At 31.8% G+C, this 54,835-nt stretch carries 86 protein-coding genes and 1 pseudogene (1 of these 87 only partly in view); 1 reads left to right on the top strand and 86 read right to left on the bottom strand.

Annotated elements, in window-relative coordinates; genetic code table 11:
- The 11 genes from fni to prsW all read right to left on the bottom strand — a co-directional run.
- Positions 1-303, bottom strand: the 5' end (the start) of a protein-coding gene (fni, locus tag KDN24_RS15010; RefSeq protein ID WP_409973469.1) for a type 2 isopentenyl-diphosphate Delta-isomerase. The gene continues 756 nt to the left of window position 1, outside the view; only the first 303 of its 1,059 coding nucleotides appear in the window; the start codon lies at positions 301-303; the stop codon falls past the left edge of the window.
- A gap of 12 nt (positions 304-315) precedes the next feature.
- Positions 316-1,455, bottom strand: coding sequence for a 30S ribosomal protein S1 (rpsA, locus tag KDN24_RS15015; RefSeq protein ID WP_409973468.1), 1,140 nt, complete (start codon positions 1,453-1,455; stop codon positions 316-318).
- A gap of 143 nt (positions 1,456-1,598) precedes the next feature.
- On the bottom strand, positions 1,599-2,180 hold the full coding sequence (locus KDN24_RS15020) for a lysophospholipid acyltransferase family protein (RefSeq protein WP_409973467.1): 582 nt from the start codon (positions 2,178-2,180) through the stop codon (positions 1,599-1,601).
- Positions 2,181-2,182: 2 nt separating this feature from the next.
- Positions 2,183-2,857, bottom strand: a complete 675-nt coding sequence (cmk, locus tag KDN24_RS15025; protein WP_409973466.1) for a (d)CMP kinase — start codon at positions 2,855-2,857, stop codon at positions 2,183-2,185.
- A 190-nt stretch (positions 2,858-3,047) separates the two neighbouring features.
- Positions 3,048-4,310, bottom strand: a complete 1,263-nt coding sequence (gene ltrA / locus KDN24_RS15030) for a group II intron reverse transcriptase/maturase (protein WP_491348489.1) — start codon at positions 4,308-4,310, stop codon at positions 3,048-3,050.
- Positions 4,252-4,506, bottom strand: a complete 255-nt coding sequence (locus tag KDN24_RS15035; protein WP_409970504.1) for a hypothetical protein — start codon at positions 4,504-4,506, stop codon at positions 4,252-4,254. Before KDN24_RS15035 ends, ltrA begins: the two co-directional genes overlap by 59 nt.
- Positions 4,507-4,890: 384 nt before the next feature.
- Positions 4,891-5,070 carry a YpfB family protein gene (locus tag KDN24_RS15040; protein WP_409971849.1) on the bottom strand — a complete coding sequence of 60 codons (180 nt, stop codon included), beginning with the start codon at positions 5,068-5,070 and terminating at the stop codon, positions 4,891-4,893.
- Positions 5,071-5,146: 76 nt separating this feature from the next.
- Positions 5,147-5,806 carry a flagellar brake protein gene (locus tag KDN24_RS15045; protein WP_409971848.1) on the bottom strand — a complete coding sequence of 220 codons (660 nt, stop codon included), beginning with the start codon at positions 5,804-5,806 and terminating at the stop codon, positions 5,147-5,149.
- 136 nt (positions 5,807-5,942) lie between these two features.
- On the bottom strand, positions 5,943-7,289 hold the full coding sequence (gene ypeB, locus KDN24_RS15050; protein WP_409971847.1) for a germination protein YpeB: 1,347 nt from the start codon (positions 7,287-7,289) through the stop codon (positions 5,943-5,945).
- A gap of 14 nt (positions 7,290-7,303) precedes the next feature.
- The gene (gene sleB, locus KDN24_RS15055; RefSeq protein WP_409971846.1) at positions 7,304-8,140 is read right to left on the bottom strand and encodes a spore cortex-lytic enzyme; all 837 of its coding nucleotides are present in this window, start codon (positions 8,138-8,140) and stop codon (positions 7,304-7,306) included.
- A gap of 130 nt (positions 8,141-8,270) precedes the next feature.
- The gene (prsW, locus tag KDN24_RS15060) at positions 8,271-8,942 is read right to left on the bottom strand and encodes a glutamic-type intramembrane protease PrsW (RefSeq protein ID WP_409971845.1); all 672 of its coding nucleotides are present in this window, start codon (positions 8,940-8,942) and stop codon (positions 8,271-8,273) included.
- Positions 8,943-9,198: 256 nt separating this feature from the next.
- Between prsW and KDN24_RS15065 the strand changes: the two are divergent.
- A pseudogene (locus tag KDN24_RS15065) lies at positions 9,199-9,696 on the top strand (asparaginase); the annotation flags it as partial.
- Positions 9,697-9,793: 97 nt separating this feature from the next.
- On the opposite strand, the gene KDN24_RS15070 reads toward KDN24_RS15065, so the two are convergent.
- The 75 genes from KDN24_RS15070 to KDN24_RS15440 form a co-directional block, all read right to left on the bottom strand.
- Positions 9,794-11,302 (bottom strand): recombinase family protein, encoded by a 1,509-nt coding sequence (locus KDN24_RS15070; protein WP_409971844.1) that lies wholly within the window; start codon positions 11,300-11,302, stop codon positions 9,794-9,796.
- Positions 11,303-11,307: 5 nt separating this feature from the next.
- Positions 11,308-11,736: a hypothetical protein gene (locus KDN24_RS15075; protein ID WP_409971843.1), complete on the bottom strand. Its 429-nt coding sequence runs from the start codon at positions 11,734-11,736 to the stop codon at positions 11,308-11,310.
- Positions 11,737-11,995: 259 nt separating this feature from the next.
- Positions 11,996-12,538, bottom strand: coding sequence for a Holliday junction resolvase RecU (locus KDN24_RS15080; RefSeq protein ID WP_491348064.1), 543 nt, complete (start codon positions 12,536-12,538; stop codon positions 11,996-11,998).
- Positions 12,539-12,717: 179 nt separating this feature from the next.
- Entirely contained in the window at positions 12,718-12,921 is a 204-nt protein-coding gene (locus KDN24_RS15085) for a hypothetical protein (protein ID WP_409971841.1), read from the bottom strand.
- Between the two features lie 2 nt (positions 12,922-12,923).
- Positions 12,924-13,070, bottom strand: a complete 147-nt coding sequence (locus tag KDN24_RS15090) for a hypothetical protein (RefSeq protein WP_409971840.1) — start codon at positions 13,068-13,070, stop codon at positions 12,924-12,926.
- A 107-nt stretch (positions 13,071-13,177) separates the two neighbouring features.
- A complete protein-coding gene (locus KDN24_RS15095) occupies positions 13,178-13,552 on the bottom strand; it encodes a hypothetical protein (protein ID WP_409971839.1) in 375 nt (124 codons plus the stop codon).
- 121 nt (positions 13,553-13,673) lie between these two features.
- On the bottom strand, positions 13,674-14,513 hold the full coding sequence (thyA, locus tag KDN24_RS15100; protein WP_409971838.1) for a thymidylate synthase: 840 nt from the start codon (positions 14,511-14,513) through the stop codon (positions 13,674-13,676).
- A gap of 101 nt (positions 14,514-14,614) precedes the next feature.
- Positions 14,615-15,385 carry a pyrophosphohydrolase domain-containing protein gene (locus tag KDN24_RS15105; protein WP_409971837.1) on the bottom strand — a complete coding sequence of 257 codons (771 nt, stop codon included), beginning with the start codon at positions 15,383-15,385 and terminating at the stop codon, positions 14,615-14,617.
- A gap of 60 nt (positions 15,386-15,445) precedes the next feature.
- Positions 15,446-15,691 (bottom strand): thioredoxin family protein, encoded by a 246-nt coding sequence (locus KDN24_RS15110; RefSeq protein WP_409971836.1) that lies wholly within the window; start codon positions 15,689-15,691, stop codon positions 15,446-15,448.
- The gene (locus KDN24_RS15115) at positions 15,692-16,108 is read right to left on the bottom strand and encodes a flavodoxin family protein (protein WP_409971835.1); all 417 of its coding nucleotides are present in this window, start codon (positions 16,106-16,108) and stop codon (positions 15,692-15,694) included. It lies immediately after the preceding gene.
- Complete coding sequence (locus KDN24_RS15120; protein ID WP_409971834.1) at positions 16,098-17,183, bottom strand: ribonucleotide-diphosphate reductase subunit beta; 1,086 nt, start codon at positions 17,181-17,183, stop codon at positions 16,098-16,100. The genes KDN24_RS15115 and KDN24_RS15120 overlap by 11 nt, the downstream gene beginning before the upstream one ends.
- Positions 17,184-17,250: 67 nt before the next feature.
- A complete protein-coding gene (locus KDN24_RS15125; protein WP_409971833.1) occupies positions 17,251-19,578 on the bottom strand; it encodes a ribonucleoside-diphosphate reductase subunit alpha in 2,328 nt (775 codons plus the stop codon).
- 39 nt (positions 19,579-19,617) lie between these two features.
- Positions 19,618-19,938, bottom strand: a complete 321-nt coding sequence (locus tag KDN24_RS15130) for a hypothetical protein (RefSeq protein WP_409971832.1) — start codon at positions 19,936-19,938, stop codon at positions 19,618-19,620.
- Positions 19,939-19,956: 18 nt separating this feature from the next.
- Complete coding sequence (locus KDN24_RS15135) at positions 19,957-20,193, bottom strand: hypothetical protein (protein ID WP_409971831.1); 237 nt, start codon at positions 20,191-20,193, stop codon at positions 19,957-19,959.
- 100 nt (positions 20,194-20,293) lie between these two features.
- A complete protein-coding gene (locus KDN24_RS15140) occupies positions 20,294-20,506 on the bottom strand; it encodes a hypothetical protein (RefSeq protein ID WP_409971830.1) in 213 nt (70 codons plus the stop codon).
- Between the two features lie 192 nt (positions 20,507-20,698).
- Entirely contained in the window at positions 20,699-20,890 is a 192-nt protein-coding gene (locus tag KDN24_RS15145; protein WP_409971829.1) for a hypothetical protein, read from the bottom strand.
- A gap of 248 nt (positions 20,891-21,138) precedes the next feature.
- Positions 21,139-21,990, bottom strand: a complete 852-nt coding sequence (locus tag KDN24_RS15150) for a DNA adenine methylase (protein WP_409971828.1) — start codon at positions 21,988-21,990, stop codon at positions 21,139-21,141.
- Between the two features lie 45 nt (positions 21,991-22,035).
- Complete coding sequence (locus KDN24_RS15155; RefSeq protein WP_409971827.1) at positions 22,036-22,998, bottom strand: DNA cytosine methyltransferase; 963 nt, start codon at positions 22,996-22,998, stop codon at positions 22,036-22,038.
- A gap of 53 nt (positions 22,999-23,051) precedes the next feature.
- Positions 23,052-23,258, bottom strand: coding sequence for a hypothetical protein (locus KDN24_RS15160; protein ID WP_409971826.1), 207 nt, complete (start codon positions 23,256-23,258; stop codon positions 23,052-23,054).
- Positions 23,259-23,293: 35 nt separating this feature from the next.
- Complete coding sequence (locus KDN24_RS15165; protein WP_409971825.1) at positions 23,294-23,479, bottom strand: hypothetical protein; 186 nt, start codon at positions 23,477-23,479, stop codon at positions 23,294-23,296.
- Between the two features lie 108 nt (positions 23,480-23,587).
- Positions 23,588-23,716, bottom strand: coding sequence for a hypothetical protein (locus KDN24_RS15170; RefSeq protein WP_409971824.1), 129 nt, complete (start codon positions 23,714-23,716; stop codon positions 23,588-23,590).
- Positions 23,713-23,994: a hypothetical protein gene (locus KDN24_RS15175; RefSeq protein ID WP_409971823.1), complete on the bottom strand. Its 282-nt coding sequence runs from the start codon at positions 23,992-23,994 to the stop codon at positions 23,713-23,715. The genes KDN24_RS15170 and KDN24_RS15175 overlap by 4 nt, the downstream gene beginning before the upstream one ends.
- A 30-nt stretch (positions 23,995-24,024) precedes the next feature.
- The gene (locus KDN24_RS15180; RefSeq protein ID WP_409971822.1) at positions 24,025-24,294 is read right to left on the bottom strand and encodes a hypothetical protein; all 270 of its coding nucleotides are present in this window, start codon (positions 24,292-24,294) and stop codon (positions 24,025-24,027) included.
- Positions 24,295-24,331: 37 nt separating this feature from the next.
- Entirely contained in the window at positions 24,332-24,499 is a 168-nt protein-coding gene (locus KDN24_RS15185; protein WP_409971821.1) for a hypothetical protein, read from the bottom strand.
- Between the two features lie 33 nt (positions 24,500-24,532).
- Complete coding sequence (locus KDN24_RS15190) at positions 24,533-24,712, bottom strand: hypothetical protein (RefSeq protein ID WP_409971820.1); 180 nt, start codon at positions 24,710-24,712, stop codon at positions 24,533-24,535.
- 16 nt (positions 24,713-24,728) lie between these two features.
- Entirely contained in the window at positions 24,729-24,971 is a 243-nt protein-coding gene (locus KDN24_RS15195; RefSeq protein WP_409971819.1) for a hypothetical protein, read from the bottom strand.
- 57 nt (positions 24,972-25,028) lie between these two features.
- Positions 25,029-25,754 (bottom strand): metallophosphoesterase family protein, encoded by a 726-nt coding sequence (locus KDN24_RS15200; RefSeq protein WP_409971818.1) that lies wholly within the window; start codon positions 25,752-25,754, stop codon positions 25,029-25,031.
- Positions 25,755-25,780: 26 nt separating this feature from the next.
- A complete protein-coding gene (locus KDN24_RS15205) occupies positions 25,781-26,299 on the bottom strand; it encodes a hypothetical protein (protein WP_409971817.1) in 519 nt (172 codons plus the stop codon).
- A gap of 57 nt (positions 26,300-26,356) precedes the next feature.
- Entirely contained in the window at positions 26,357-26,731 is a 375-nt protein-coding gene (locus KDN24_RS15210; protein WP_409971816.1) for a hypothetical protein, read from the bottom strand.
- Entirely contained in the window at positions 26,728-27,042 is a 315-nt protein-coding gene (locus KDN24_RS15215) for a hypothetical protein (protein WP_409971815.1), read from the bottom strand. The genes KDN24_RS15210 and KDN24_RS15215 overlap by 4 nt, the downstream gene beginning before the upstream one ends.
- A 103-nt stretch (positions 27,043-27,145) precedes the next feature.
- Complete coding sequence (locus KDN24_RS15220) at positions 27,146-27,649, bottom strand: hypothetical protein (protein ID WP_409971814.1); 504 nt, start codon at positions 27,647-27,649, stop codon at positions 27,146-27,148.
- 122 nt (positions 27,650-27,771) lie between these two features.
- Complete coding sequence (locus KDN24_RS15225; protein WP_409971813.1) at positions 27,772-28,137, bottom strand: hypothetical protein; 366 nt, start codon at positions 28,135-28,137, stop codon at positions 27,772-27,774.
- A gap of 35 nt (positions 28,138-28,172) precedes the next feature.
- Positions 28,173-28,475 carry a hypothetical protein gene (locus KDN24_RS15230; RefSeq protein WP_409971812.1) on the bottom strand — a complete coding sequence of 101 codons (303 nt, stop codon included), beginning with the start codon at positions 28,473-28,475 and terminating at the stop codon, positions 28,173-28,175.
- A 46-nt stretch (positions 28,476-28,521) separates the two neighbouring features.
- On the bottom strand, positions 28,522-28,890 hold the full coding sequence (locus KDN24_RS15235) for a hypothetical protein (protein ID WP_409971811.1): 369 nt from the start codon (positions 28,888-28,890) through the stop codon (positions 28,522-28,524).
- Positions 28,891-28,928: 38 nt separating this feature from the next.
- Positions 28,929-29,429 (bottom strand): hypothetical protein, encoded by a 501-nt coding sequence (locus KDN24_RS15240; RefSeq protein WP_409971810.1) that lies wholly within the window; start codon positions 29,427-29,429, stop codon positions 28,929-28,931.
- Positions 29,423-29,791 carry a hypothetical protein gene (locus tag KDN24_RS15245; protein ID WP_409971809.1) on the bottom strand — a complete coding sequence of 123 codons (369 nt, stop codon included), beginning with the start codon at positions 29,789-29,791 and terminating at the stop codon, positions 29,423-29,425. The genes KDN24_RS15240 and KDN24_RS15245 overlap by 7 nt, the downstream gene beginning before the upstream one ends.
- A gap of 4 nt (positions 29,792-29,795) precedes the next feature.
- On the bottom strand, positions 29,796-30,152 hold the full coding sequence (locus KDN24_RS15250; protein WP_409971808.1) for a 3D domain-containing protein: 357 nt from the start codon (positions 30,150-30,152) through the stop codon (positions 29,796-29,798).
- 4 nt (positions 30,153-30,156) lie between these two features.
- Entirely contained in the window at positions 30,157-30,459 is a 303-nt protein-coding gene (locus KDN24_RS15255) for a hypothetical protein (protein ID WP_409971807.1), read from the bottom strand.
- A gap of 130 nt (positions 30,460-30,589) precedes the next feature.
- Positions 30,590-34,525 (bottom strand): PHP domain-containing protein, encoded by a 3,936-nt coding sequence (locus KDN24_RS15260; RefSeq protein WP_409971806.1) that lies wholly within the window; start codon positions 34,523-34,525, stop codon positions 30,590-30,592.
- A 55-nt stretch (positions 34,526-34,580) separates the two neighbouring features.
- Positions 34,581-36,287 (bottom strand): DHH family phosphoesterase, encoded by a 1,707-nt coding sequence (locus KDN24_RS15265; protein ID WP_491348065.1) that lies wholly within the window; start codon positions 36,285-36,287, stop codon positions 34,581-34,583.
- Positions 36,284-37,408 (bottom strand): hypothetical protein, encoded by a 1,125-nt coding sequence (locus tag KDN24_RS15270; protein WP_491348066.1) that lies wholly within the window; start codon positions 37,406-37,408, stop codon positions 36,284-36,286. Before KDN24_RS15270 ends, KDN24_RS15265 begins: the two co-directional genes overlap by 4 nt.
- Positions 37,409-37,422: 14 nt before the next feature.
- Positions 37,423-38,979, bottom strand: a complete 1,557-nt coding sequence (locus tag KDN24_RS15275) for a DnaB-like helicase C-terminal domain-containing protein (RefSeq protein WP_409971803.1) — start codon at positions 38,977-38,979, stop codon at positions 37,423-37,425.
- Between the two features lie 21 nt (positions 38,980-39,000).
- Positions 39,001-39,471: a YorH family phage-derived protein gene (locus KDN24_RS15280; protein WP_409971802.1), complete on the bottom strand. Its 471-nt coding sequence runs from the start codon at positions 39,469-39,471 to the stop codon at positions 39,001-39,003.
- 60 nt (positions 39,472-39,531) lie between these two features.
- Positions 39,532-40,512, bottom strand: coding sequence for an ATP-binding protein (locus KDN24_RS15285; protein ID WP_409971801.1), 981 nt, complete (start codon positions 40,510-40,512; stop codon positions 39,532-39,534).
- 97 nt (positions 40,513-40,609) lie between these two features.
- Positions 40,610-41,536 carry a YorF family protein gene (locus KDN24_RS15290; RefSeq protein WP_409971800.1) on the bottom strand — a complete coding sequence of 309 codons (927 nt, stop codon included), beginning with the start codon at positions 41,534-41,536 and terminating at the stop codon, positions 40,610-40,612.
- 105 nt (positions 41,537-41,641) lie between these two features.
- A complete protein-coding gene (locus KDN24_RS15295) occupies positions 41,642-41,977 on the bottom strand; it encodes a YorE family phage-derived protein (RefSeq protein WP_409971799.1) in 336 nt (111 codons plus the stop codon).
- 70 nt (positions 41,978-42,047) lie between these two features.
- Positions 42,048-42,341, bottom strand: coding sequence for a DNA ligase LigA-related protein (locus tag KDN24_RS15300; protein WP_409971798.1), 294 nt, complete (start codon positions 42,339-42,341; stop codon positions 42,048-42,050).
- Positions 42,341-42,520 carry a hypothetical protein gene (locus KDN24_RS15305; protein ID WP_409971797.1) on the bottom strand — a complete coding sequence of 60 codons (180 nt, stop codon included), beginning with the start codon at positions 42,518-42,520 and terminating at the stop codon, positions 42,341-42,343. Before KDN24_RS15305 ends, KDN24_RS15300 begins: the two co-directional genes overlap by 1 nt.
- Positions 42,521-42,865: 345 nt before the next feature.
- Positions 42,866-43,054, bottom strand: a complete 189-nt coding sequence (locus KDN24_RS15310; protein WP_409971796.1) for a hypothetical protein — start codon at positions 43,052-43,054, stop codon at positions 42,866-42,868.
- Positions 43,054-43,290: a hypothetical protein gene (locus KDN24_RS15315; protein WP_409971795.1), complete on the bottom strand. Its 237-nt coding sequence runs from the start codon at positions 43,288-43,290 to the stop codon at positions 43,054-43,056. The genes KDN24_RS15310 and KDN24_RS15315 overlap by 1 nt, the downstream gene beginning before the upstream one ends.
- A 42-nt stretch (positions 43,291-43,332) precedes the next feature.
- Complete coding sequence (locus KDN24_RS15320; RefSeq protein ID WP_409971794.1) at positions 43,333-43,695, bottom strand: hypothetical protein; 363 nt, start codon at positions 43,693-43,695, stop codon at positions 43,333-43,335.
- Between the two features lie 37 nt (positions 43,696-43,732).
- A complete protein-coding gene (locus KDN24_RS15325) occupies positions 43,733-43,963 on the bottom strand; it encodes a hypothetical protein (RefSeq protein WP_409971793.1) in 231 nt (76 codons plus the stop codon).
- A 35-nt stretch (positions 43,964-43,998) separates the two neighbouring features.
- Positions 43,999-44,205, bottom strand: a complete 207-nt coding sequence (locus KDN24_RS15330; protein ID WP_409971792.1) for a hypothetical protein — start codon at positions 44,203-44,205, stop codon at positions 43,999-44,001.
- A complete protein-coding gene (locus tag KDN24_RS15335; RefSeq protein ID WP_409971791.1) occupies positions 44,205-44,495 on the bottom strand; it encodes a hypothetical protein in 291 nt (96 codons plus the stop codon). The genes KDN24_RS15330 and KDN24_RS15335 overlap by 1 nt, the downstream gene beginning before the upstream one ends.
- Before the next feature lie 67 nt (positions 44,496-44,562).
- The gene (locus tag KDN24_RS15340) at positions 44,563-44,856 is read right to left on the bottom strand and encodes a YosH family protein (protein WP_409971790.1); all 294 of its coding nucleotides are present in this window, start codon (positions 44,854-44,856) and stop codon (positions 44,563-44,565) included.
- Positions 44,857-45,076: 220 nt separating this feature from the next.
- The gene (locus tag KDN24_RS15345; protein WP_409971789.1) at positions 45,077-46,795 is read right to left on the bottom strand and encodes a hydrogenase maturation protein; all 1,719 of its coding nucleotides are present in this window, start codon (positions 46,793-46,795) and stop codon (positions 45,077-45,079) included.
- Between the two features lie 443 nt (positions 46,796-47,238).
- The gene (locus KDN24_RS15350; RefSeq protein WP_409971788.1) at positions 47,239-47,661 is read right to left on the bottom strand and encodes a hypothetical protein; all 423 of its coding nucleotides are present in this window, start codon (positions 47,659-47,661) and stop codon (positions 47,239-47,241) included.
- A 36-nt stretch (positions 47,662-47,697) separates the two neighbouring features.
- Positions 47,698-48,150, bottom strand: a complete 453-nt coding sequence (locus tag KDN24_RS15355) for a hypothetical protein (RefSeq protein WP_409971787.1) — start codon at positions 48,148-48,150, stop codon at positions 47,698-47,700.
- A gap of 68 nt (positions 48,151-48,218) precedes the next feature.
- Positions 48,219-48,377, bottom strand: coding sequence for a hypothetical protein (locus KDN24_RS15360; protein ID WP_409971786.1), 159 nt, complete (start codon positions 48,375-48,377; stop codon positions 48,219-48,221).
- Positions 48,378-48,444: 67 nt separating this feature from the next.
- Positions 48,445-48,831 (bottom strand): hypothetical protein, encoded by a 387-nt coding sequence (locus KDN24_RS15365; protein ID WP_409971785.1) that lies wholly within the window; start codon positions 48,829-48,831, stop codon positions 48,445-48,447.
- Positions 48,832-48,876: 45 nt separating this feature from the next.
- On the bottom strand, positions 48,877-49,131 hold the full coding sequence (locus KDN24_RS15370; protein WP_409971784.1) for a hypothetical protein: 255 nt from the start codon (positions 49,129-49,131) through the stop codon (positions 48,877-48,879).
- Positions 49,132-49,202: 71 nt separating this feature from the next.
- Positions 49,203-49,445, bottom strand: a complete 243-nt coding sequence (locus tag KDN24_RS15375) for a hypothetical protein (RefSeq protein WP_409971783.1) — start codon at positions 49,443-49,445, stop codon at positions 49,203-49,205.
- Between the two features lie 46 nt (positions 49,446-49,491).
- The gene (locus tag KDN24_RS15380) at positions 49,492-49,752 is read right to left on the bottom strand and encodes a hypothetical protein (RefSeq protein WP_409971782.1); all 261 of its coding nucleotides are present in this window, start codon (positions 49,750-49,752) and stop codon (positions 49,492-49,494) included.
- A gap of 11 nt (positions 49,753-49,763) precedes the next feature.
- Positions 49,764-50,471, bottom strand: a complete 708-nt coding sequence (locus KDN24_RS15385) for a hypothetical protein (protein ID WP_409971781.1) — start codon at positions 50,469-50,471, stop codon at positions 49,764-49,766.
- Positions 50,472-50,532: 61 nt separating this feature from the next.
- Positions 50,533-50,826: a hypothetical protein gene (locus tag KDN24_RS15390; RefSeq protein WP_409971780.1), complete on the bottom strand. Its 294-nt coding sequence runs from the start codon at positions 50,824-50,826 to the stop codon at positions 50,533-50,535.
- A 68-nt stretch (positions 50,827-50,894) separates the two neighbouring features.
- The gene (locus KDN24_RS15395; protein ID WP_409971779.1) at positions 50,895-51,068 is read right to left on the bottom strand and encodes a hypothetical protein; all 174 of its coding nucleotides are present in this window, start codon (positions 51,066-51,068) and stop codon (positions 50,895-50,897) included.
- A 28-nt stretch (positions 51,069-51,096) separates the two neighbouring features.
- Positions 51,097-51,240: a hypothetical protein gene (locus KDN24_RS15400; protein WP_409971778.1), complete on the bottom strand. Its 144-nt coding sequence runs from the start codon at positions 51,238-51,240 to the stop codon at positions 51,097-51,099.
- A gap of 44 nt (positions 51,241-51,284) precedes the next feature.
- Positions 51,285-51,485 (bottom strand): hypothetical protein, encoded by a 201-nt coding sequence (locus KDN24_RS15405; RefSeq protein ID WP_409971777.1) that lies wholly within the window; start codon positions 51,483-51,485, stop codon positions 51,285-51,287.
- Entirely contained in the window at positions 51,473-51,604 is a 132-nt protein-coding gene (locus KDN24_RS15410) for a hypothetical protein (protein WP_409971776.1), read from the bottom strand. Before KDN24_RS15410 ends, KDN24_RS15405 begins: the two co-directional genes overlap by 13 nt.
- 34 nt (positions 51,605-51,638) lie before the next feature.
- Positions 51,639-51,770, bottom strand: a complete 132-nt coding sequence (locus tag KDN24_RS15415; protein WP_409971775.1) for a hypothetical protein — start codon at positions 51,768-51,770, stop codon at positions 51,639-51,641.
- A 65-nt stretch (positions 51,771-51,835) separates the two neighbouring features.
- Complete coding sequence (locus KDN24_RS15420) at positions 51,836-52,135, bottom strand: hypothetical protein (protein ID WP_409971774.1); 300 nt, start codon at positions 52,133-52,135, stop codon at positions 51,836-51,838.
- A 53-nt stretch (positions 52,136-52,188) separates the two neighbouring features.
- Positions 52,189-52,575 (bottom strand): hypothetical protein, encoded by a 387-nt coding sequence (locus KDN24_RS15425; protein WP_409971773.1) that lies wholly within the window; start codon positions 52,573-52,575, stop codon positions 52,189-52,191.
- A 38-nt stretch (positions 52,576-52,613) separates the two neighbouring features.
- Complete coding sequence (locus tag KDN24_RS15430) at positions 52,614-53,231, bottom strand: hypothetical protein (protein ID WP_491348067.1); 618 nt, start codon at positions 53,229-53,231, stop codon at positions 52,614-52,616.
- Between the two features lie 66 nt (positions 53,232-53,297).
- The gene (locus KDN24_RS15435) at positions 53,298-54,551 is read right to left on the bottom strand and encodes a Gabija anti-defense Gad2 family protein (protein WP_409971771.1); all 1,254 of its coding nucleotides are present in this window, start codon (positions 54,549-54,551) and stop codon (positions 53,298-53,300) included.
- A gap of 52 nt (positions 54,552-54,603) precedes the next feature.
- Positions 54,604-54,801: a hypothetical protein gene (locus KDN24_RS15440; RefSeq protein ID WP_409971770.1), complete on the bottom strand. Its 198-nt coding sequence runs from the start codon at positions 54,799-54,801 to the stop codon at positions 54,604-54,606.
- Positions 54,802-54,835 lie beyond the last annotated feature (34 nt).

A 54,835-nucleotide genomic window follows, 5' to 3' on the forward strand; every position in this document is an offset into this window, starting at 1 on the left:
AGGATCTTTAAGTGCTGACATTTGTGACCCTAAAGAAATGGCTAATCCTGTTTCTTTCGCAGCAATGGCAAGATTTTCGTTAACTTGTAAAGTTCTCTCTCCTCCGCCACCAGTCATGGCATTGATAAAAAAGGGCGAGCTTAAGTAAAGTTCGCCAATTTTTGTGCTTATATTTGCCTCGTCCAATGCTGAATTAGGCAAGCTTTGGTGTATAAAGGCTATATCATCAAAGCCTGCTTGCCTTCCTTGCCCAGTTGAAAGAGCTAACTGTATATGATCCCATTTTCGTTTTGATCTTGACAAATTTAATCACCATTAATTTTTCAAATTCTTTAATTTATCACCGATCATTTCGCCAAGTTGGAATCCTTTAGATTCTTCCGGAAGCTCGTAATCAGTAATATATTCAGGTTCTCTTTCTTGAAGTTCTTTTATGCTTAATGATAAACGTTGTTCTTGCTCATTGACTTCAAGCACTTTCACGTTGACTGTTTGCCCTTCTTTTAATACTTCATGTGGAGTACCAATATGTTTATGAGCAATTTGTGAAATATGAACGAGTCCTTCAACACCTGGGAATAATTCTACGAATGCTCCATAAGATACAAGCCTTCTTACGACCCCTTCAAGAACACTGCCCTTCGGAGCCTTCTCAGCAATATCTGCCCACGGTCCAGGAAGTGTTTCTTTTATGGATAGTGAAACCCTTTCGTTATTACGGTCTACACTTAAAACTTTTACTTGAACCTTTTGACCTTCCTCAACGACATCAGATGGCTTTTCAACATGATCATATGAAAGCTGTGAAATATGAACGAGTCCGTCGATACCACCAATATCTACAAACGCTCCAAAATCAGTAATTCTTTGTACTGTTCCCTCTAACACTTGACCAGACTGTAGAGAATCAATAACTTGGTTCTTTTTCAGCTTATTTTCTTCTTCAACAACCGCTCTATGTGAAAGAATTAGTCGATTTTTTTCCTTCTCAAGTTCAACGATTTTGAATGTCATCATTTTCCCTTTATAATCTGTAAAATCTTCAACAAAGAATGTCTCGACCAATGAAGCTGGCACAAATCCACGTACACCTAGATCAACAACTAGTCCACCCTTTACTACATCCTTTACTTCCGCTTCAAATGTTTCACCTGATTGAAATTGCTTCTCAAGGGTTTCCCATGAATTCTCGGCATCTACTTTACGCTTAGAAAGAATTAGAGCTTCTTCTTCTACCTTAAGCACTTCAAGTACAAGCTCATCACCTTCAGAAACGACGTCACTAGCTTTTTCAACATGTAAACTAGATAATTCACTAATAGGAATAATCCCATCTAGCTTGCTATCACGAATATCGATAATAACTTGCTTTTCTTCAACCTTAGTAACTTGGCCTGTAACTTTATCGCCAATTTCAAAATTCTTTACTTCTACTTGGTTCATTTCTTCTGACATATGTATTCCTCCTTATCGAAATGCGGAAGTTTCCTTTCGAACAATTTTCCAATTGCTCCTACGATTTCGCCGTAGCTTTAATTTTAAAATATTTCCTTTTTATTAACTTCTTATAAACGACTTCTTTTGTCAAGCAAGAAGGTTTAGCGATTATTATTAATCAGTTTACGAATTTCATCCATAATTAATTCAGTCATTTCATCTGCAGAAATTTTTCTTTCACGAAACTCCTTAATATTTATTGGTTTTCCATAGACTACTTTTAATCGTTTAAATGCCTTATATGGACCAATAATGGCACAGGGCACAACTTGTGCGTCTGTTCGAAGTGCGAAAAACCCGGCACCAGCTAGCCCTTTGCCTAATTCCCCAGATTTATTTCTAGTCCCCTCTGGAAAAAGACCTAATACTTTACCTTCCTTTAAAATACCTAATCCTTTTCGCAATGCTTCTCGATCACTCATACCTCTTTTTACAGGAAAAGCATTTAAATGGCTTACTACTTTCCCTAAAAGAGGAACGTTAAATAATTCTGCCTTTGCCATGAAATGAACAGGTCTGGGAGCATTTATTCCAACAACTGGCGGGTCCAATACATTAATATGATTTGAGCATAGAAGGACACCCCCATCTTTCGGAAAATGCTCTCTTCCAATTACTTCAAACCGATATAATGGCTTCAATACTCCATATACTACCGATTTTGCAAAAGAATAAAACGTCAAATTCATCCGATCCTTTCATTAGCAAGCAACATAATTTTTTCAACTACTTGATTGATCGACAAGGAAGTCGTGTCAATTTCGATTGCATCTTTCGCTTTCTTCAAAGGAGCAACTTCACGCTCAGAATCAAGCTTGTCACGCGTTGAAATCTCTTCCTTTAATCTTTCTAAGTCAGACGGGAAGCCTTTGCGAATGTTCTCGGTATGTCTGCGAATGGCCCTCTCGTCCACTGATGCAAGTAGAAAAATCTTCACTTCCGCAAAGGGTAGGACATGTGTGCCAATATCTCTACCATCCATCACCACCCCGCCATTTTCGGCGAAGCTTTGCTGCCTTCTGACCATCTCTTCTCTGATTAACTTATGCTTTGCAACAATTGAAACTGAATTCGTTACTTCTGACGTTCTTATTTCATCCGTAACATTTTTCCCATCTAAGTAAATTAGCTGACTATTATTCCTTGAAAGCAACTCTATCGTAGTAACTTGTAAAATTCCAAGTAGCTTATTCTCATCTTCTAAGCTTATTTGTTCTTGAAGTGCCTTATACGTTAAGGCTCTGTACATAGCACCTGTATCTATGTATATATAGTTTAATTGCTCTGCCACGATTTTTGCGACCGTGCTTTTCCCAGCAGCAGCTGGACCATCAATTGCGATTGAAATCTGATTCTTCATATTTCCTCCTAAATTCAAGGATAAACCATTATCTCCGATGAACTACCATCTTCTCTATTTTATCATATAAAAGCGAAATCACCTTAAATAAATTCTTATATTATCTTTTTGAATAAATCGAGTAGGAGGGGGTGATTAACCCCCGACCTCTCACACCACCGTACGTACGGTTCCGTATACGGCGGTTCAATTAAGATGAGTAACGCAAAGATTCGTAACGAACTTGCAGACTTCTTAACCCTTGCTTTTCCCAGTAGGAAATGCCGAGGGTTCTGTGTAATATGGGGCTATTTGAAATTCGCCAGTAGCCTTTTCGACTGTTTCCCCACTCATATGCTTTTCCATAAGGAATGTTAAAGCGAGCGAGATTTCTGACTCTTGTTCGAGGGTTCTTCCAATTCTTCCAAAGGCACATTCGCAATCTTCTTTTAATCCAGCTGTCTAAAGATTTAAATATTGTTGGTGTCTCTGCGAGCGCGAAGTAACCACACCAACCAGTTAGATATTGATTTAGTTTTTCAATGCGATATTCCATTGGAAATGGCATCTTTCTTGAGGTAATTTCTCGTATTTTCTTCTTCATTCGGTGTAGGCTTGTTTTCGCAATACGAACCTTCGGTTCTTTATGGTAGGTAAAACTAAACCCTAAGAACTTCCGATTCCACGGTCGGTCTACTGCTGACTTTTGTTCATTTACTTTAAGTCGTAGTTTTCCTTCAATAAATCGCTGTACACTTGCCATCGTACGTTCGCCTGCACGTTTACTTTTCACGTAAATATTACAGTCATCTGCGTACCGAACGAATTTATGACCTCGTCTCTCTAATTCTTTATCGAGCTCATCTAACACGATGTTTGAAAGTAACGGGCTGAGTGGACCACCTTGTGGTGTTCCTTCTTCTGTACTTGAAATCACTCCATTTATCATGACACCGGCTTGGAGATATTTTCGGATGAGTTTGAGTAATGGCTTATCTTGAATTCTTTTCGCTAATGTACTCATTAAGCGGTCATGATTGACTTTGTCAAAGAACTTTTCTAAGTCCATATCGACAACCCATCGATATCCTTCTTTCAAATAACCTTTCGCTTTTCGGACAGCGTCATGGGCACTCCGATTTGGTCGAAATCCATAGCTATTATCCGAAAATATTGGATCATATTCCTCTGATAATATCTGCGATATAGCTTGTTGAATCAAACGGTCTGTCACGGTGGGGATACCTAGTAAACGCACACCGCCGTCTGGTTTCGGGATTTCGACACGACGCACCGGTTGCGGTTCATAGGTTCCCGCTAGAATCTGCGATTTAATGGATTCCCAATTTTCGAGGATGTGCTCTCGTAAGGATTTTACGGGCATCATGTCTACTCCATGGCTTCCTTTATTCGCCTCAACTCGCTTGAGTGCTTGTATCATATTCAGTCGTGCTAAAATTTGATTCAATTTCACCATTTCGTTCCTTTCCGTGAATAACTTGTCTTCTTATAACCGCCTGAACTACACCCTCCATGAAGCACCTCATGGGATTCACCACTACCTTCATCATGTGAGGTTTCTCTGTTTTCTGTGTTCCATCATCCAGAACGGCATGCCAAGGGCTATTCTCTCTTAATTGTTCAGTCCTTCCAAATGGTTCTAGACCCATTTGTACTATGACCTCTGCTGACTTCTGATGATTCAGCTACTTGTCGCCAAGTAGGTTATGAAGGGTACTTCATGTTCTCATCAGACCTCCCCAGGTAAGAGTGCAATCTTTCCCTCCACCTATCTGCTTCATTTACTCTGTATCACCTTCGACAGAAAGGACTTTGTTTTGTTTCGCAAACTCGTCCAATGATACCTAGCCTCATATGAAGTTCGTGTTCCTCAGACCGGAGGTTTGCCGCCCGCTTCCTTCAGATTCTGCGTCACCACAGACACCCTTGCGTTAAGCTACTGCTACTTCTGCCTTCACAGTTCGGGACTTTCACCCTATAGATTGCACCCATGCTGGGCGCACGAAAAAAAAAGCAGGTATTTACCTGCTTTCTCATTGTCCCTTAAACGTTTCGAGCAATTGAGTGAAATTATCCTTTGTCACACCCTCATATTGACTTAGCTCTTTTAATTCAGGAAGCGCATTTAATTTATGGAAAAAAATTTGTGCAAACATTAAAAATATAAATTGAATTATCACGATTTTTATCAAAATTCTTTCTATCGATTTCATCTATAACCGCCCCAATACATCGTTCATTCTTATTATGGGAGATTATCAAAAAATTTATGCTTCTTACTGTTAGATTTTATACTTCCAATCCTTTTTTCTTCAATGCAAGCTGTCTATCAAAACAAAAGCGAAGTAATAGCTGTCTCTCAATTGCGGAAATGTCAATAAATTGAACTGAAATAATTGAATGAGAATCATTAAAATCTATAACTCGAACAACTTTACTCTTTAGTTTTACATAATGAATTTCTCCATTTTGCATTGGTAATGCAAACCAATTATGAATAATCATATTTTGTTTAACTTTTGTATGTTTTTTACTAATAATTGCGGCTCCGCCTGCACTAATATCTTCTGTAATCGTAACAAAGGGCTGAAATTCAAAATTATTCGGGTGAACAGCCGTATCAACTGATGTTTCCACTCGGACAAACTGTCGACGCTGAATCTTTATTAAATGTTCGTTTCCTGGATAAGAGAGAACGATCATCGGAATATTCGTCTTAACTCTTTTTAAAACTTCACATTCAAAAAGATAAACAGACCCGTCTATGGAGATAAAAGTTGTTTTTAATTGGGTCCCTTCCATTAGAAACACCGTTCTGTTCGTTTCCATATTTATTGGATAATCAATATATAACTTATCCCCTACTTTTTCTACAAGCTTGCATTTATATTTTTCAATCTTGTCTGAATATTTAGGTTCCAAAATAAGTACATCACCAATATTTATCATAAGGATCACTCTTTCTAGTTTTAAAAAAAGGAGAAACTTGTCATTTAATTATGACATGACTAGAAAGATTTGTACATAAGAAAAGCGAATGATGTAGACATTGCTAGCTTAATCCTGCACTTTTTAAAAACCAAGATTAGATCGTCTCTTCAAATATTGGCTCTGCATTTTGCAGCTTTTCAACCTTCTCCTCATGACCATCTTTCGCATTAATAAAAATACGATACGTATCATTTCCCAAGACCCCTAAAAATTCGTAACAAAGAACTTCTTCGTTTAGATCATTATTAATAATGGCTAAACCATCCTCCATAATCTTTAATTGTGGATTTAATTTTGTTCGCGCATCTTCTAGAGAAATGGCAGGACTTGGTATATTTCGCTTATGATTTGCGCGTAAATAATCCCCAGCTGAAAAACCGATCATATTTCCATTATCTAAAGCAATTTTTATTTTTACCGAATCAGAATATAATCGAACATTTGATTGTGTTGCTACAAAAGTAAACAAGCCAATATGGTCATATTGAGCACTTTCGAATAGTTCAAGATCCGTAAATCCATTATCTTTAAGAAAACGACTTGCCTTTTCACTAGCTTCATTCAAACTAATGTTTTGCTTTTTTACATCTCTTGATAGAATATACCAAATCGGGTAGCCACCCTTTTTCAAAATATCCATGCTTGCTTCTTGCCTTGTTTTATTATCTTGCAGGGAAACACTATAAAATGCATAATCAGAGCCTTTTCCGTTTTCAGTTACATGTACCTTTGCATTCTTAAAAGGAGTGTATTTTTTTGCTTCAGCTACTGCTTCGTTAGCTGTAATGTCTTTTCCATTTATATGTGTAAAATCTTTATTCTTTTTCTCGAGACTTAAAAATGTTGGTCCTAAGTCTGTTTCACCATAACCCTCTATCGTTTTTTCAACCGTTTTAAATCCGTCGATAATTGTATTGTCTGTTGCCTGTTTTCCTGAAGCTAACGCCATTTCAACATCCATCCAACGAAGATTATTTTTTAGGACTAAATGCTGTACTTTTCGCAATTCATTCTGAATATCAGCTGATTGAGAGTATAGCTTTTTTAATGACGTATATTCCTTATTTGACAACGGCTCCTTGTCTAAATCTCTCACTGCTGTCCGATAACTGAAATCACCGATATTTGCTAAAAATTCTTCTGTTTTATTGAACGGGAGAAGTGTTAACGGGAGTTGTCCCACACTATTATGGGCCTCAGAGGTTAATCTCCATACTTCCGTTAAAGCTGGTGACAATGATTTCCGAGAATTCATCGCTAAAGTTGTTCCGATTTTGTCATGCAATAAATCAACTTTATAAGTCAAAGTATGAAAGGCGCGTTGATAATTATTTTCTGCATTAATTAAGATAGCATTTTTCTCACGATGCTCTTGGTAGCCCCAAAAAGCTGTTCCCGCGACACCTAATGATAGCACTGCAATTAATAACACCCTAAGCAATTTCCTTCACCTCTTTATTTACAAAATATATGTTTTCCAATTTGCTTAATTTGAGGTCTCGACCAAATCCAAGCACTTGTAGCAGTGTCTGGATTAAAATAATAGAGGGCATGCCCTGTCGGATCCCATCCATTAATCGCATCCAAAACCGCTTTTTTAGCATTTTCATTTGGTGTAAGCCATATTTGTCCATCTGCAACAGCTGTAAAAGCGCCTGGCTCAAAAATCACTCCGGATACAGTATTTGGAAAGGTTGCACTATTAACTCGATTTAAAATAACAGCTGCCACAGCTACTTGACCAATATAAGGCTCTCCTCTAGATTCCCCATACACAGCATTTGCCATTAGCTGAATATCATTTTGGGAAAAACCATTAGGAATATTTGCTGCAGTCGGTTTCTTTTGTGCAGCACCTTGGTTGGCAGGTGCCTTTTTAGTTGTTGTTCCAGTTGCATTTTGTTTATTTAAATCAACTCCACCATAATAAGTGAACTTCTTTCCACTATTTATCTGCTTCTTTACATACGCCTCATCATATTTCGAGGCTTTTACTAATTTTGCTTTTGTAGTTGCACCTGCCAATCCATCAATATCGAGGCCAAATTCATATTGGAAGTTTCTTAGCGCCCAGTATGTCCCCCAACCAAATACACCGTCAATCTTCCCATTATAAAAGCCTAAGTATTGGAGCCGAGATTGCAATTCGATAACATCATCCCCTACAGCACCTTTCTGGATAATTTGATTTGAAAATGCACTAGCACTCTCCTCATTTCCACTCATTGGAGTAAGGAATAGACAGAATAAAACACTTAGAAAGACTTTTAGAAATAAAAGGCGTGTTTTCATTGATTGTAACCCCCACAGTAATTCTTTTTAACATTAACTCTATATTTTGTATTAGAAGGTTTTTTATACAAAAACAAAGAAAAATATCATGACAAAATCAAAAAACTCTTCATTTTTCATGAAGAGTTTTTTAGAAATTCAATTGATTTTCATAATGTTTTTCGCTCATTGCCCTTGCCATTTTAACTTTCCTTAAACCGAGCCACCAAAGAAATATCATAAATGGAAGCATAATAAATAACCAATTTTCCTGTGTAATTAAAATATAATCATATATGCCATGAAGAATGAAAGGCAAAAATAACGAAATAATAATCCATTTCGTCTTAGAGGTTGCTGTGAATTTACCTTTTCCGATATAATAACCCATGATAACACCAAATAAGGCATGACTGGAAACAGGCAGCAATGCTCGTCCAAGTGCAAATTCAAGTCCATTTGAAACAAGGTAAAAAATATTTTCTAATGTAGCGAAGCCAAGTGAAACTGAAGCACCATAAACAATCCCGTCATATGGCTCATCGAAATCAGCATGTTGATAAACCACATAGAAAAGAATAAACCATTTAAAAAATTCTTCCAGTAAACTCGAAGAAAAAAAGGCATTTACAAAGCTTGCCTGGAAAATATCCTCTGTTTTAAGAACATATTGAATAAACATGATTGGGAAAACGAGCAACGCCCCAAACAAGAAAGTTTTAAAAACTGTAAAAATAGGCTCTGAGTCATATTGATCTCTTAAATAAAAATAGCTTAATAATGCTAATCCAGGGGCAATACCCGCAGTTAATATTCCAAGCATGTGCTGCCCTCATTTCATACTCTTTTCTTAATCGTAACATGTTATGAAAAGAAAGAAAACTAGAAGCTTAAGTTTTACTTTATTTAGATGAAGACTCCCATTTAAGAGCTACTGTTAACAATATATTTCCAGTTAAATGATAAATGTCTACTAAATTCATTTAAGCCATACCTTTTATTAGCATTTTTAATAAAAATAATGAAAGAAACGAGATTTAATTTCGCAGACGAGAAATTGATAAACTTTGGGGGTATACATGTTGAAAAAGAAAAATGTTCTAGTCATTCATACAGGTGGAACGATTTCAATGAGTGAAGACAGTTCAACAGGAGCTGTAAGCCCGACTGAACACAATCCGTTAATAGAAAAAACAACTGAATTAAGTTCAATGGCTAATATTATCGTTGAGGAGCCCTTTCACCTCCCTTCACCACATATTACACCAGTCGAAATGTACAAATTGAAGGAATTAATCGAGACATATAAAACAGAAAACGTATCGGGTGTTGTGATCACACATGGGACAGACACATTAGAAGAAACAGCTTATTTTCTGGATTTAACACTCAAAAGTCAGGTGCCAATCGTCGTAACTGGTGCCATGCGTTCTAGCAATGAAATTGGTGCAGATGGACTATATAATTTAATCTCTGCTATAAGAGTGGCTACCTGTGATGAAGCAAGAAATAAAGGGGTTCTCGTCGTCCTTAATGACGAGATTCATACTGCAGAAAACGTTACGAAGACCCATACATAGAATTAGTTGCAAATACTTTCATAATTCTACATATGAGCCTAATTGATTTACCTTTTAAATTGAGAGAATACAGCCTATAATATAGCCTATCCCCTTAAAGAAAATTTACAGTTACCTTCACTTCATATAAATCATCTTTATACCAATTAACATGACTTATAATTGTTTTATATATTTCATTCATTTTTCTTTGCTCTGTTGTATTTTCAGCTTCACTTAAAAAATTATCAATTCTTTTAATCCTCTCTACATTAGAAACTATAGAAAAGGCGTTTAGTTTCTTCTTTTCATTTTTCAAATCATCTTCTAACTCTAATATTCTTTCTTGTCTAACTTTCATTTTTCTCTTGGCTTTATCCGCAGAATACATTCCTATTTCATATGCATCCTCAATTTTTTCTAACGCTTCTTCATTTTTCTCATATTCGTCTTCTAAAAGTTTTATCCTTTCTATAATTGCTTGTTTTTCCACATTGTTGGTTTCTATTGTGTTAATTTGCGACAATCTTTCTTTTACAAAGATGGCTGCATTATAGATAGCGTCTTCTACTATCTCAATTTCACCACCTTTACACCTTCCACATTCAGTACATTTCTTGATAAAAATACCAGTTTCCTCTCTTTGTATAGTAAGAGTGCTTCCACAGTTATGACATTTTACTAAGCCAGATAAAGCATTGACATTTCCACCTTTTGAGTGAGATTTTTTTTCGCTCATTAGATGAAGTATTCTCATGTGTTCTTCTTCAGTTTTTAATGGAGTGTGGCAATTTTTCACCACAATCCATTCTTCTTTTGATTTTTTTCTAAAAGGTTTTTTATCTAATGAATTTGTTTGCGATAGTCGAGTACCTTCTGTCTTATTAGAAGTAATATGTCCTAAGTGCACATCACTTTTAAGTAATCTGTTCACTGTATTAGCTGTCCATTGACCATTTCTTGGCGAAGGAATTTTTTTCTTATTTAAAATCCAAGCAATGTCATATGTTGACTTACCATCTAAAAACTCTTTAACAATTAGTGTTTTATAAATTTCCGACTGCTCTTTGTCTATTGTTAACTTTTTTAAATCTGAATTATACCTATATCCATATGGAGCTTGTCCGTTTGACCACCTTCCCATCCTTTGTCCAATTTTTCTTCCTGTAGTTAAGCGTTTAGTAATCATCTTATATTCTCTTCTAGCCATAAACCCTTTAAAGTCCATTGTTTCTTCATCACGTTCATCATTAGGGTTAAATATTTCAAATGGATTAGATGAAATAATCAATGTTCCACTATTTTTGAAAATTCTTCTTATGGTGTCTTGATCTGTACCACTTCCTCTACCAAGACGATCATAGTCAAACACGAGAACAGCATCGTATAACCCTTCCTCAACATCTCTGAGTAGTTCTTTTATTTTAATTCTATCTTCAATAGACTCACCAGAACCAATTTCAGCATACTCAATATAATTCCATTCATTTTTTTCACATATCTCTCTCATTATTAACAGATGCTTTTCTAAATCTTTCTCTAATTCTCCTCTAGATTTACGGAGGTAAACTGCAACATTTCTAATCGCTTTAATGATACTGGTTATATCTTGTACTGCAAACAATTCATCTACCTCCCTTTATACACAACTTCTATGGAGAAATTCTGTTCATTATACACGTTGATTTCAACCTGTTCCCACATAATTGTTTTCTGTTGTCTATTCAAGCCTAATCGATATGCCATCTTCTTTATTTGTTCAGTTGAGCGATGATTGTTTAATTTTTCTTGAACACCTAAAGCTCCAAATTTTCCATAATATTGTAGTACTATTTTCTTTTCTTCATCAGTCCATAAATCATTTCTTTGAATAACTGAATTTTGTAAGCGAGATTGCTTTGATACTTCTGGTTTCTTTTTTAATCCTAATTGTTTTGCTTTCCTTAAAATCTGAGTATTGCTGTACTGCGGAAAATATTCAGCTAATTGATTCGATGTTTTGATTGAATAAATCTTTTTAAGTAATTCGGTTTCATCATTAGACCAATTGGCTCTCATAAAACGTACCCCCTATATTATTCTATTAAGTATAATATACAAAAAATAGAGTAGATTGTAAATGTTGTCAATCTACTCTATTAATGGAATTAAAAATGCTTATGTATTTGCTCTGCTAATCTGACAATTATGTATTCTGGAATTTTCTCCAATAGTTCTTTTTTGAATTTTTCTTGTACCGATTTATGCTTAATAATTATAGTATTATTTCGTTTTACAATAAAAGTATCATCATTCACATTATCACCATCTTATCTATTTATTTATATCTCTCAATCAATTCATCTAATAACTTATTCATATAGTGTCTGTACCTTACATTTTTCAGCACACTTCTAACCTCTACTCCAATTTCTTCACAAATTCTTAAAGGAATACTGCTTTCATTAATCCTGCTTTTATATGTATGTGATAATTGATTTTCAGCTATGTTTTTATATTTAATAAACTCGTCAATATGTATAAAGAATGTTCGTGTTTCTGGTTCTCTAAAGTTAAGTAAAAAACCAGCAATCACACCATTATACTTTGTAGATTCTTTTAAACTAGTAATCTGATGTTGTTTTATCATATGTTCTTTTAAACTAATACTCTTGTCTTTAGTGGACTTCATTTCTATTGGAAATAAATGATCCTTATAATATAGAAGACAATCGAATTTATTTTGTGGAAGCTTTACTCTCATTCTTACATCTGGAGGCAATTTTACATCTCTAACACGAAAATAAAAGATATTTTGTTCATTGCAACTCGTCTCCACATCTTGCTCAAAAAGTTTTCCTTCATTTTTCTTTTTTGACAACCTATCCTCTCCTTATAGATAGAAATGGTTACTTTTTTAACATTAGTTTAATTAATTTTAAAACTTATATATTTTTTTAAATTACTTAAATCTATTACCTTATTATTCTCATCAATGATAAGTTCTGACATTATTATCACCTCCTTAAAAGTCTATGAAAGTGAAATTTTAATTTGTTTCTAACTTAAATCATCTTCAAGATTTCCACCTAGAATATCCCACACTTCTTGATATGCTTCATACTTTGCTTTTAACTTTGTTTTTCTTGACCCAGTTGCATATTCAATCTCAGTGGTAAGAATTAACACCTTTCCCACAATCTCTTTTCTGATTTCTCTAAGTTCATCTGATAGCTCACTCATTTTTGTTATTTTTATTGACAAGTTTATTCCTCCTTTTCTATGACAAGATTTGTATTTATTAGTTTTTCATTTAACTTAATACCCTCAATCACAACTGGCTTTAATGGATTAATACTATTAAAAGGAATTCCATTATCACATGTGATTTCTTTTAGCAGCTTATTTTCCATTTTTAACTCCTCCCACTCTTTCTTTATAAAATTTGACTTTTATATAAATGTTATTAGTTTAATTATTTTAATGCGTCAATCTCTATGTATTATCTATGCATTCCTTGTTAATGTAAAACTTCTGACTCAATATCACTGAAGCTTATTCCAAAGTTTGAAGTATATTCTTTGTTTTCTTTAATTGTCTTTTCTATGCTTTTTTGAACTTGAGGTATTCTACTTCCCAAGGATAATGATTTGTAGATGTTTCTTAATCTTGATCCTTCATGCTTTATTACTCTTCTTTTTTGTAGTACATCTTGTAATTCTTTAGAAAGATAGTATCCCTCACAAGCATTGAATTTAGAAATCTCAATCTTATGATAAATGTCAGATACTTTTCTATCATACTCTGATTCTTTCTTACTAATTTTTGCAATATCGGATTGCATCTTTCTCTGAATCTTACTTAGTTCATTTAAGTATGTACTTGCTAAACACATTTCCATCACCTCATATTTTTTGTATTAAAAAAGAGTAAATATAATAGCTACTCTCATTGTATTAGTTTAATTACTTTAATTCAATAGTTTAGTTTAATTTATTTTAAATTTATTAATTGAGTTAAATGGCTACGTCTAACTTAATCTGCGAATGTCTTTCATACCCTTCTAAATTGAAGTGTTCAGGTTTAAAATCATAGAAGTTTTTAATGGCATCATCAATTATCAATAGTGGTGCAGGTAATGGTTCACGATTAGTTATTTCTTTTGCTTGTTCGATATGACGAGTATATAGATGAAGATTATTAATATAGTGATGCAACTTACCCACCCTCATTCCCACTGATTGAGCAATCATGTGTTGCAATAAAGCATACTGAGTTACGTTTATGTTTCCAGCTACAAGATAATCTGATGATCGCTGCACAAGTGTCATATTTAATCTTTCACCATCAAAATCCCACATTGTTAGGAATGCACATGGATATAGCGTCATGTCATGTAAATCTTGATGATTATATAAATTAGTGATCATTCTACGACTGTAAGGGTCATTTTTCAAGTCCCATATAAGTCTATCAATCTGATTGAAATAACCTTCCTTATACTTGTGCTCATATTGCATTTGTCTTCCATAAGCTAAACCCAAATTACCTCGCTCATTCTTCCATGAATCCCAGTATTTAACTCCGTACTTCTTCTCTAGTAAATTCACATCATTTGACTGATCTTGATAAATCCAAAGGTCTTCTTTTAATCCAGACTTCCATGCAGTAGGTCTAAGTGTACCAATTGGAAACTCTTCTTCTAAATCATATTCATTTAACACACCAAAAACTTTTAGCGTATAAGCAGGTGATCCGTCTTCCCATTTCGGTCGAACATTTACCCCTTCATCGGATTTACCAAATTGAAGTATTTTATTAATATTGTCCTTTATTATGTAATCAGCTTTACTCATTCAAGCTCTCCTTTATATTAGAATAGGTGAAAGTATTTCTACTCCCACCTGTATATTTATGTATTAAGTTGATTCAAATAAAATCCTTATTTTACAATATATTATTGGGGAAACTCCATTGTGACTCTATTACCATTCCCATCACGTACTACGATGACTTTATCTTTCTTCTGACGTTCAATTTCTTCTTTTAATCTCTTTTCTGGTGCGAAATCACGTTCCCAGTTCTCAGGCTTAATTATCTTACCATCACTTTTTCTAAACTTAGGGATACCGTTATGTAATTTACCCATATTTGCTTCCTGTACTATTTTAAATAGATTAAAAGGTTTAACACCTAGAATAGTAAATGAACCTTGATTAAAATACTCAACATCAGTTAATGCATCAGCTTGAGCAACAAGAATATCTTCGACAGGTTTTGCTTCTTCGACCATTTTATTAATTGCAGCTCCAATTCCATCTAGTAGACTATCAGTAAGTTTCAAGAATTCAACTTTATTTCCACCAACAGTTGCGTACAATAATTCAACTAATTCTTCCGCAGTCCATACAGTACGATTTAAAGCTGTTTTTTTATCCATCGGAGTAGGTGTTTCATTATAAGGATGATTAAATGCCTTATGAAAGTCACGAACCATATAGTAAGTTTCATTTCGATTATATGTTTTATTATTAGCTTTGCGTTTTCTCAATGGTGAGACATCTTTAATTTTCCATTCTTCTGTTTTAGTTGTGCGTAAGTTACTTTGTTTGTTTACAATTATCTCGACACCAACTGTTTCACCTTTAATGTATAATACTTTACCTTGTTTCTTTTCTGGGTGAATAAAAATTAACATACCTTTTCGAATTTGTTTTGCTTGTGTCATATTAATCTCCTTTTGTTCAAGTTTTAGTAAAGAAATTTACCAATTAAGATATTGCCTTTTTTATATTAATTTACTAATTAATTCTTGAAGTTCATCTGGATTAAAACCTCTTGATCTAGAAATCTCATTACCTTCTTCATCTAGTAAAATAGTAACTGGCACACTTGAAATTTCAAATTTTACAGCAAGGTTTGGATTATCAAATGGATTAACTTTCTCTGCTAATACATTATTGTCATTTAGAAAATTCTCCACCATTGTACAGGCAGGGCAATTCTCCTTCTCAAACTTAAGCAACTTTTTCATTTAATTCATCCCCCTAACTAAACTTTTAAATTCTTCAATTACCGGTGGTGTAGGGTAGCTCTCAAACTTTAATTTAAAAGCTATTTCATTCTTTTGTCTCAGCAAATCTTCAAGGACATCTAATGCTCCACAAAAGAAATCATCACCATAATGTGACTGTCCACTACCGAACAATCCAATCTTCCTATTCTTCAATTCTACTAATTGCTTGAAAATCTTCTTAAAATATATAGGAGGCGTTCCTCTACCTAACGTCAATGTTCCAATTAATATTGTTTTATAATCCTTAAAATCAACATCTTCTGGATTCATTTCATTAAGGTCATAAACATCCCATTCATTAATATTCTCTAGTTGCTCAAGTATTGATTTAGTGTTTCCTGTCATTGAAAAGTAGTACGCTGCTTTAGAGGTCAAAACCTTCGCCACCTTCATGACTATAATTAATCACATTTGTTTGAAAGAAGTCTGCTTTTGTCGCTCTATGTTCACCATTCTTCTCACCATAGTTTAGAATCCATTTAGATTTAATATCTTTATTATCAGTATAAATGTCATTTAATCCAGCATTTCTACAGATAACATTCGCAAGATATTCGATATAATCTGTGTATTCTTTAATACTCATAGTCTCAATATCAGAGAAGATTTCATTAGCCCATTCCTTTTCAGCATCGACACACTCTTTTATGAAGTTAACTGCATAATCATAGTTCTCTTGATTATTTAATTGAGGATTTTCCAACATTAAAATTTGCATAACTAATCCATAGAATACATTATGCTGCGTTTCATCTTTCTTAATTAAGTTAATCATATTGTTTGAGCCAATCATTTTATTATCCCTTGCTAGTGAATGGAAATAAACAAATCCACCACTAAAATATAATCCTTCTAAAATAATATAAGCTAACAATCCTTCATAAAGAAGCTTAAAGAACTTAGATTCATCTTCCTTTGCTTTACCGACAAGTACATCTTCAACATAATCAACTAATGCCTGAATCTTATCAATAATAATTTGATTTCGTTTCATCAATGTTTTCAATTGTTTAGGAGCATTAAATGCTTGACGTTTCTCCGTATCATTTAACATTGTTGAAGTTAAATATTGATAAGAGCGATTATGTAGTCCTTCAAAAGAAGCGATTAACTGTACACATCCAGCAATACTTGGATCAGTAGTTAAATAGCCTAATAAGAAGTTGAATCTATTCGCAATGGAATCTAATTGAGTGAGATAGCCAGTAACAACATTGAAAGCATATCGCTCTTTATCTGTAAGTTTTTGTCGATAATCCTTAATATCTTCCCCTAGTCGAATTTCATCTTCAATCCAATATTCACTAAACATTTCTTTATTAATTTGTAATAGTGCAGGGTATTTTAAATCATCCCAATCACAAATTCCACTTGCCTCTCCACCAAATGCTCTAGTTGATTTATTGTTAACTTTCCCATTAAATACACGAAACGGTTTAATTGTAGACAATATTATTATCTCCTTTGTTAGTATTCTTATCTGCACCTATATACTAAGTAGGTGCAGATTAATTTAATTATGCTTCACAGAATGAACATCCTTCTGAACGGTCAACGTTATTCGTGTCTGAGTAGGTATAATAGATGGTCTTTAATCCTTTTTCCCACGCTCCAACATCTAATCGTAACATTTCACTTGCCTTAATTGACTTATGAATATGCATATTATGTGAGATACCTTGATCAATATGTTTTTGAATAGCTGAGATAATATTGATAGACCACATTTCATCCATTTCAAATCCACTCTTATAGAACCACATTGTCTTAGGTGAATAGTTTGGTGGAATCATTGTTACATTCATTCCAGCCTTTTCTTCTTGATAAATTACTTCATATAAAGGATCGCAACTTGGAGAAACTCCACCCATTATTACACTATTACTTCCAGTTGGAGCAATTGCTGCTAAATAAGAGTTACGAATTCCACCATTCATAACTTTATCTTTAAGTTCTAGCCATTCAGAAGCACTGTATCCTCGTTTTTCAAAGTATTCTCCTGTATGCCATTCAGACCCTTCAAATAAAGGATACGATCCCTTCTCAACTGCTAACTTATGTGAAGACAGTATTAGTGAATAAGCATATTTTTCAAATAAGTTATCAGCAAACTCGACTGCTTCATTACTATCCCACTGAATCTGTCTATCTGCAATAAGTGTAGCTAATCCCATAGCTCCTGCACCTACAGCTCTATATTGTTTATTTGTATGCGATGCTTGTTGCACAGGAGTCCTATTTAATGAGATAACATTATCTAACATTCTCATTTGAATGTCTGTAACTCGTTGAAGATCAATAGTATCATCTTTAAATACATTTGGAAGTACAAGTGAATTTAGGTTGCATGTGACTAATCCTTCACCATGTTTGATTTGAAGTACAACTCCACCTTCTTTTAAAACATCCTCTTCATGTTTATCTGGTGACATATTCTGTATAATTTCTGTACACAGGTTACTTGCATGTGGAATACCTTTATGTGAATTAGGATTCATTCTTGCTGATGTGTCACTATAATATAAAAATGGAGTTCCACCAGTTTTTCTAGCAGTATAAATATTTGCGTAAATATCTTTGGCTTGCACTACACGCTTTAACTCCAGTTCACTTTTCTCTACAATTCGATAATAATATGTAAAGGCATGGTCAACTTCGTTTGGAATTTCGCCATCTCTTAGTTTTTTATTATCGTATAATGTATTTAAATCAATCCCTAGCTTTTTATTAACTTCATAAGGATCAACAATTGTCCAAGTTTCACGATTATTTAACCTACGCATAAACTCATCAGGAATACATACTGCTGTAAAAATAGAATGCGCTCGTCTTTCCTGAGAACCAGTTTTCAAACGTAAATCAAGAAAATCAAAAATATCTAAATGCCATAAAGGTAGATAAACTGCAATACCACCTTTTCTTGCACCCAATTGATCAACATATTCTGCTATATTACTTAACAACCTGCAAGGATGAACAACGCCTGTTGAACGTCCTTTATATCCACGAATCCAGCTTCCTCCAGCTCTTAAATAGCCAAGGTATGTTCCTATTCCAGCACCGTTTTGACTGAAAGTGGATACATCTTTTATTACATCCATAATGCTCTTTAAACTATCATCCATAGTTAAAATGTGACATGATGAAAGTGTCCCAAGTGGTCTTCCACTGTTCATTAAGGTTGGTGTTGCTAGACCAACATATTGATTAGATAATACCCAATAAGCTTCTCTAACATAGTCCATTCGTTTTGTTTTTTTCTCGTCTTTCATTAAATACAGGGCTGTAGTAAGAAATCTCTCTTGAGGTAATTCTAATTGTTTCCCACTGTAACTTTTTATCAGATAGTTTTTATCCAATAAAAACAATCCAGCATATGAAAACAATCTGTCTTTATTCTTATCAATAATTTTCCCTGCTTGTTTTAACTCTTTTTCACTATAAGATTTAATAATATCTTCAGAATATAGACCTTTCTCTGTCATCATTAAAACAAAGGAATAATAATCACCATATCCTTTTCTATAATCAAACCCTCTTTCCTTTGACGCTTTTTTGTATATTTTCCTTAATAAAGCTGAGGCTGATAAATATGTGAAAGAAGGTGTGTTTTTTGTAATATTATCGTTTGATTCTCTTATGATTAAATCAAATAGTCTTTCAGCTTCGATTTCAGACCTACCTTCTAATTGAACGATAATGTTGTCTTTAAGTTGTTTAATGGCTGACGGTTCAAACTTTTTTTCTGAATCTTGTACAATTTCATTTACAAATTTATCGAATCTCTCTTTGTTAAATTCTGTTTTTTGAATGTGAGATTTTCTATCTTTTGTAATTAACGTCACTCAATTACCCACTTTCCGTACATATATTTTTCAATTTAATTATTTCTCATTAATTCTCACTTCATCTTCAAATATGTAATCTTCATCATTAACCCAATCTTGCTTATAATTTTCAGCTAACTCATTGAGATAAGCTTCTTCAAACGGACTCTTTGTAACTACATTTACTTGTTTTACTTTTTTTACTGGAACATAGTACTCATTTAACCTGCACCTTGTAATTACATCTGAGTTACCATATTCATCAGTAATTTTTAGCTCTCCCTTTTTAATTGGAAACTCACCCGAAAAAGTTTGTATGACTCCATCTTCCTCAACCTCAGAAACAGTGACAAGAGAGTTTTTATGAGCAAATAACATTCTTTCACCTCAATTTAATTATTTTTCAAATGAATAAACTTTCCCATTAAACTTACCAGAATTTAACCTTGTCTGTTCTTCAAAGTGCGTTCTTGCTTCACTAATGAATTTTCCATCATATTCAAAATAATGATCTTTTCCTTCAATACTAATGAAACTATAAAACTTTCTATAAGGGTTAAATGAAGCCTCGTATGTGTTATTAAAGATGGTACGTACTAACCCCTTATTGTAACTTTTGTGTTGTTTTCTCATATATGAATCTCCTTAGTTAGATTATTTAACCTTATAATTAGAACTTTTTAACTTGTCCTTAATCTACTTGCAGTGATATTATTGCTACTATAAAAAGATATTAGAATTCTAAATTCAATCCAATTTCCTTCAATATCTTTTTCAATGTTATCTTTTTTGAATTCTTTTCAATTCTTTTAATCTCATTGTCAATATTGTCAATGCAATCCTTATGTCCAGTGATAATAACAGAAGATTTATCATCTCTTATTTGTACATTCCATTTCTCACCTATATTTAATTTATCGCAAATCATACAAATTTGGTTTTCCATGCTGCTTCACTCCTAAATAAAATTGAGGTTGCTTGTACTAATAATTTTGTAAATAACCAAATACATTTAATCACCTCACTTTTTTAAAATAGAGTGTCAATAAATCTATATCACTCTTTCAGGATAATATAATTATATTAGTTTAATTAAATCATAGTCAATAGTTTAGTTTAATTATTTTAAATTGTGTTATTAGTAATTAATTTCTTCTTTAAGTAATCGCAAAGTGTTATACATATTAGATATGTTTACCTCGTATTCATCCCAATCTAAGTCCTTGATATCTCGATTAAACTCTAATTTTAATGATATTTCTCCTATTTGTTCTTCTAATTTACTAACAAAGGATAATAAGGTTTCTAGCTTGTATTCATTAAATGGCAAATTTATTTGAGCCTCCTCCATTGACTATAATTTTTTCGACTTTAAGTATGTATTTGCATAAACAATATAATTTACTGATGCAGCTAAGTTATCATTGATATGTTTAACATGTTCCGTATTTGGATTACTACTATCTAACATATGAAACATTTCATCCAGTAACTTATATGATTCATTTATCAGTTGTAGTGTATTCTCTGTTGTTGGTTCATTGGGCATTTTAATCAACTCCTTTTGGAAAGTATAGTTTAGTAATTTGTTACTAGCACCTCAACAGTGCTATTTTTACTTTTATCTTTAGCTTGATAATTACAATTTGAGTATGTATTATTCAGATAATGAATTTTGTATTTTCTAGACCATTCGATTAATATATCATTTTTCTTTCCTTTGTTCTCAAAAACATTTGATAAAGCGAATTTTATATCATTCTCATTTAACTCATCTAACAAATTAAATAATTTGAATTCATGTTCTTCACTCCATCCGCCTTGTTCGTTATAAGCAGCCGTAGTAACAAGATAAGGAGGATCGCAATATACAAAATCATCTTCATTTAGTTTGCTTGACTTCAAGGTGGCAAAGTCACAGGTAGAAAAGGTTAGATTTTTTTGTTTAATTACATCTACAAAAGTAATGAATCGTTTTCTTAGTTGCGGATTGAATGTTCTTTTCCCTACAGGCATATTAAATTTACCATGTCGATTGAATCTAATTTGATTACTAAAGGAATGAACCACTAAAGCATAAAACATCATTTCGGATTTATCACCATTATTATAAGCATCACGTAATGCTAAATATGGTTCTTTTTCCCATGCATTCAAGCTAAATTTATCCATTATTCCTTCAAGTTCTTCAATTAAAGTATTTACATCATTCTCATATAGATATTTTACTAGATTAATAACCTCTTCCTGAGTATCGTTTAATAAAATTCTATTCGCATTAACATTTACTCCTACATTACAACCTCCAGCAAACAGATCGATAAATGTATTGATACTGTCAGGGAATAGAGGAATAATTTGTGGGAGTAACTTGAACTTTCCACCAACGTAATTGAGTGGAGACTTAATAAAATTTGATATACAAACCACCTTCTTATATTAGTTTAATTTATTATTTGTTATAAAATTGAAGTTTTATCTTAATATATGTTTGTCCAAGATTACTTTGAATATTGCTTCTAAAACATCAACAACTATACTATTACCAGCTAAAGCATACAAAGTAGCGTTTCTTTTACCCTCTTTAGTTGGAAATTCCTTCAACATAAGGTCAAAATCTTCATCATCAAACCCTAGTAATCTCCAACACTCACGTTCTGTTAAATATCGATATTGTGGTCTATTTAACCTAATAATTCCTGCATTCGGACATCTATCCTGTCTTTCAGTTATTGTATAACAGTAGTCCATAATAACATCTAATTGACGTTTGTAGCTTCCAGTTGGTTTAGGATTGAATTCCTTGATTTTACTTAACATTGACGGGATATTAATTATGTATTGCTCTGGAATGTTATCATCTGGATTATATTCTAAAAATTCCTTTATACTTCGCATTGGTTTGTGTTCAAGCTTACTAAAGTCAAACTTTTCATTGTCCAACAATGATATACAAAAAACTCTTTCACGAGCATGTGGAATGCCGAAATTTCTAGCATCTAACACATCAAATGAGTTTGTGTATCCCAACGATTCCATTTCTTGAAGATAGTAATTGAATACTGGCATTACTTTTTTATCCAGAACTCCTTTAACATTTTCCCAAATAACAACTCTCGGTCTCCATTCTCCCATCTCTTTAATTACTCTCAATGTCTCAAGCATTAACTGTGATCTTGAATCTTCAGCAGAGCCTTTTCGATTATTGTTTGCTCTGCTATTATCTTGACATGGTGAACCGTGAACTAATATATCAGGCTTTAAATTCCAACCTCTAACATCTTGTGGCTTATGTAAATGATCGTAAAGTGCGTTATATGCTTTTACTCTGTTTTGCTGCCATTCAACATAATCAATGCACTTATGATTAACTCCAAGGTTTATTAATGCTTTTCTTGGTGCACCAATTCCGCCGAACAGCTCTAAAATTTTAATCAATCATTATATTCTCCTTTTATACTTTTTAATTACACAATAAATAATTGAATTTATTACTCTTTTCGAATCCCAATTTTAATCGCTAACTTATAACAAAAGAATCCTTTATTATTAATCCAAAATGGTATCCTTCGTACTTTATTTTTGGTGTACCAAATTGATTCACTTAATGCGATCAAAATGCGAAAGTTGAGAATATCAATATATGTGCATTTAATTAATCCATCTGGTGCTTCTTCAATATATTTAATAATGTGCATAATTCATCTCCCTTCAATAAAAACAGAATTTTATATTAAATAAACACTGGAAAAATTCCTTTTTCTTTTAGTTCTTCGATTTCTCTATCCATTAAATAGTAAACTTCATGTCCTTCTGTTTGTTCAAACTCATCCAAATCAATTCCAACAACATCACAAAATGGCTCTAGTTCACCTTGAATAAAAATTTGCTTTAAGTTTTTAGCTGTAAATAGCCTCATTCTATTCCTCCTTTTCTATTAAAATCCAGTTTTATAGCAATTTATTCCTCAAAATCTTCGTCTTCATAAAGTAGTTCTTTTACTCTTTCCTTAGTAATCTCCGCAAACTCATTTAAGAAATCTTAAATCATCTTCTTCAATCGTAATCTGATGACCTCTTCCTCCGATATCAAATGATGTGTAAAAGTATCCTTGATCCATTAATTCATCTAGATTAATAGTTAAATATTTTTTCATAGTGTTTCCATCTCCTTTTCCATAAAAACATTACCAATAATTTCTTCCATATCATATTGATTTAGTGTAGTTCTTAAATTTTTTACTACATTTTCAAATGTTTCATAAGATACTTCTTCAATATCAATTTCCTGAGACTGATTGACAATTTGTTTTGCAACTTCGAGACCTTGAATAAAATAATGTGCTTCTTTTTCTGTCAAGCTGTGACTTTTAGGATCAAGAGTTTTATGATATTCAATAACTTTATCGATAGCTTCATTGATATGCTCGTACATTTATCTCATCCTCCTTTTAAAATCTTGATTTTACACGTATTTAGTTTCCTTGGTCACTAATTTATAGTTATTTAATTCTCTTATGAATTTGTCTAAATATAGAGCGTAATCACAATAGTTTCCACCACAGTAATCTTTTCTTATGAAAGTTACAGTATCGAATGTGACATCTCTTTTTAAATGGATGCTACCAGCTCCTCGTAATATTGATGCAGTATGTATACAATCGTAAATTTTATTATTCAAAATATATTCTTTCTCATCTTTATCAGTCTCAAAAACTATTAAGATTTCGCTCATCATATTCTCTCCTTTTCTAAATAAAAACCCGATTTCATCACCAACTTTCAAGAACAACAGTTAACTTTACGTTATCTACATTTTTTAGGTATTTAACAGAATCAAAGTGTCTTTTGGCAGTACCTAACTCTTCGAATTGTTGTGTTTCAAGTACCTGAGTATCCTCTTCAAGATCATATGTTGTGACAGTTACCTCATAGGTCATTACTTAACCTCCTTTCTCAATAAAGTATTCTTTTTATTTAATAAATAAAGCACTAATTTGTACGATAATACCGCCCGTGTTTAGAATTACAGCTCCAATCAAAAAATACTCCACTCTGTGTTTATTTTCATTGAATACCCAACCAGCAGCTCCTATAAGACAACTAGTTAATCCTATGACAAAAATAATTAAGCCAATTATTATTCCAATCAAAAAATCACCTCTCCATCTATAAATCAGTTATTCTGAAATATAATTCTTGCTCTTTCTCATTCAATGGTCTGTCAGTCGAAACTATAAATCCCCAATTTATGATAATATCTAATTCTTCATCAGTTAAAAATAAAGTGAGTTCCTGTTTATTCTTCAGTTCCACAAATACTTTTCCACCGCATCCGAAACACTTTTCATTTGTATACTGCTTTCTTTCGCACCTTATACAACTGTAGTTATGAGGTTTCAATTTAACCATCTATTCCCATCCATTCATCTCATTTTTGTCTAACAAATAATCTATAAAACTTCTGTTTTAATTTATTTTACATACTTGATACTGTTTAAATTCTCCATCCTTAATTTCCAAACAATTTAACTGTCCACCGTAAGCACAAGCTCCATCTATGCCAATCTTTTTATTACCAAAGAAGATATCATTCTTCTTATGTAAATATGTACATGGAGTATGACCATGAATTACAGTATGCTTAAGTTCATGATTGTGATTTAAAAATTGATCTCTAATCCAAATGAAATCATCATTGCCTGTATTCTTCCAATCTTTTAAATGAGGATTGATCCCTGCATGGGTAAATATATACTCTTCAGTTTCGTAATAATAAGGGAGTGAATCAATAAAACCTATATCATCACCATGCTGCAACACAATTTCCTCTGCCCATTTTCTATATGTTTCATCGTGCCATTGATAAGAGTCAAAGTCATTTATGTAATTTCTAAGAGTTATTTCTCCGCCATTTCTCAAATAATTGTAAACATTTGAGTATACATGTGGTCTCTTAACAAAATCTAAAAACATCTGATCATGGTTACCTCTCAACGCAATTGCTCCATATCCTTCAAGTTCTCTTACAATTTCAACAACTTTCTTATTATCTTTACCTCTGTCTATGTAATCTCCAAGTAAAATCAATTGATCTGTTGCTGAGCTATATTTTACAGTGTGTAGGAGCTTATCAAATTCATCATAGCAGCCATGAATATCACTAATTACAAGTATTCTATCTATAGTAGTCAACCTCCATTTCTTTTAGTATTGCTGATTTAAGCTGTTCTGGATTCTCTCTTTTTCAACTCTTCTAAATACTTCTCTTCATACTCAATTTCTGAGATAGGTATAACAAGCCCATTAGATTCTTTTTCCAGATCAAAATCTGCTTGATAATAAATATCATCTTCACTTGTCACAAAGCTTTTAAGACTTTGTCCACGTCTTCTCATTACTCCATATGTGAAGTTAATTAAACTTAAATTCTCAAACTCAGAAAGTCCTTCAGTTTTAATAATTTCCTTATAATCATTTAGAATTTGTTTAGCTCTCTTTGAATTACTTTTAAGTTTCCCATCTTTAGTGAACAGCTTTTTATTATTTTCATTTTGGATTTCATTAATATCGACAAATAAATATTCAGTCTCAATTGCCATTTTGGTGATGTTTTCTCCTAACAACTCTCCAACCTTTTGAAAAACACTGTCCCATTTTGAACGTAATTTAAAATGTTTCTTTATAGCCTTATCAAAATTCGTTCCATTTTTAATTTTGAAACATTGTACATTCCTCATTTTTTAATCTCCTTTTTAATTTATTTTTTCCATTTAAAATTCCTATTTTATATGTATTTATTTAATTTTATATTTTTCCTTTACCCATTTAACACCATGCTTTTCAACCTCTTTTAGTATCTCGTCTAATGCTAAATTTGTTCGATGAGATCTATATAAATCATATGTTGCCTCGTAAGCACTCCAGAGTTCTTTGGCTTTCATGGACATTAATTCATTTAAGTGTTTACTTGAAAGTGTTCCACCTAGTTCTTTTAAAATATCATTAATCTCATCAATTATTTCCTTTCGATTTACTTCAGCAGTACTTTTTAAATCATAATAATGGGGACACTCTTTGCTATTTGGAATTGCTTCATTATAAATCTCTTTACTCTCTGGACAACACTGTTCAAACGCACACCATTGACATTCAGACATTTTACATTTCATACTTCAGTCCATCCCCAATCTAACTCACACAATGAATTAAAAACATCTATTGTCGCATTGGGATCATTTGAATTAATAGATATTTGAGAACCGTTTGCGTTAAATGAGACGCATACAGCTTGCTCCCAAGGCTCAGTATTATATATAAATGTGATTTCTCCAGTGTTTACAGCTATATTTAGTTCCTTTATTGTAAGGTCATTGTGACATAGCCAGTCAAAGTCACTTAACAATTTATCTATTACCCTTTCCATGTCTTTGACCGATAATCCATTCGGTGTTCCAAAAGCTAAATGATTAAATAATTCCATATAACATATCCTCCTTTAGTTAATCTATTGTTCTAATAAAATACAAATTTTATGTTTAGAGGTAATCTTTATTGATTACCTCCATTATGTATTTAATTTATTTTTATAATTGATTCATATTTCTAAAATACTCATCAACTTCTGTGTTTCCAGATAGGTTTAATATGTAATCTGCTCTTAATCCACGAAGTAAATTTATATTGTCATTTTCAATTCTAATTTCAAATTCTTTAGTATTGATTACAGGGACACGGATTTTACCATTTCCACTAACCTGTATTTCATTTAATGGAATTCTATCAACAAACATTTTTTGAAACATCTGAAATACTCTTACTTGTTTATGATCGCTACCTACTATTACCAAAACTTTAAATCTATCTTTATTTAACGCTGGTACTAATTTCAAACTAGACATTATCCCTTGAATTGTATAAATTAGATCTCGTTTAGCTTTAACATGTTCATCAGGTGTCACTTTGAATTGAAATTGCAATTCAAACATTGACCGAAGTAAAAAATCCTGTTCAGGTTTTACTATGTAACTTTCTTTCCAGTTATTTAATTCTCTCTCAACATAGGACTCTCTGCTCTCTAAATTACTCATTTTTATTCCTCCAATTTTATATTATTTCCAATGACTAGGGTGACGAAAAGTAATTGATTGTTACATGTTAATCACCTCCTTTTCATCATAAAAGAGTTGATTTATTAAGATTTAGTTTCATATTATGTATAAAGCATATTTAAGTCATAATTGGACTCAATGAATTTAATTGTCTTTTTTCTATTGCAGTCATTTCCTAAATAAGTGTAAATTTCGTTCATTTCTTCAAAGTTGAAATCAGTTTCTAAAAACTCATTCACAACAGCTCTAATCCTTTTCTGCCAATAGTCACTAACTCCCTTACAACTTGGTCTGGATAACCAAGCTAAAACTTTACACTTCAATTCCAACTCTGTTTCTACATTCTCTAATCTGAAATAAATATTGTTTTTAGGTTCAATAATTAACTCGAAGTTTGAATTAATAAAACAGCTTGGAGAATATTTTTGAACAATCTTCATAAATTTCTTTATTAACTCTATATTCATAAAAGCTCCTTTCATATTGAGTAAAACAGCCTACTTTATATTGCCTCTTTCTTAATCAATGCAAATCCCCAAATCACCTTTAATCGCTTTATTTCTTGCAGGTAATGTGAAGCATCTTTGATTTCCTTTACTAATAAAACGGCAGAACCTTCACTATTCCATGTATCTTTGCTGATGTGAGAATATTTTACGTTTTCTATTTGTGACTTTGATTTAATTTCAGTGCTAAATATACTTGTATTACCGTCTCGCTCCTTAATTAGAACAAAAGCAATTTTTAGTGAAAATTTGTAATTCTCATTAAGTTTTTTAAACCACTCATTACTTCCAGCTTGCATTATCACCACTCCTTTTTATTTAATTAATCATGTTAAAACAATTAATTTATTTAGTAAAATCACATTCGAATTCTCTAATATATCCTCGGACAACATCATTAGAAGGCTCTAACATATGTATCTTTCCACCATTTTCAAATTTTATTATTTTATCTTCATTTAGTGTTAATTCCCACGCTATATGTTTCATCTTTGCACTGTGAAAAGGATTTGTGAATTCACACTCTAACCATCCTTCACCACTATTCATATTTTCTACCTTACAGTGTCGTGGAATAGACTGGTTAGGGAGCTTTGAATTCCCGTCTTTAATTATATTTTCTTTATATATTTCAAAAGAATCTTCTTCAATAATTCTTGATTGAAATTTATCTTTATTGTTTACTGCATAATGAATTTCAATTATTCTAACCAAAGAAAATCCTCCTTTCTTAATAAACTGAGATTTTTATATTAATTTAATTTATTATCTTTAATTATTTCTTCAGTGATTTCATTACTTGTCCATTCGTTTGTGTTGTACACTTGAATTCTTAAGTTACAATCTAAAATTGCTCTTGTATATTCATCATTTATCTTGCCGACCATGCTCACATCAACATATTCATCTCCACGTTGTCTAATTCTTTCTTCAATTACATTGTCATCAGCATGTAAGTAATAGACTGTGGCTTTATTTTTAATCAAGTCCTCAATTTCTTTTCTTTGCTCGTTGGTCAAAATTGCATAATCTTTATATAAAGTTGCATAAACTCTATTGCTATATATAAATCTATCAATGATTGTATTGTTAAGCTTGGTCAGCTCTTTAAACTTATGTATCAATTCCTCATTCGTACATTGCGAATGCTCAAAAGAAGATCCTTTTATTATAGGAATATTTAATTCTTTATGTAATTTTTCTGCTATTGTAGTTTTAAAACAACACTCGTTTCCCTCAAGAATAATTAACATTCTATCCCTTCCTTCACAACATTACTTATATCAACTACTTCCATCGATCCATCTATATACTCTATCTCGCATTGTCTATATAAATAGTCTATTAATATTATTTTACCTTTTTCTTTCTTACTGTTTAAATACGTATCACCAATGTTAATTTTTAAAATTGAGTCATCTGAATTAATTTTATTTAATTCTATTTCTTTGACTTTTGTATATGTACCATCTGGAAGCTTCACTCTATAGTCATATGATCCATAATCTAGCTGATCAGCAATTTGAATTAAATCTCCAACATTGTCTGGTAATCCAACAATAGCTTTTCGGTTTATTACAGCATGATCGCCTATGTTAAAATTCCAAACTCTCAAATTATCACTCTCCTTCTCTCAATATTTCCACTTTCACATTCTTCTGTTTTCCAAAATCAAATGCAACTTTTTCATTCCTAACAGATACTAGCACATCAATCTTATTACCAACTATGGCTGAACCAGTATCAGCTACATATGCAATAAAGGTTTCATCTCTTGTGTAAACTCTAACAATTGATTTAGGTTTAATAATAGCTCTATCTGCTGCAATTATTCTCATTCCGTTATAAGTAATATCTTTGGATACATCTATACCTAAACTTGTCTTGCCTATACAGCCTTCTTTACAAAAAGACGTGTATGCAGTGGCAGTCACATAAAGTGTTCTTTTTACATTTGAACTCCCTCTACTCACCATCTGGCTAGGGAGATCTTCCGTTCTTTACTTTTGTATTTAAAACCGTTAATTGCTTTTCTATTTCAATAATTTCATTTTCTTTAATTATCAATTGTTTGTTTAATTCTTTTAAATTAATTTTATATGTATCAATCTTGTCCTGTTGCTCTCTTACTATCTCATTAAGTTTCTTTATTTCATCTTCCTTTTTAATAATTTCTCTCTCATGAATATTACTACTTACAATTCCTAAAGCCACCAAAACTGTTATAATAGCAACACTAAGATAAAAACCTTTCATAATCTTCTCCTCTTCTAATGCAAGCAAGAGGATTCATCACCACACTCTCTAATTAGTATATTATCATTCTATATTAGTTTAATTATTTTGTAAAGGGTTATTTACAAAAATTTAGCAATTATAATGTTTAGATAAAACCTTTATTTTAACGTGAATTCTATGCCTCAGCTCTTACTGTTTGAAGAATTAAATCTCCATTTGGAGATACCTCTTGTATAAGAGCTACAGTGCTTTGATAAATTGAGTTACGATATTTTCTTGGTATAAACTGATTCCCTCTTCTAAATCCTGTAAGTAATATCTTGTTTCCCCTTGTAAACCATGATCGTTCTATTATCTCCTTTTCATCCTTAGAAATTGGTCGAGATATTTGTTTATTATAATGTGAAAACGCTCCTGCATAGAATTTAACAGTTACTACTCCATCTGTGGTTAAAATCGTTACACGATGTTTATTTTTATCTCTATCAAGAACTGTCCCTGCTATCCTATATAGTTGAAACTCTTGTCTTGGAATTCCACGAGATACGTATTCCTTGGTTACTATTGGAGTTGCTTGTAGCTCATTGAATGAAACAATGTCGTACTTTTTAGTATTCACATGTCCTAGCTCATGTTCATTGTAGTAAAATGAGAGAGAGTCCATCTCCCACTTCCCTAAAGGTTCTCTTTCAAAGTCTAGCCAAACCTCATTGAATAACTGCTCATTAATAAATTGCACGTTTTCTTCATTAGCCATCCACTCCCTTAACACATTCATTTTTTTATCGTACTCTTTTTTAAATTTCTTTTCAGAGATTACTAAGTACCCATCATCAGTCATTTTAACTACACAGTCTTCTGTGAAATGCTTCTCGAAAAATGGTTGAGCTATATGGTCTAACTTAAATAATCTATCTTTTGGCTTACTAACAATCTCGTGGACTGTTTGAGATATGTAGGCTCTAAACTTAAAAAGTCTTGACTCTAAGTGAAAATTATTAGGCAGCATGTTTTTATTGACTAACATAGACATATTTTGCATATTTAGCTTCTTCTTAGGCTCAAATGTGTGTTTAATGAATCGCTTCATTAAATCTTTTCGATTGCCGAATGAGTCAAAGCAACCCCCTTTAATTAATTGCATCATTTGTCCATTCTTAACAGTTTTACTATCAAACATCTTTACTAAAAAGTCATTGAAGGAAGTATATGGTCTATTTTCAATTATTTCATGGATAACCTCATCCCCAATACCATTCATCCCTTTTAACCCAAATATAATTGAATCGTTTTCTAGGTCAGGTATGAATCCAAATTTCGCTTTATTAATATCGGGAAGTGCTATTTTCACTCCTCTTTGGCGGATATTTCCTATTGCGGAAGCAATCTTACCATAGTCAGTAGATTTGCTTTTATGGTCTTCTTCTATTTCTAGCATTTCTGAACTGCCAGCATTTACTGATAAACATGCGGTTTGCCAAAATAAAGGATTATATTTGTAATTTAAATTTATTTCTTGTATAGCAACTAAACTGTATGCAAGTGTATGTAAAACAGAAAAGCTATATCCGAGCTGACGTTTAATTTGGACATTCCACACATAGTTTAAAATCTCTTCCCTATTATTTAATTCTCTTCCATATTCAAAAAACTTCTTCTCCACTTCTTCTAGAGCATCTTTTGATTTTTTAGCAATTGCTTTACGAAGTTTATTTGCTAAACTAACATCAAATCCTGCAATTCTTTTGTCCATTGAAAGTAGCATTACTGACTCCTGTGTTTCAGCTACTCCATTTAGTTTAAGTAAGTGCTCTTCCATTATCTTAATCTCTTCATTATTCAAGCTGTATTTATTTAATTCTTCATACCATAGAGAAATGTTGTTTTTATATTTTATAAAAGTATCAATTGGTTGCTCTTCTCCATCTGACATAAGTCTCATTAGTGAATTTGCAGATGCTGTCTCTAATAAATTACTAGGCTTAACCTTTTTCGCTGTTTCAATTCCTATTTCGGTAGAAAACTGAAACAAATCTAAAATTTCTCCACTTCCCAACATCTCATAAATTTTATCGTCTGTCTTTTCAATGTTATCAGGATGTAAATAATGATGAAAAGTTTTTCTCAGGTTTCCTTTCCATTCAATTTCTTTATGTTCTATAAGCATATCAAGTGTTGTTCGTATTTTATCTAAAGCTTCGATAGTTAAAAGGTCAAATTTTACATTTCCAATGGCTTCGCTGTCACCTAAATTATACTGTGTAATAGGATCTCCACTAGGAGATTTCATCATTGCGTTTGACTTATAGTAGTCTTCATTAAACAAAATTACTCCACCAGCATGAACACTACGCTTATTAACCAATCCTTCAATTTTAAGAGCAGTTTCTTTTAAGTGTGGATATTTTTCTACTTCTCTAATAAATTCTTTAATAGGTTTTCTGTCCAGCTCCTCATTTCCGAAAAAGCAATCAGATAGCGACCAATTTTCTCCTCGCTCAAAGGGAATCATACCACTTAAATATAAAGCTATGTCAGAATCAATTTCTAGTCCTCTGCAAGCTGTTTGTAGTGCAGATTTACTTTTCTCTGTACCAAATGTGCAAACTTGTAGTATCTTAGTCTCTCCAAAGTGATTCCTTAAAGCCTGAATGATTTGTGGTCTTTTACTTCCTTCTGTGTCTATATCAATATCTGGAATATCAACACGACTCTTGTGTAAATGCCTCCAGTGAGGCAATTCAATATTATACTCCAATGGATTCACTTGAGTAATCCCTAAGAGGTAATTGACTAGGAAGCCTGCTGCTGATCCTCTTCCAGACCCAACAAGGCTATTTCCTCCACACTCATCATCCCAAATAATATTAATAATTTCACGAACCGTTATATAATAAGAAGTCATGGCTTGGTTTAATATTAAACTTATCTCCCATAGCTCTTCTAATTCCATGTTGATTCGATTTAATATTAAATGAAAATTTTCTTTGGTTAGTGTATTAAAAGGAATATTTTCCTTAAAGCCATCCTCTAAAACTTTAATCATATACCTGTCTTGCTCATTTTCAGAATAAGCCATTTTTTTTATGTAATCATATTTATCATAGGCTGGTTTAAACAAGTGACGAACCTCAAATTCAGGTAAAGCAATCTTTGGTATTACTGGCTGATGCTCAATTGTATAATTTTCAACCATTTCTCCAATTAACAATGTATTTTCTAGGGCATCCTCAATAATTTCCCTATCGATATAGCTCATTCGTTCAAAAACTTCTTCCTCAGTTTGAAGAAAGCAAGCTTCATAGAATGATTCCACTTCTCTTTCTCCATCTTTGGAGTTTAAAAAGGCTTTATGTACTACTCTGTCCTCTGGTCTGAGATAATGCGTATCTGTTGCAATAATCCTTTTTAGTCCATAATAATCTGCCATTGGAATAAGTTTATTGTTTACATATATTTGTTCTTCCGATAAAGCTGGTTGTAACTCAATAAAGAAATTTTCTTTTCCAAATATATTAATACACCATCTAATAAACTTATCTAATTCAGCTCTATGATAGTTAGCTTTATCAGAATCTCCTTGTTCTTCCGCATTTTTTATTTCAAGTAAGTGAATTGAACTTTCAGATCCTAAGCAAGCAGTGGTAGCAATTAGCTGATTAGGATTCTCTCTTATTACACTTTCTAACTCATTTTTTACAGTGGGTGTTCGTTCCATCATTCCTGTATAAAACGACTTTTCCCAAGCCTTGCTGCTTAGGTATCTAAGTAGCTCATGTCCTTTTTTTGACTTGCTAATTAATATAAAGTGAGGAAATTTAGTTGCTCCAGACTTATAATTATCTCTTACTTCCTCTAAGGAATTTACAAGGTATATTTCATTCCCAAGTATTAATTTGAAATCTTCAGGTATTTTCCCTTTTTCCTTTAATTCTTTAGTCTTCTTAATTGCTTCTACATGGGCTGAAACTGATTCATGATCGGTTATAGCAATCCCTTTGTAATTATTTTTGGCAGCAGTTAGAATCAATTCTTTAACATCATTCGTGCAGTCTAGTAATCTTAGATTGCTTCCTTTTGCAGTATGATTATGACAAGAAATGAAGCACACTATTAGCGTCACCTTCTTTCGTTATATATATTAAATTAATTACTTTAAATTGATATTAAAAAACAAACTCTTTCTTTTTTACTTTAACTACTTCATAGTCTTCTATAGCAATCTGTGGCTTAATTTTTCCATTCCACTCATTTACAGTGCATTTCCCAACAATGTTGAGTACTAGTCTCTCGCCTTTACTTTTTAGAGTTTTCCATTCATCCTCATTACTGAAGGGCTTAATATATTCAATTCCCCAATTCTCAAATTTTAATGTCTTAGATGTTTTTCCGTTTAAGTATATTTCATCCTTATTTATTTCAACTTCAGTTATTGCAATTAAAGGCTCCTCAACTTTATATCCCCATAAATCTTTATGACGGCTCAATTCAAGAATAAATTCCTTTGGAATGTTTTTATTTGTAAACACAAAGTCTACTTGATGATAATCAATGTCTTCAAAGTCACCAAGTTGGTCATTTATTAGTTCATTGGCTTCTATTAATTTCTGAGCTTCAATTTCAAAGCCATGTGCGTTTGCATGACCTTCGCAGAAAATAAATTTGTTTGTATTATTTAGAAATTGTTTCAGATCTTTAATTATACCTTTGTCATAGCCTCGTCCAGATCCTCTTAAAATTTGTTCATTTTCTTCTTTTTTTCTAAATAATAGAGTTGGTCTTCTGTATGTTTCAGCAAGTTTATTTGCTACTAAACCATTTAAATTTTTATGTAATATTTCAGTTGTATCTACAATTAATACTTTATTTGATAGTAGTTTTTTATCATCTATTCGCTCAGTAATAAGTTCAACACCTTTATTACGCATCCTGTCTTGTTTAGCTTTTAAATTTCCTAGAATACGGGCTGTATTTTTTTCAATAGGCTCATTGATATTTTTTCTTTTATAGTATATCTCCTCATCTGATTCCAATAAAGCTCTAAACATTTGCTCTTTTTCCTGCATTGTTCCTACACGAATACAAGCATTTAATAATGGGTTAATATAAAAACTGGTGGAAGTAATATTTATTACTCCTTTTGTTGAATATGATTGTTTTTTGAACAATTCCTTAATTAATTTATTTTTTATATTTTTTAAACCTTTTTCTGCGAAATATCTAGTTTCTGGAGATCTCATATCCTGAGAATCGGCAATATTACCAATAGCCACTAAATCTAAATATTTGTCTGCTAATTTAACATTTAGTTTATCATCCAATGCCTTACAAAACTTATATACGACACCCACTCCTGAAAATTGTTTATTTGAGTACTCAGGAGAAATTTGACTATTTACAACAATGGCGTCATTTGATTCTTCATCGCACTCATGATGATCTAAAACAATTATATCAACTCCGCTTTTTTTTAATAGACTGTGCTCTTTAAATTGATTAGAGCCTGCGTCTGGAACAATAACTAAATTAATGTTATCAGGTATATTTTCAATAATAATACCATGTTCTTTCCCTTCTTGAAGTCTCCATTGAATATCAATTGTTGGAAATATAGTAGTTAAATGGCTTATTAATAATGCTGCTGCTGCGTTTCCATCGATATCAGGATCAATTTGAATGAAAATTTTATTACCTTTTTTTATATGTTGTAGTAAGCAAGATACAGCTCTTTCAATATTTTTCAACTTACTCCAATGCAAAACATCCTTTTCACTTATCGACATAAATGATTGAATATCATCAATTTCTCTGTTGATTAAAACTGTTTCAATTGGTTCTAAATAGTTATTTTTCCCAATTAGTTCAAACTTCAAGTAATCACCTCATCTTTCGTTGTAACTTCAAATTTATCCTTCATTAATAATTCAAGTATTTGTTGCCCTTTATCAACTGGCGCATCTTTATCTTCAAGTAAGCCTTTGAAATCCCATAGTATGTAAACCCTAGTAAATGATGAGAATTTTTTTGCTAGTTTTAATATGTTTTCTTGGTAATCAATTAATCTACTACTATACTTCTCATCTGTTTCGTTTTCTTTTTTTCCTCTGAATTTATCAAAGCAGATAAATACCTCCTCAACACCTAATTCTAAAATTAAATCTCTGTGGTAGTTTGATATATTACTACTACAAGTTGCCACACTAAAATTATTTTTACCATAAAAATCTTCACATTTCATAACTGATTTCTGAGACTCAAATATCGCAGCCTTTTTTAATCTTTTAATTGCATGTTTAGTTTTATGTAATCCATATAAATTATAAATTGTGGGGAATGAATATATTTTATTCTCAACACTAATTGGCATATATTTCTGACCAATGTCAATGCTTTCTTGATTTAGTGCTCTACCAGTTAATCCAATTAATTCGCTATCTATGTTTCTATGTGGGGTGATTATTCTGTTTTCTCGAAAGTAATAACATACTTCAAATTTCATTTGTGTTTCATATGTAATTTCATTGAGCCATAGTTCATGGGGCTTTTTAATAAACACATCCAAGATGTTTTCATTAATAGTGGGAATATTTAATTCAACCTTTTCTTTCCTCTTGAATCGATTCAGCCAATTCCAGTCATCAACTATGTGACTTTCCTTTAAAAGTATATTAGAAGTAATAAATTTACCTGTAATATTAGCTACATACTGTATAGCCTTATGGAAAGATATTTCAACACCTCTTTGTGAATGAGAACGAATAACTAGCTCATAGATATCCATACTCTCTCCACATGTAGTATAGCAATGGAATAATTTGCCTTCCTTGTAGTAATAAAGTTTGTGGCTCCCGCCTTTTGAATTATGACAAACAGTTGTGAATATTGGGTTTTTCTCTTTGTCTTCTTTAGCTTTTTCGCTACCCAAATCTAAAAGTATCTTATGTATATCATCCTCTGTTAAACTTGCTTTAATAGCATCCTTATCCAGTTTCATTGGGCATCACCCATTTAAAAAGAAAGCTGCTCTTCAGTGATCTCATCTTTTAGTTTAGGTTTGGGTTTAATTAAAAGTTTTTTAATGTTTATTATTTCATTTTCAATATTTGTTACGAATAGATCTGTTACTCTCATATTTCCCATATCAATATGCGAAAAAACTTTTGCTTTATCTACTCTGTTCCCACGATTTTTAAATACATGAGTGACATAGTTTGGTTGTTTAAAAAACCCTTTTGCTAAAATTTCCTCTACATCCTTTTTTTCCATTTTACTGATTGGGAGAATAATCATACCTCCATCTGCTTTATCAATAATACTTTTCCCTCCACGAATATAGGACGAATCAATAATTGCCCCTTTGTTCCAAGCTTCCTTCCATTCACCATTTAGTTGTGTTGCGCTCATTAGATAAACAGAATACTTATTACAAATATCTTTCAACTTGATTGACATTAGCAATAGAATTTGATCTTCTCGTAGCCCTATCCCACTAGCTTTTGACATCTCAGAAAAGACTTTTACAGAGCTGTGAATATAGTCGAAATAAATATACTCTACTCCATTTAATACTACATTTTTCTCTATTGTTTGCTCAATATCTTTAACGTTGAAATTCGGCAATTGTTCAAACCATATAGGTGAGTTTTCTAGTATCCCGGCAGCCTTTTCTACAATTATTCGCTCTTCATCTGTTAGATCGTTGTACAATATTTTCTCTTCGTCAACGCCACTTATGTAAGCAATAGCTATTGTTTGTAATTCTTCAAATAGCATCTCTGTTGAAATCACTGCTGTCTTCTCTTGGAAATCGTTTTCAATCCAATCTTTCTTTGTTAAATCGTATATAAACTTAGCGCTTAATCTACAAGCATCTGCAACCATATGTCTTGTCTTACCACCGCCTGTAATACTACTGCGAATATAATATTTCTTTTTACGAGAACCACGAAAGATTGAAGTTAACATTTCACTATTTAATGGAACACCAATATCTGGTGATTCTCTTAATCTTTTTAGTAATGCACCAGCACCTTCTCCAGCTTGTATCCCTTGACTATCATTGTTTGTTTTGAATTTATCTTTTACTTCTATCATCTTAATTTCATAAAAACTTAAGATATCCTCTATACTCAACTTATCAAAGTTTTCTTGCATCTCTTCTTTTTCTTTAGGGTCAATAATATCATCATCATATAGCTCTTTAATATTAAATCCTAATCCATCCATTTCACGAATGAGACTGAACTTTTTTAATCGCTTATAGTAATATTCAAAGTTGCTCTCTTCAGCTAGTTCTTGGATTCTATATAAATACTCAATCCCATCATTATCATTGAAAATCGCATATTGTATATCATATTCTTTTAGGAATCCATCAATATTTATCTCAGAGATAACTTCTGTCCCATCATTATATAAGTTATAGATTGCAGCAAATATAATCTTATGGAATTTTTCAGGGAAGTCATCATTAGTTAATTTGTATTTATTTGAATCTGCTAACAATAGTGGATTTTTTAGTATACTTCCTAGCACCTGCATAATTGCCATTTTATCTTGATACATGTATGCATAAGTCTCCTTCCTTTAAATAGCAGATATGTCTATTTTCTTTGATTTTCTTCTATTTTTATCCATGCTTATATAGACGATCATTTCTTGCGATTCCTTACTATCTAAGTTTTGAATAGATTCCGCAATTTTTTTCTGTTTAATATAGTGCCTCTTTGCTTCTTCATATATATACGGAATGATGCCCACACCTGTATTTTCTTGAACTCTATTATCTAAAGTTTCAAAAAAATATCTTAATGCTAATTCCATCCCCTTATATTTATATCCTTCTGATTTCATATCCTTTATCTGCTTTTTAATAACTAAAGAAGGATATTCGACTTTAAATAATTCGCTTATGTACTCCATCAATTCTTTATAGTCTTGTCCCTCACGTTGCCATGTCTCAAAACAATAAATATGGTAATACCTCTTCTTATGTTCGTGCGACTCGCTCTTATTAAGCTTCTTCTCACAATATGGACACTTCACTAATCTCCCCAAATTAAATCACCACCTTATAAAAATAGGAGGCTTAATCAGAAACCTCCTATTCAATTAATGCTATTCATTTAGCAATTCTTTAAGATCATCTAAAATTAAACTCATTACTTGCACTTGTCCTTTTTTACACTCGGTTACCTTCTTCCCAATACCTAAATGATGTTCAACTACATCTTGGAGTTTGTCAGCTTTATCGCCTTCAACCATCCTAACACCAATTTCTTTTATCTCTTCCATGAGCTGATCGTAATCAAGCTCCTCTGACTGATATGATTCCTTTTGCTCTTGATATGTAACGGCAGTAATACCTTCAGCTTCTTCCTGTTTTTTAATTCCTTCTGCGATAACTTTCTCAAGATTTTCAGCAGTAAACTCTTCTAAGTATGTATCCATATAGTCAAAACGTGATCTAGCAAAGAATTCATCGGTTTCTGCAAACCACGCTGATGATTTAATTACTTTTCCATCCTCATCAATTCCATTACTAGTTAAATAGGCAACTACATCAGAGTTATCAACAATTGGTTTAATCGAGCGTTTATCTCCTTTTGGAATGTGCTTTCCTTCTTTAGTTGTTTCTTCATGAGAAATAAAAATTAATGTATATCCAGAGCCTAGTAATTTATCAATTTCTGCCCAGTATTCTGTCTCATATTCTTTCCAAAGTCCAAATCCATCATTGCCATCCCCGATTGTTTCAACTCCATGTTTTTTACAAAGGAAGTCTTGGCAATATAGAGCACTTGTATAAACCTCATCAAAAATAATCGTTTGATACAACTCTTTTGCTTTTTCAAGTGTTTTAGGGTCTGTTAATTGTTTATTAATTTTTTTGAAGTCTCTCCAGTTATTAATTGGTAGGAATGGTACTCCTGCAATGGCACGGATTCCTTTTTCGAACCCAAGATAAAAGGGTTTATCCATTCTTGTTGCTTGCTTTGTCTTACCAAGTGAATTACTCCCAACTAGCGTAATTACCTTCCCTTCAAGTCCTCTAGCAACAGTTGAAATTTGTGGATTAAAAATATCAAAACTACTCATATATGAAATTCCTCCATTTTATATTAAATTTATCAGAGGAGGCAAGCTCCTCTATACTTTTATTTTAAATATTAATTTAATTGTTTAAAAAAAGCTATTAAAACGGTAAGTCATCAGAACTAATATCAATCTTTTTCTTTTCAGAAGGTTTCGCCCCAAATCCTTTTTTCTCAGTCTTTTGCGGTTGCTGATTATTCTTCTTATTTTTCAATTCCTCAAGATAAACTTCTCGTTCAGTGAGAGCTTTCTTAATTGCTTCCATATTATATGTCTTAACGTTTTCTTCATCATATGGCTCAGTTCCACCAGTGATTAAATACTCTCGTGTAAAATTACGCTTAATTTTTTCTTTTGGTTTTCCAAATCCAACTTCCTCAACTATCTTGGTTATTTCTACTTTATTGATAATCTCCCCATAAATTTTAGCAGTGTTACCTGTTTCATATGTATCTCGAATATATTCAGCTCCAATTCCTTCTGCTACGAACTCTAATGGAGCTATCTGACCACTATACTGTGGAACAAAACCTCGTAGTTTTACTCGACCAGTTTCCTCACCATCTCGGTCAGTTTCTTCGATAATGGATTGAACAAATACCTCAACTTCAAACTCTGCTTTAGGTTCAAATACATCATTCGCTTGTACACGATTAATGAAGTTTGTAGACAGTTGTGGATATGACTTAATCATTCCATCTCCACCAACATAGTCATTAATTCCTAATTGACCAGCAGCAACACGAACTTTATCAGCATTCTCTTTACCTGCTTTAGCAGTAGATACATACTCATCTTTAACTGTTAGTAGCCCTTTATAAATACCGTTTTCTGTACCATCTTTTTTATGCTTCATACTGAAAACTCTAAATGTATGAATCTCGCCTTCTTTTACTTCAATATCAATTTCACCACCAATGAACTCACGCTTGTCGGCAGTTTTATTAACCTCAATTCGAACCTCTTGTAATAGACCTTCTACAAATACTTCGTTATCTGCTTGACGTAAAGTGTTTTGTTCTGACATATATTAAATTCCTCCTATTTGTATTATATTAGTTTAATTTATTTAATTATGTAATAACAATAAAATTCTTTTTTTAGAGTAATTGTTTGATAAACGAAAATTGTCTCATTTCTTTTTGAATTTAATATCCGTTATACCAAGTTCTTTACTCAATTTTATGTATTTTTCTTTGTCTAACTTCCAATTTCCATAGTGCTTTCCAGTTCTGTGATTCTTAATAGAAATTACTTTATTCCATTGAGTCGTAATATGTAAGTTACCATAATGAAATAGCTTTTTCCCTAGCAATCTATCAAGCTTACTTTTTAATTTTACCTCCTTTGCCAATAATATATTTCGACTTAGTTTTCGTGCAGCTTGTTCTTTTGTGATAGTGATATTTCCTTTCACCTTATCACGATAATAATGGTATGCTGCATTTGAAAGCTTTAGTATTTTCATTGTTCTCACCTTCTTTCATATGGGATATTTCTATATTAACTCACAAACAAAATTAAATCAATAGTTTAGTTTAATTATTTTTAAATCTTTTATGTTCAGTAATTAACCTTGCACAAATATCATGCATCCATGCTTCTTTAGGAAGGTGATATCCAGTTGCTCCGTCAAAATCAGCAAACTCATTACGATAGAATTCTACACTGGAGGATTCATTCGGATGTTTTTTCTGTAAGTGAGTAAGTTGATTGCACCAAGTGTCGTAAGTAATATCAGAAATAAGACTTGTGTTCATCTGATAATATAAATATGAGTGGATAAGGATCTGTCTTCTACGTCTATGAATTAGTTCTTCAATTTCATTCATTATTTATCTCTCTTTTCAAACTGATTGCAGCAAAAATCAGCGTCTGTTTCAATTACATTTACGTATCCGCCATCCCAACCTGTCACAAGATCAATGGTAAGCTTTTCTTTGATTTTTGCACATTCTCCCATCGAATAGCAGGTATATTTCCAATGTTTACATGCCTCACATTGATTCATAATTTATCACTCTCACTTTCTTATTAAAACTCTTATTTGATTAGAAATCTTTATTTATTATTTCTCCACTATTTACATCTGGATTCTTTTCCTTATGCCATTTTATAAATGATTTTCTATTCCTCACATAAGATACGAAGTAAATAGCTCCTTTCGTCCTTTTATAAAGTATGTTGTTTAGCAAAAACCACAATGGGTACATAAAAAGCGATATAGTCATCAGAACTCCTATACTCAATATCAAGATAGAAGAAGCGTATGTACCAAAGTGAAAAATTCTAACTATAAAATCACTCATGTTTAATCTCCTTAGTTTTTTTATTACTCATTAAATGCAAAATTTCATTACTTATTTAATGCTTGTTTCATAATATTCATAATATCAATAAACAAATATACTTCTTTTTCGTCGTAATCTATTCGATATTTTAGGCTTTTAAAATGTTTATAGTTTTCTTTAATAAACTGTTCAATATCTAATGTTTTTATAGAGCCATTTAATACATTATTTACATACACATCATATTCAATCATTACTCTTCTTCCTCTTGATACATTTCAACTGCATCACTATATCCGCCCCAATTATCAACACCGCAAGCCTCCAAGCAATTTAAAAATTCCTCTTTGTCTTGTAATCGCTCAATTTCCTCAATTAATTCACCTACTTGTAAAGCCATCGAAGTGTGTGTTTCAATATCCATATAGTCACTGTTATCAAATTCTTCATTATATTCTGCCCATTGCTTTTTGATTTTTTCTAAATCCATTTTTCGTCCCCTTTTCTTTTTAAAAGTATATATTTATTTAATTTATTCGTTAATAATTTCCCTAATTCGCTTTAACTTATCAGCATTACTATCTAACAACTTGTTTAAATCTAACTTAGCACTTCCAATTTTGTAATTACCATATATCTGAATTCCCACTTGATTACTATCTTCATTGACTAATCTAATACCATTGAATGTTGCATACATAAAATTATAAGGATCGTACCATCCCTCAAACAAATCATTCCATTTTCGATTAAAGAACATTTCCATTTGCATTTCAATATCTTCTGCACAACCAACTTCCAATGAAACTTCTTCAGTCATGTCATTGTCAAACACAATTGTATACATCATGAATCCTTTAATATTTTTGAATTCAATTATATTTTCAGCAGCCAATATGTTTCCTCCTTATTTTCCTATTAAATTCATCATTTTAAAGACTTGTGGAAAATTTTTCTTTCACTATCTCTCTTAATCTTGATGCATTTTTATAAAAAGCATCTTCATCTAACTCTATGAATCCGTTAAGTTTAACATCAGATTCCTCGACTGAAAATTTTACAGTTACTTTCTTTTCAGGATTACTGCAAAGAAGCATTCTCCCCGTTCCATATGCAACTTCACTTAAATCTCCAAATGTAATTTGCTCAATATTAATACTCACTTTAATTTCCTCCAAATAAGTTATTTTTTTAAAAATTATTCGCAAACTCCGTCATTAAATCCTTCATCATAAGCCAGTCGATACTCTTTCTCCATTTCCTCAATACTTACAATATGTAATAATTCATTTAATTCTTCTATTTCAAGTCCTCCATGTTGATCAAATCGGTTATAAAGTAACCATCCAACTCTCTTTAACATATCAAACTCGCTCCCAATCAACTTATTAATCTCAAATAACATTAACTCACCTCCTGTTTCATTCTTTTATTAAAGTATTTTATTTCTTCTTCAGTTGAGGGCTTTAGTGATTCTAACCATCCAAAATCACTAATCATTCTTGAATAGCTTCTACCCTTGCCTTTCTTTTTCCAATTAACATAATCTACTGGAACTAATCCATTTTCTTGTATGTAATCGATTCGCATAATCCAAGTGTTATCTGGGAAGTATTTATTTGCAGGGCTATGCATTGTCCAGTAATCACCTGATTTAACAGTAACTCCATATTTATTAACTTTTTCAGATATCAATCTTACACCTCATTTCTAAGTAAAATTTACAATTTATTGTGTATTTATATTTCGTTTTGAATTAAAATCAAACTAATGTTCCATCAATAACGACACAAGTATTTTCCATTTTTTCAAATTCTCTTAGTAGCTCTTCAACGGAATACTCTTTAGAGTCATTGCAATTGGCAAGTTTCCAGAAGGCATACTCCTTTGTTACCTGTCTAGGATGACCTTCTTCCAACACCTCATCTACGTTTTCTCCACCTACTGTTTCCACATAAACACTTGCAGCATCATCAATATAAAAACCTTTTGGATCTGACTCTACAGTAATTAATCCATAATATTCATGTTGTTCAAACTCAAAATACATTTTCATCTTTTTTCCTCCTATATTTATTTATTTATTTTTCAATCCAAACTTCTCTCCGTTTAATCTTTACTTCCTTATGTATTTCTTCACCAATTACATCTGAATTTAAGATATGTTTAAAACACTGATAGAAAGAGTTAACGGGAAACGTTAACTCTATAGTTCTATTCTATCAAGCATTCAATTGATTCCGTTTATTGTAATAGAATCTGTGCTTTTTAATAGTTCATGTAGATATGGTATTGCTAACTAAAGCTCTATTATCATTTAAAAGAATTCCTGAATTCTCACAAGCTATTTTATAGACAAAGTTTTTTCGTGCTAGATGATAGCTTTTATCTTCTCCATAAAAATTGATCTTCATTTGTTCTAATTCTTCATGACGATATTCTGCTAATGGTTTTTCTTTTTCATCTCTTTCTCTAACTACTTGTTTTTTTGCAATTATTTCATCATAAATAGTCGAAGATGCCCAATATTCAGCAACTTTTTGAATTTCCTCATAAAATTCTTGAACATTACCCTTAAAATAATCATCAATTAATCCGATTTCTTTTGATTGTAATGTACTCAAAGCAGGACATTTTTCAGTAATTTCAAAAGCTAATTCTTTACCTATACGTTTTGGCAATAAATAAGTCCAATATTCTGAACCATATAGGTTTCCCATTTTTTTATAATGAGGATTTAAAACAATACCTTCTCTTGCAAAAATAAAATCACCTGAAAGACCTAAAATGACACCTCCTGCACCAGCATTTCCTTGCATAGCAGTCACAACAATTTTGTCTGTTGTATTTAAAATTTCAAGAATCAGGTCATCTATTGCGTTAATATTTTCCCATGATTCATCCCCTTGATTTTCAGCATATTCAATTGTATTTAAGTTAATCCCATTAGACCAAAAATCATGTCCGCCCATTAACACTAATACTTTTATATCTTTTGTCTTAGCTTCTGCAATGGCTTGTTGAAGTTTCTTACAGTGTAAAGTGTGCATAGCTCCATTGTAAAAATCGAAATGCATGTACCCTACTTGATTTTTTTCTTTATAGTAGATTTCTCTATACGTTCTACCTTTGATTTCGTCAAAAGGGTTAATAAGTAATTCGGGAACATTCTTTAATAAATGTGAAAGGGCAAGGGTTGCTGGTAACTTTATCCCACCTTTTTTCTTTACATGACTGATCCAAACACTTCCATCAATCGTTCCTACACACACTGCATCATCACGATAACCAAGAATTTCTCCTGTATTTCCAAGAATCATATCATCTACATGACTACCGAATAAATAGTATTCTTCACCGAATATGATATCAAGAACACCAAGGTTACTATCAGCAGAACGAATTTTCCTTACTATAGTTTCAGAATTATCACTAAACCAATTAATTTTACGGTCTATTTGTTTCATCGTAGGTAAAAGTGTTCCTTTCACGTCCGAATTACTATAATCCAATGGCTCAGGCAAAAACTCTCCTTTTTGGTATTTCTCAAACTTCACCAATAGATCAAGTAATCCTTTTACAGCTACATATGTTGCTTCACGTCTGTATAGCGCACTTTTACTAACTTCACGCATAGGGTAATTATTTGAAGACCAAATATCTCCTGCATCCATTTCTGCCTCTGCTTGAAGAAGTGTAACTCCCCATTCTTTCTCCTGATTCATTATCGCCCAATCAATAGAAGAAGCTCCTCTATCTCCTTTAATACCGGGGTGTACAATAATACATACATGCTTCTTCCAAATTTCTTCTGGAATAGCAGTCTTGAGAAATGGACAGATAATCAAATCTGGTTTTGAAACTTCCACAGCTTGAATCATTGTTTCTTTTGTTGAGGTGATATGAATATCCACTTCATATTTCCTATCTATTAATTCAACGTAAAAGCGTTGGCTCATGCTATTATGTGCTGTTGTTATAAGTAATATCTTCATTTTAACCCTCCAATATCTTATTTTTATAAAGCTTATTGTTGGAAGTTTCTAACAAAATATAACAAATCACCATGACAATAGGAAAACTAATTAGATTGCACATTTCACCCCTTCTTTAAGATCTTCAGCTTGAATCAGCCTGCATTGTATAAAACATACAAATACCTCCTTAATTACAAAATTTTACCAACGGACTCATTTTATATTTTTGAGTGACATCAGTCAATGAAGTACACAAAATAGACACAATAATATTACTCCGTGAATGCAATAGTGACATCAAATAGACAAAATTATCTAAAAAAATTTCGAACATCGATTTACTCTTATATCTCTTATTGAATTTTTTATTAACAAGAGCAAAAATCAAAGTATTATAAGTGTTAATGTACGTGTAATTCAGTGGTATTTTTACAAATCTTTTATGTAAAACATTCGTTTTATTAATGGAAGCAGCCATAGCCCACAAAACCAATATGTCTTCTTTTTTCATCGAAACCATAGAAGGGTAACATTTTTGGCTCTTCTTCAATTTCTAATTCCAAAGTTTCATCGGTCTTCTTTAAAAGAAATACCCATAAGTTGCACATATCTTTAGGACTAAATGTAACTTTATTTTTGTAAGGTAAATCGAAATTTTCCTTATCTAATCCCATTCCGACTAGAGCATCGAATAATTCGACATCAATAGATGACTCTTCAAATTTTCTACAGATTTTTTCAATGTCTACGTCTGTATTCTCTTTAATTTTAAAGTGTATTTCTCTAATCTCTTCTACAGGTTTATTTGATTTTATGTAATAGTAATTACATTTCCCATGACCGTCATCTGACCAGTCGCCAATTGGCATTCTAAATCTATACATTACTTAATTCACTCCGTTCTTAGTAAAATGCAACTTTTACACAAACATTTTATTATATTTATTTAATTTATCTTTTAAAGCTTTTCTTTCCTGTTTCTTTTGTCCGCCTAATAATTTCATTTTTTCATGGTCTAGTGAGTCAGCTTGTGACTGAAGATTTCCTATGTATCTAGTAATATGAGTTATCCAATTACCTTCATGTATCCATCCATATTCTTCTGTCCATCCCAACTGTCCGTCAACTACTCCATACACTTCAAATGCATTATTTTTGAAATATTCATCATTATCATATTTCTCATTGATTAAATAAATTTGAAAACACTTTCCTCTTGCATGACTATTGGTTACAAATACTACATTCTTATAGAGAAAAGCCTTACTGTCTCCACCATTCCAACCGTATCTTAGATTCGATTTTCGCAAACCGTCTAATTTATATTGATAAGCTTTATGAATAATGTTGTAATATTCACTTGCACCTTTCATTTTTCATCCTCCTTTTCGTGATAAAAACATTCTTTTAATGTACATTTTCTTCAAACTGAGTCACTACGTTACTGTTTAACCCACACTCTGTTGCGTTCGTACCATTCTTTTATTTGCTCGTCATATTCACGGTATTCATCAGACCATAACCAATACTCTGCCCTTTTCTTAACTAACTCAACTAATTCATCAATTTGTTCAACTCTTACATGTCTTTCTTCAGTCATGTCTGCACCTCTTTCCCACTTCACATTTTGTGACTTATGTTCAAGATAAATAGATAATTTTATTTCATTATTTTTGCACTTTACCTTCTTCTAATTCATCCAAGACAGTCAGTATCTTATCTGTAAAATTGTGCATTGATGTTTGTTGATCTATCTTTACTTTCATTCCTAGTAGCTCATATTCATTTACAATTTTATCAGCCATAATTAGACTTCTAATATATTGAATTTCTGTTAGATTAAATGGACTAAAAATAAATTTCTTTTCTGGCGAATAGTTAAGTCCACTATATTCAACTTCCGTTATACTAGAGAAATCAAAGTTTAGCATTTCTTTATAGTCATAATGGCGATAACATCGTTGACAATGGATTTTCTTTTTTGTTTCCCATTCGGATAAAATATCAATATTTCCACATTCAGGGCACTTACTCTGAAACTTAGATTCTCTCAATCTAACACCTCAATTTCTCAATAAATTCTCGAATTCATCTAGTTTCTAGTTAATAACCTCTTCAATTCCCCACTCAATGCCACTCATACTTATTGGCAATTCAATCAATTTATTTTTAAACTCATCTGGCAAAGGCTCTAATAATAATGAATTCTTATCAACCGAAACTCCTAATACTTTAAAAGCCATTCCATTTACCATTAATCTAACTCTACTGTTGATTCTGTGACTAGCTAATATCCAAACTTCTTTACCTATTAATTCCTTTAATTCATCTGCTTTATGCCATTTATAGTCCATCGTTCCCTCCTTGAATTGATTACATTAATTTAATTATCGTTAACGTCTATGAATGTAATGAAATATCGTTTTTATTTCAACATAAAAAACTTTTTAACCAACCTTTCACCTCTTCGTCCTTCAAAAATATCTGATACGAAGTACACTATTGAAACGACAGCGATAAAAGTGTTTACTAAGGGAGTGATAGTAATCAATATATCCTTAATATTTGGATCATTATTACCTTCAATGGTTATTCTTCTAATGAATACATAAGTTAGAATTAATGAAACAATATATAGTGAAATGCAATAAATCAATAATCCACTCATCAACTTCACCTCCATATTAATTTTATTTCTTATTAAAAGAACAGTTTTATGAAGAATATATCTTTTTCAATGCTCTTTTTACCTTGAGCAACTCCTTAAAAGTGCGGAAATATTCCTCTGGTGTATTGTATTTAATTTCTGTTCCAAAATAATAAGTTCGTCCGATTTTATTGGCGACCTTTTCTGAGGTATAGTAATCTAAGTCAAATTTTACCTTTTCCATATCTGAGCTAATTTTTATCTTATTTGGAAATTCATAATAAATACTTTTAACTAAATCGGTCAATACATCTCTGCACTTATTCAAAGATTCCCCTCCTATATTTTATATTCAATCCATTCGTATGTAGTTGATTCATGCTTTGCATACAATTGTTTTTCAGCAAACTCATTAAGGTTTCCACATTTCATTAATTTATTTAAGTTATCATATTTCTTTTTAAAATATTGACCATTTTCTTTCTCATCGTAAACGCTTAACTCCCCTTTAATGCTGTTTCCATAGATTGAAGGCTTTTTGTGCCAAATTTCATAATTTTTATAACGATCATCGTATTCTAAGTAAAGCTTATTGTCGAAAGCTAAATCTATAATTCTCTCAACAGAGAAATGCTTATATTGTTTATATGCATTTAAAAGCTGTTGCTCTTTTAAAGTGACAACTTCTAAGTCTGAAAAATATACATAAAATATGTCAATTCTACCTTCCTTTGAATTTCGATAACCTCCTCCAGTTTTAATTTTTATGTAGCCGTTAAAATCACCTTTGATGGTTAAAGTGATAATTTGATCGCATTCTTTGCTGTTGCTTTCGAATCTTGGTTCAATGGAAATGCTATTAATTTTTGAATCAATCAATGCAGTACTATCACAGACTTTCTTAATTTCCTGTAATAGTAAGTCCTTATTAACTGGAGTAAAACCATGAATAAGTTCGTACAATTGCTTGTTCAACTCATAGACAGCTTTGTGCTTTTCTCTTTCATTCTTAAGCATTTGCTTCACTCTATTTTCCCATTTAGTCACTCTTCTTCACTCTCCTTTTCTCGATAATTTAAACCTTTTATGTTAAAATTGTTAGATGGTGTTAACTGGTTTTCTTTAAAATTTCCATAATTGTTATTGCGTTACTTCCTCTTACACAATATCCATCTAATAATTGTATGTACGCTAGGTTTATATCTCCGTGTCCACAACATGCATTCATTACTCCTTTTAACGTACCTAAACAAGCGTCATGACCTTCTCTTGTATTGGCTTCATTGCAGTGTCCACAGGTTCTTTCTTGGTGAGTTTTCATTGTGGGTTCTTTAGTATCGCTATAAACCCATTCCTCGTTCAAATACTCTATTTGGTGACCTCTTAAATGAGACTTAGACATTTCTTCTCTCCTCACTTTCTTTAATTTATTTCTCAATATAATAGCGATTTTATAAATAATGTTTTGCATTATACGTCATTATCTTTCTTTGTCACCCAACATTTACCCACTAAACCACCCATACCACTATTAGGTATAGTAAATTGAATGAGTCTTCCTTCATGAGTTGATGATAGATATAAAGCTTCATATGTACCTTTGGATGGGTCGTTTATTTCTATTTTATCGCCTTCTTTTAGCATCATTGTTTCTCCTTTTAAAATCACGCTTTTAATAAGTCTCATATTTTTGTAATGAATTAAGAATAATAGCTTTTGTATTCTGTAAGATTGCCCATTCCTTAAAATCATCAGCATTATTCATTCTCTTTTCGACTTCCCCTAATTGATTCTCTAATTTAACCCTAATGTTCATATTCATAACTCCTTATATTTTTTTAAAATTGCACATTTATTTAATTACCATATTTCTTTTTGATAACAATAAAATTGAATACCTTCTTTACGATTTGGACTTTCCTCATATGTACATACTGCTGAAAATGGAATAGTAATCTGCAAGTTATTCATTTCAGTTTTCTCACTATATGCATAAAAACTCTTGTTACTTTTTGCATTTCTAAGACCTACAATAGAAGTCCACAAAACTAACTGTCCCATTTCCAATCTCTCCTTTCACCTTCTTCTTTCAATATTTCTATTAACCTTTCTAATTGCTTTTCACTTATTGAATAATCCTGTATTCCTTCTTCTTTTAGCCTTTTTAAGATTTGCTCCATAATACTATCACCCCAAATGAAATTGGATTTTTATTTAATCTTCTAATGCGTCGTTTAATTTTTTTGAAACATTGATACCTTGCTCATTTAACTCCTCTACAATCTGTATTACATAATCAGTCAACATGGACACTTGACATTCTAATTGAAACACTTTGTCTTCCATTTATTTAACTCCTTTACAATTTAATTTCTTAATAAAATCTGACTTTTATAATATAATTTTTCGTATTATGCATTTATAACTCTGAACAAAACACGTTGAAAAAACTTATTTTTTACTATTCCAAAACGATAATATGAAATTTCATCTCCACTCGGAAAACAATGTCTACTATCTCTTGTATGATAATCATAATTCGCTTTTGCAAGTTGCTTTATCTTCTTATACATGGACTTGCTAACTGAATAATATTCCCAATATTCATCTTCGTAATTGTCTCTGAATGAGTATTCAATATCCCTAAATACTGTTTCTGCTGTTACTTTCGGTAATTTCTTAATGATAAGCTCATACCCAAACAATTTCACAACCTTATCACCTCTTAATGTGTAATATACTTCCTTTTAAATTCGGAATTTGATTACGATTTCATAATATCAATGCCTCTCAGCACAATACCTTCTGCCATTTTTGTAGCACAGTTTCTACAAATTTTCGGAACAGCAGTGTTTCCCCAAGTCTCTTCAATTCCACAAAATGCACATTTGTATTTAGTCATAGCGCAACCTCCAGCTCCACTTCGTGAGTGTTGAATAGCAGTTGCTAACTTTTTAATGTCAAAAGGAGATTTCGCTATTTTTATATTTCTCTCAAGAGTAACCATTAATTTAATTTGTTGGTCATTATTTAGTTTTTTTACTTCACTCCAAGATAGTTCTTTTGCGAAAAGATCCATTAGTGTTTTCTTATAGATCTCCATATTGCCTCTTTTCTTGCCTTCAATGCTCAAAATATACCAGTCTTTCATCTTAATACTCACCTTCATCTCTCAATAAATTTCGTATTTTAAAACAATCTACTATAATAATTCATTTTCTCTTCTCCGCAAATATTGCACACGCATTCTTGCTCAAATCTACCTTTACTCGTTTCAACCTCATCATACTTATACCAATCATGTTTACACTGTTTAAATAACTCTTTCCTTTTCTCAGCTAAAGGTTTAATATAAGTATTTTTAATTTCTTCTATCTGTTTTTTATATTTTCCAATTTCATTATTCAACTGATTAACTTTTTCAATCAAATCATTTTCTTCTAGAAATGGACTTTTTTCTAACAGCACCCAATCTTTTTCAAGTTTAATAAGTTTCTCTAAATCATATCCTTTAAAAACATCATCATATATTTTCAATTCATAATACATATCACCTAACATCTGAGTATACTTGGTTAATTCAGCATACTTTCCAGTTCTTTTATTTTTGAAATATAAACCTAGTGGCAATTTAGGGACATGTGGTGTATTTGTTACAGATTTAGTTACTTCACCATCTTTATTTTTCTGAAGAAGGATATGCTTTCCTTCTTCATTGATTCCCCCATATGTATACTTTCCTTGATCATAATAACAATCTTCTCCGACTGTAAGTTCATTATTTAAAATTACATCATTTATATTCATCGATAACACTCCAATATATTAATTTATTTATATTAAAAATGGTAACTTCTCATCTTCATTGCCATCCTATTTATACTCACTTACTGGAACTTCTCGAATCACAGTTGCCTTCTTAACTCTGATATGTCCTTCATTGGCATCTACAAAGTCTTCAACTTTAACAGATAACTCAATTAGGACTGCTCCATCTGAATGGCGATAAGTTGAGTCATTTATTGCTTTCTTTTCATTCATGTGAAGTTTTCCACCATGATCACCCCAAGGGTCGGATGCCCCTTTTGCTACTGCTTCTTGTCCAATTACATATTCAAAGTTCTTATCATAAAAGCTAAAATATTTGTCATCTTTCTTATTTACAAATTTATAAAACTTGTTTTCATTAAAGAATTTCTCTGTATCTAGTATAATATGATTTTCTGGTAGTTCATCTATACTTTCCAATAATCCGAACCAAGAGATTCTGTGCAATTCTTCATTTATGTATAAGCACTTAGTCGGTAATGTTGAGATATTTGAAATTAAATCTTCAATATTTTTAAACTCAATAGGAATCGGTTCTTTGAAGTAATCTTCACTTAATGCAATATCTGCTATCTTGTCAATCGCAGCTTCTAAGTCAAATTCCTGATCTTCTACATCCTCAAATAACTTGTCATAATTTATACCATACATACCTCCAAGTTGCTCTTTTAATTCTTCATATGTATTTATTTCTAATAATTTGCAAGTCAGTATAATTCTAATAAATTCAGGCTTGGAAATCTTATATCCTTTTTCTTCGTACTTTTGAACCCTCAACATTGATACAATTGGAAAGTCTGTATCCTTATTAAATTTCAATATACGTTGTGAATTATGTTTAAGAAAGTCAGAATGCAAAGTAAATTCTTCATTAGAAAAATCAAAGCAGCCCATGCAAGCAGTGAAATCAAAAGTTTTAAAAATATCTTCAGGTGTTTCAAAATATTTAAAATGAATCAACTGAATCTCTACATCATCATACACAGTTAAAGTTGCTTTCTTAGTATGTGAAACAATATGTCTACGCTCTTCCCATATATCAGCTAAAAAACTAATTGCAGACTCTTCATTTCTAAAATAAATATCAATATCATTAATATCTCTATTACTAAATAAGCTTGTAATTGCTCCACCTGCTACATATGCTTTATGATCTTTGAGCATTTCTACTAAGTGTTTCCCAAGATATGAATATAATTTATTCTTTTCAAATTGAGTATTTATGTAATCCTTTTTAAATTTTTCGATACCTTGATTTACCTCTTCATTAATTAGTTCATTTAATTTTGCATTTAACATTCTTTTACTCTCCTTTTATATCAATTTATTTTTTTAAAAAATGTATGTTTCATTAGAATTGATTTCTGTACTCATTTAATTCCATAATTAATTCATCGACTTGTTCTTTAGTTAAGCACACTTCTATAACATTATCCCTGCCTTGATAAGCTGTGACACTTAATTTCACTTCACCATTAGGCTCATATGGTCTTACTTTAAAGTAAATGTTCTTGTGAGGTTCTTCAAAATAACAAAAGTATTTATTCATTTTCAACATCCTTTCTCGATCAAACGTATCTTTT

Source organism: Cytobacillus sp. Bva_UNVM-123 (genome assembly GCF_046351715.2).
Taxonomy (GTDB): Bacteria; Bacillota; Bacilli; order Bacillales; family Cytobacillaceae; genus Cytobacillus.

Excerpts from the sequence above, each read along its gene's own strand:
- rpsA (WP_409973468.1), bottom strand. The coding sequence starts at position 1,455 with ATGTCAGAAGAAATGAACCAAGTAGAAGTAAAGAATTTTGAAATTGGC.
- cmk (WP_409973466.1), bottom strand. The coding sequence starts at position 2,857 with ATGAAGAATCAGATTTCAATCGCAATTGATGGTCCAGCTGCTGCTGGG.
- KDN24_RS15035 (WP_409970504.1), bottom strand. The coding sequence starts at position 4,506 with ATGGGTCTAGAACCATTTGGAAGGACTGAACAATTAAGAGAGAATAGC.
- KDN24_RS15040 (WP_409971849.1), bottom strand. The coding sequence starts at position 5,070 with ATGAAATCGATAGAAAGAATTTTGATAAAAATCGTGATAATTCAATTT.
- KDN24_RS15045 (WP_409971848.1), bottom strand. The coding sequence starts at position 5,806 with ATGATAAATATTGGTGATGTACTTATTTTGGAACCTAAATATTCAGAC.
- sleB (WP_409971846.1), bottom strand. The coding sequence starts at position 8,140 with ATGAAAACACGCCTTTTATTTCTAAAAGTCTTTCTAAGTGTTTTATTC.
- prsW (WP_409971845.1), bottom strand. The coding sequence starts at position 8,942 with ATGCTTGGAATATTAACTGCGGGTATTGCCCCTGGATTAGCATTATTA.
- KDN24_RS15075 (WP_409971843.1), bottom strand. The coding sequence starts at position 11,736 with ATGAGAGCCAATTGGTCTAATGATGAAACCGAATTACTTAAAAAGATT.
- KDN24_RS15090 (WP_409971840.1), bottom strand. The coding sequence starts at position 13,070 with ATGGAAAATAAGCTGCTAAAAGAAATCACATGTGATAATGGAATTCCT.
- KDN24_RS15095 (WP_409971839.1), bottom strand. The coding sequence starts at position 13,552 with ATGTGTTTAGCAAGTACATACTTAAATGAACTAAGTAAGATTCAGAGA.
- thyA (WP_409971838.1), bottom strand. The coding sequence starts at position 14,513 with ATGAGTAAAGCTGATTACATAATAAAGGACAATATTAATAAAATACTT.
- KDN24_RS15105 (WP_409971837.1), bottom strand. The coding sequence starts at position 15,385 with ATGACACAAGCAAAACAAATTCGAAAAGGTATGTTAATTTTTATTCAC.
- KDN24_RS15110 (WP_409971836.1), bottom strand. The coding sequence starts at position 15,691 with ATGAAAAAGTTGCTTAAGTTTGAGAAGGAGAATTGCCCTGCCTGTACA.
- KDN24_RS15130 (WP_409971832.1), bottom strand. The coding sequence starts at position 19,938 with ATGTTATTTGCTCATAAAAACTCTCTTGTCACTGTTTCTGAGGTTGAG.
- KDN24_RS15135 (WP_409971831.1), bottom strand. The coding sequence starts at position 20,193 with ATGAGAAAACAACACAAAAGTTACAATAAGGGGTTAGTACGTACCATC.
- KDN24_RS15140 (WP_409971830.1), bottom strand. The coding sequence starts at position 20,506 with ATGGAAAACCAAATTTGTATGATTTGCGATAAATTAAATATAGGTGAG.
- KDN24_RS15160 (WP_409971826.1), bottom strand. The coding sequence starts at position 23,258 with ATGCACATTATTAAATATATTGAAGAAGCACCAGATGGATTAATTAAA.
- KDN24_RS15165 (WP_409971825.1), bottom strand. The coding sequence starts at position 23,479 with ATGAGGCTATTTACAGCTAAAAACTTAAAGCAAATTTTTATTCAAGGT.
- KDN24_RS15170 (WP_409971824.1), bottom strand. The coding sequence starts at position 23,716 with ATGAAAAAATATTTAACTATTAATCTAGATGAATTAATGGATCAAGGA.
- KDN24_RS15175 (WP_409971823.1), bottom strand. The coding sequence starts at position 23,994 with ATGTACGAGCATATCAATGAAGCTATCGATAAAGTTATTGAATATCAT.
- KDN24_RS15180 (WP_409971822.1), bottom strand. The coding sequence starts at position 24,294 with ATGAGCGAAATCTTAATAGTTTTTGAGACTGATAAAGATGAGAAAGAA.
- KDN24_RS15185 (WP_409971821.1), bottom strand. The coding sequence starts at position 24,499 with ATGACCTATGAGGTAACTGTCACAACATATGATCTTGAAGAGGATACT.
- KDN24_RS15195 (WP_409971819.1), bottom strand. The coding sequence starts at position 24,971 with ATGGTTAAATTGAAACCTCATAACTACAGTTGTATAAGGTGCGAAAGA.
- KDN24_RS15205 (WP_409971817.1), bottom strand. The coding sequence starts at position 26,299 with ATGAGGAATGTACAATGTTTCAAAATTAAAAATGGAACGAATTTTGAT.
- KDN24_RS15210 (WP_409971816.1), bottom strand. The coding sequence starts at position 26,731 with ATGAAATGTAAAATGTCTGAATGTCAATGGTGTGCGTTTGAACAGTGT.
- KDN24_RS15215 (WP_409971815.1), bottom strand. The coding sequence starts at position 27,042 with ATGGAATTATTTAATCATTTAGCTTTTGGAACACCGAATGGATTATCG.
- KDN24_RS15220 (WP_409971814.1), bottom strand. The coding sequence starts at position 27,649 with ATGAGTAATTTAGAGAGCAGAGAGTCCTATGTTGAGAGAGAATTAAAT.
- KDN24_RS15225 (WP_409971813.1), bottom strand. The coding sequence starts at position 28,137 with ATGAATATAGAGTTAATAAAGAAATTTATGAAGATTGTTCAAAAATAT.
- KDN24_RS15230 (WP_409971812.1), bottom strand. The coding sequence starts at position 28,475 with ATGCAAGCTGGAAGTAATGAGTGGTTTAAAAAACTTAATGAGAATTAC.
- KDN24_RS15240 (WP_409971810.1), bottom strand. The coding sequence starts at position 29,429 with ATGTTAATTATTCTTGAGGGAAACGAGTGTTGTTTTAAAACTACAATA.
- KDN24_RS15250 (WP_409971808.1), bottom strand. The coding sequence starts at position 30,152 with ATGGTGAGTAGAGGGAGTTCAAATGTAAAAAGAACACTTTATGTGACT.
- KDN24_RS15270 (WP_491348066.1), bottom strand. The coding sequence starts at position 37,408 with ATGAAACTGGATAAGGATGCTATTAAAGCAAGTTTAACAGAGGATGAT.
- KDN24_RS15275 (WP_409971803.1), bottom strand. The coding sequence starts at position 38,979 with ATGTATCAAGATAAAATGGCAATTATGCAGGTGCTAGGAAGTATACTA.
- KDN24_RS15285 (WP_409971801.1), bottom strand. The coding sequence starts at position 40,512 with ATGAGTAGTTTTGATATTTTTAATCCACAAATTTCAACTGTTGCTAGA.
- KDN24_RS15290 (WP_409971800.1), bottom strand. The coding sequence starts at position 41,536 with ATGTCAGAACAAAACACTTTACGTCAAGCAGATAACGAAGTATTTGTA.
- KDN24_RS15295 (WP_409971799.1), bottom strand. The coding sequence starts at position 41,977 with ATGAAAATACTAAAGCTTTCAAATGCAGCATACCATTATTATCGTGAT.
- KDN24_RS15300 (WP_409971798.1), bottom strand. The coding sequence starts at position 42,341 with ATGAATGAAATTGAAGAACTAATTCATAGACGTAGAAGACAGATCCTT.
- KDN24_RS15305 (WP_409971797.1), bottom strand. The coding sequence starts at position 42,520 with ATGAATCAATGTGAGGCATGTAAACATTGGAAATATACCTGCTATTCG.
- KDN24_RS15310 (WP_409971796.1), bottom strand. The coding sequence starts at position 43,054 with ATGATTGAATATGATGTGTATGTAAATAATGTATTAAATGGCTCTATA.
- KDN24_RS15315 (WP_409971795.1), bottom strand. The coding sequence starts at position 43,290 with ATGGATTTAGAAAAAATCAAAAAGCAATGGGCAGAATATAATGAAGAA.
- KDN24_RS15330 (WP_409971792.1), bottom strand. The coding sequence starts at position 44,205 with ATGTTATTTGAGATTAATAAGTTGATTGGGAGCGAGTTTGATATGTTA.
- KDN24_RS15340 (WP_409971790.1), bottom strand. The coding sequence starts at position 44,856 with ATGAAAATGTATTTTGAGTTTGAACAACATGAATATTATGGATTAATT.
- KDN24_RS15345 (WP_409971789.1), bottom strand. The coding sequence starts at position 46,795 with ATGAAGATATTACTTATAACAACAGCACATAATAGCATGAGCCAACGC.
- KDN24_RS15350 (WP_409971788.1), bottom strand. The coding sequence starts at position 47,661 with ATGTATAGATTTAGAATGCCAATTGGCGACTGGTCAGATGACGGTCAT.
- KDN24_RS15355 (WP_409971787.1), bottom strand. The coding sequence starts at position 48,150 with ATGAAAGGTGCAAGTGAATATTACAACATTATTCATAAAGCTTATCAA.
- KDN24_RS15360 (WP_409971786.1), bottom strand. The coding sequence starts at position 48,377 with ATGACTGAAGAAAGACATGTAAGAGTTGAACAAATTGATGAATTAGTT.
- KDN24_RS15370 (WP_409971784.1), bottom strand. The coding sequence starts at position 49,131 with ATGGACTATAAATGGCATAAAGCAGATGAATTAAAGGAATTAATAGGT.
- KDN24_RS15375 (WP_409971783.1), bottom strand. The coding sequence starts at position 49,445 with ATGAGTGGATTATTGATTTATTGCATTTCACTATATATTGTTTCATTA.
- KDN24_RS15390 (WP_409971780.1), bottom strand. The coding sequence starts at position 50,826 with ATGTCTAAGTCTCATTTAAGAGGTCACCAAATAGAGTATTTGAACGAG.
- KDN24_RS15395 (WP_409971779.1), bottom strand. The coding sequence starts at position 51,068 with ATGCTAAAAGAAGGCGATAAAATAGAAATAAACGACCCATCCAAAGGT.
- KDN24_RS15400 (WP_409971778.1), bottom strand. The coding sequence starts at position 51,240 with ATGAACATTAGGGTTAAATTAGAGAATCAATTAGGGGAAGTCGAAAAG.
- KDN24_RS15405 (WP_409971777.1), bottom strand. The coding sequence starts at position 51,485 with ATGGGACAGTTAGTTTTGTGGACTTCTATTGTAGGTCTTAGAAATGCA.
- KDN24_RS15410 (WP_409971776.1), bottom strand. The coding sequence starts at position 51,604 with ATGGAGCAAATCTTAAAAAGGCTAAAAGAAGAAGGAATACAGGATTAT.
- KDN24_RS15415 (WP_409971775.1), bottom strand. The coding sequence starts at position 51,770 with ATGGAAGACAAAGTGTTTCAATTAGAATGTCAAGTGTCCATGTTGACT.
- KDN24_RS15425 (WP_409971773.1), bottom strand. The coding sequence starts at position 52,575 with ATGAAAGACTGGTATATTTTGAGCATTGAAGGCAAGAAAAGAGGCAAT.
- KDN24_RS15430 (WP_491348067.1), bottom strand. The coding sequence starts at position 53,231 with ATGAATATAAATGATGTAATTTTAAATAATGAACTTACAGTCGGAGAA.
- KDN24_RS15435 (WP_409971771.1), bottom strand. The coding sequence starts at position 54,551 with ATGTTAAATGCAAAATTAAATGAACTAATTAATGAAGAGGTAAATCAA.
- KDN24_RS15440 (WP_409971770.1), bottom strand. The coding sequence starts at position 54,801 with ATGAATAAATACTTTTGTTATTTTGAAGAACCTCACAAGAACATTTAC.